39 protein-coding genes, 1 tRNA gene and 6 pseudogenes are annotated in these 44,481 nt (G+C 50.1%); 17 read left to right on the plus strand and 29 right to left on the minus strand.

The window, feature by feature from the left end:
- The 4 genes from A7090_RS20855 to yjfF form a co-directional block, all read left to right on the plus strand.
- A partial coding sequence (locus tag A7090_RS20855) for a zinc ribbon domain-containing protein (protein WP_157941488.1) occupies positions 1-165 on the plus strand: 165 nt, incomplete at its 5' end.
- A 198-nt stretch (positions 166-363) separates the two neighbouring features.
- A complete protein-coding gene (locus A7090_RS20860; RefSeq protein ID WP_105275379.1) occupies positions 364-1,866 on the plus strand; it encodes a sugar ABC transporter ATP-binding protein in 1,503 nt (500 codons plus the stop codon).
- Between the two features lie 13 nt (positions 1,867-1,879).
- Entirely contained in the window at positions 1,880-2,902 is a 1,023-nt protein-coding gene (gene ytfT / locus A7090_RS20865) for a galactofuranose ABC transporter, ATP-binding protein YtfT (protein WP_123056975.1), read from the plus strand.
- Complete coding sequence (gene yjfF, locus A7090_RS20870; RefSeq protein WP_105275381.1) at positions 2,889-3,884, plus strand: galactofuranose ABC transporter, permease protein YjfF; 996 nt, start codon at positions 2,889-2,891, stop codon at positions 3,882-3,884. The genes ytfT and yjfF overlap by 14 nt, the downstream gene beginning before the upstream one ends.
- 32 nt (positions 3,885-3,916) lie before the next feature.
- On the opposite strand, the gene fbp is transcribed toward yjfF, so the two are convergent.
- The gene (gene fbp / locus A7090_RS20875; RefSeq protein ID WP_000853753.1) at positions 3,917-4,915 is read right to left on the minus strand and encodes a class 1 fructose-bisphosphatase; all 999 of its coding nucleotides are present in this window, start codon (positions 4,913-4,915) and stop codon (positions 3,917-3,919) included.
- A 175-nt stretch (positions 4,916-5,090) separates the two neighbouring features.
- Here fbp and mpl point away from each other — a divergent pair, with 175 nt between their 5' ends.
- Positions 5,091-6,464: a UDP-N-acetylmuramate:L-alanyl-gamma-D-glutamyl-meso-diaminopimelate ligase gene (mpl, locus tag A7090_RS20880; protein ID WP_105275382.1), complete on the plus strand. Its 1,374-nt coding sequence runs from the start codon at positions 5,091-5,093 to the stop codon at positions 6,462-6,464.
- Between the two features lie 154 nt (positions 6,465-6,618).
- Here the strand turns inward: mpl and yjgA are convergent, their stop codons facing one another.
- Positions 6,619-7,170: a ribosome biogenesis factor YjgA gene (gene yjgA, locus A7090_RS20885; protein WP_105275383.1), complete on the minus strand. Its 552-nt coding sequence runs from the start codon at positions 7,168-7,170 to the stop codon at positions 6,619-6,621.
- A gap of 93 nt (positions 7,171-7,263) precedes the next feature.
- Here yjgA and pmbA point away from each other — a divergent pair, with 93 nt between their 5' ends.
- The gene (gene pmbA, locus A7090_RS20890) at positions 7,264-8,616 is read left to right on the plus strand and encodes a metalloprotease PmbA (RefSeq protein WP_105275384.1); all 1,353 of its coding nucleotides are present in this window, start codon (positions 7,264-7,266) and stop codon (positions 8,614-8,616) included.
- 181 nt (positions 8,617-8,797) lie between these two features.
- A complete protein-coding gene (gene cybC / locus A7090_RS20895) occupies positions 8,798-9,184 on the plus strand; it encodes a cytochrome b562 (RefSeq protein ID WP_105275385.1) in 387 nt (128 codons plus the stop codon).
- 54 nt (positions 9,185-9,238) lie between these two features.
- Here cybC and nrdG read toward each other — a convergent pair whose 3' ends face one another.
- A complete protein-coding gene (gene nrdG / locus A7090_RS20900) occupies positions 9,239-9,703 on the minus strand; it encodes an anaerobic ribonucleoside-triphosphate reductase-activating protein (protein ID WP_063815123.1) in 465 nt (154 codons plus the stop codon).
- Between the two features lie 157 nt (positions 9,704-9,860).
- Complete coding sequence (gene nrdD, locus A7090_RS20905; protein WP_105275386.1) at positions 9,861-11,999, minus strand: anaerobic ribonucleoside-triphosphate reductase; 2,139 nt, start codon at positions 11,997-11,999, stop codon at positions 9,861-9,863.
- A 503-nt stretch (positions 12,000-12,502) separates the two neighbouring features.
- Here nrdD and A7090_RS27385 point away from each other — a divergent pair.
- A pseudogene (locus A7090_RS27385) lies at positions 12,503-12,577 on the plus strand (hypothetical protein); the annotation flags it as partial.
- A gap of 101 nt (positions 12,578-12,678) precedes the next feature.
- Here A7090_RS27385 and A7090_RS26765 read toward each other — a convergent pair.
- The 11 genes and pseudogenes from A7090_RS26765 to arcA form a co-directional block, all read right to left on the minus strand.
- A pseudogene (locus A7090_RS26765) lies at positions 12,679-12,912 on the minus strand (transposase); the annotation flags it as partial.
- 125 nt (positions 12,913-13,037) lie between these two features.
- Positions 13,038-13,259 (minus strand): annotated as a pseudogene (locus A7090_RS20915) (transposase); the annotation flags it as partial.
- Between the two features lie 65 nt (positions 13,260-13,324).
- Positions 13,325-13,711, minus strand: coding sequence for a 2-iminobutanoate/2-iminopropanoate deaminase (gene ridA / locus A7090_RS20920; RefSeq protein ID WP_105275387.1), 387 nt, complete (start codon positions 13,709-13,711; stop codon positions 13,325-13,327).
- Positions 13,712-13,783: 72 nt separating this feature from the next.
- Entirely contained in the window at positions 13,784-14,245 is a 462-nt protein-coding gene (gene pyrI / locus A7090_RS20925) for an aspartate carbamoyltransferase regulatory subunit (protein ID WP_105275388.1), read from the minus strand.
- A gap of 12 nt (positions 14,246-14,257) precedes the next feature.
- Entirely contained in the window at positions 14,258-15,193 is a 936-nt protein-coding gene (gene pyrB, locus A7090_RS20930; protein WP_105275389.1) for an aspartate carbamoyltransferase, read from the minus strand.
- A 3-nt stretch (positions 15,194-15,196) separates the two neighbouring features.
- Positions 15,197-15,331: a pyr operon leader peptide gene (gene pyrL / locus A7090_RS20935; RefSeq protein ID WP_032141493.1), complete on the minus strand. Its 135-nt coding sequence runs from the start codon at positions 15,329-15,331 to the stop codon at positions 15,197-15,199.
- A 98-nt stretch (positions 15,332-15,429) separates the two neighbouring features.
- Complete coding sequence (locus A7090_RS20940; RefSeq protein ID WP_105275390.1) at positions 15,430-15,909, minus strand: arginine repressor; 480 nt, start codon at positions 15,907-15,909, stop codon at positions 15,430-15,432.
- 144 nt (positions 15,910-16,053) lie between these two features.
- Positions 16,054-17,457 (minus strand): YfcC family protein, encoded by a 1,404-nt coding sequence (locus A7090_RS20945; RefSeq protein ID WP_105275391.1) that lies wholly within the window; start codon positions 17,455-17,457, stop codon positions 16,054-16,056.
- Positions 17,458-17,514: 57 nt separating this feature from the next.
- Positions 17,515-18,519 (minus strand): ornithine carbamoyltransferase, encoded by a 1,005-nt coding sequence (argF, locus tag A7090_RS20950; RefSeq protein WP_105275392.1) that lies wholly within the window; start codon positions 18,517-18,519, stop codon positions 17,515-17,517.
- Positions 18,520-18,630: 111 nt separating this feature from the next.
- Positions 18,631-19,563: a carbamate kinase gene (arcC, locus tag A7090_RS20955; RefSeq protein ID WP_105275393.1), complete on the minus strand. Its 933-nt coding sequence runs from the start codon at positions 19,561-19,563 to the stop codon at positions 18,631-18,633.
- A 9-nt stretch (positions 19,564-19,572) separates the two neighbouring features.
- Positions 19,573-20,793 carry an arginine deiminase gene (gene arcA, locus A7090_RS20960; RefSeq protein ID WP_105275394.1) on the minus strand — a complete coding sequence of 407 codons (1,221 nt, stop codon included), beginning with the start codon at positions 20,791-20,793 and terminating at the stop codon, positions 19,573-19,575.
- A gap of 678 nt (positions 20,794-21,471) precedes the next feature.
- Here arcA and A7090_RS20970 point away from each other — a divergent pair.
- Positions 21,472-21,924 (plus strand): YhcH/YjgK/YiaL family protein, encoded by a 453-nt coding sequence (locus A7090_RS20970; protein WP_105275395.1) that lies wholly within the window; start codon positions 21,472-21,474, stop codon positions 21,922-21,924.
- A 209-nt stretch (positions 21,925-22,133) separates the two neighbouring features.
- Here A7090_RS20970 and argF (A7090_RS20975) read toward each other — a convergent pair whose 3' ends face one another.
- Positions 22,134-23,138 (minus strand): ornithine carbamoyltransferase, encoded by a 1,005-nt coding sequence (gene argF, locus A7090_RS20975; protein ID WP_105275396.1) that lies wholly within the window; start codon positions 23,136-23,138, stop codon positions 22,134-22,136.
- Positions 23,139-23,299: 161 nt separating this feature from the next.
- Between argF (A7090_RS20975) and rraB the strand changes: the two genes are divergently transcribed.
- Positions 23,300-23,716, plus strand: coding sequence for a ribonuclease E inhibitor RraB (gene rraB / locus A7090_RS20980; protein WP_105275397.1), 417 nt, complete (start codon positions 23,300-23,302; stop codon positions 23,714-23,716).
- A gap of 166 nt (positions 23,717-23,882) precedes the next feature.
- On the opposite strand, the gene A7090_RS20985 is transcribed toward rraB, so the two are convergent.
- Entirely contained in the window at positions 23,883-24,386 is a 504-nt protein-coding gene (locus A7090_RS20985) for a GNAT family N-acetyltransferase (protein WP_105275398.1), read from the minus strand.
- 191 nt (positions 24,387-24,577) lie between these two features.
- On the opposite strand from A7090_RS20985, the gene A7090_RS20990 reads away from it, so the two are divergent.
- Positions 24,578-25,765 carry a YjgN family protein gene (locus tag A7090_RS20990; RefSeq protein ID WP_105275399.1) on the plus strand — a complete coding sequence of 396 codons (1,188 nt, stop codon included), beginning with the start codon at positions 24,578-24,580 and terminating at the stop codon, positions 25,763-25,765.
- Positions 25,766-25,811: 46 nt separating this feature from the next.
- Here the strand turns inward: A7090_RS20990 and valS are convergent, their stop codons facing one another.
- The 3 genes from valS to pepA all read right to left on the minus strand — a co-directional run bounded on the left by valS (position 25,812) and on the right by pepA (position 30,783).
- Entirely contained in the window at positions 25,812-28,667 is a 2,856-nt protein-coding gene (gene valS / locus A7090_RS20995) for a valine--tRNA ligase (protein WP_105275400.1), read from the minus strand.
- Entirely contained in the window at positions 28,667-29,110 is a 444-nt protein-coding gene (holC, locus tag A7090_RS21000) for a DNA polymerase III subunit chi (protein WP_105275401.1), read from the minus strand. The genes valS and holC overlap by 1 nt, the downstream gene beginning before the upstream one ends.
- A 161-nt stretch (positions 29,111-29,271) precedes the next feature.
- Positions 29,272-30,783: a leucyl aminopeptidase gene (gene pepA, locus A7090_RS21005; RefSeq protein WP_105275402.1), complete on the minus strand. Its 1,512-nt coding sequence runs from the start codon at positions 30,781-30,783 to the stop codon at positions 29,272-29,274.
- 153 nt (positions 30,784-30,936) lie between these two features.
- On the opposite strand from pepA, the gene ytgA reads away from it, so the two are divergent.
- The 3 genes from ytgA to lptG all read left to right on the plus strand — a co-directional run bounded on the left by ytgA (position 30,937) and on the right by lptG (position 33,232).
- Positions 30,937-30,987 (plus strand): protein YtgA, encoded by a 51-nt coding sequence (gene ytgA / locus A7090_RS26770; protein WP_211180521.1) that lies wholly within the window; start codon positions 30,937-30,939, stop codon positions 30,985-30,987.
- Positions 30,988-31,049: 62 nt separating this feature from the next.
- On the plus strand, positions 31,050-32,150 hold the full coding sequence (gene lptF, locus A7090_RS21010; protein ID WP_105275403.1) for an LPS export ABC transporter permease LptF: 1,101 nt from the start codon (positions 31,050-31,052) through the stop codon (positions 32,148-32,150).
- On the plus strand, positions 32,150-33,232 hold the full coding sequence (lptG, locus tag A7090_RS21015) for an LPS export ABC transporter permease LptG (RefSeq protein ID WP_105275404.1): 1,083 nt from the start codon (positions 32,150-32,152) through the stop codon (positions 33,230-33,232). Before lptF ends, lptG begins: the two co-directional genes overlap by 1 nt.
- A gap of 161 nt (positions 33,233-33,393) precedes the next feature.
- Here lptG and A7090_RS26775 read toward each other — a convergent pair.
- The 6 genes and pseudogenes from A7090_RS26775 to idnD form a co-directional block, all read right to left on the minus strand.
- A pseudogene (locus A7090_RS26775) lies at positions 33,394-33,483 on the minus strand (hypothetical protein); the annotation flags it as partial.
- Positions 33,484-33,510: 27 nt separating this feature from the next.
- Positions 33,511-34,509 (minus strand): DNA-binding transcriptional regulator IdnR, encoded by a 999-nt coding sequence (idnR, locus tag A7090_RS21020; protein ID WP_105275405.1) that lies wholly within the window; start codon positions 34,507-34,509, stop codon positions 33,511-33,513.
- A 66-nt stretch (positions 34,510-34,575) separates the two neighbouring features.
- A pseudogene (locus A7090_RS21025) lies at positions 34,576-35,092 on the minus strand (GntT/GntP/DsdX family permease); the annotation flags it as partial.
- 25 nt (positions 35,093-35,117) lie between these two features.
- Positions 35,118-35,168 (minus strand): annotated as a pseudogene (locus A7090_RS27390) (hypothetical protein); the annotation flags it as partial.
- A gap of 64 nt (positions 35,169-35,232) precedes the next feature.
- Complete coding sequence (idnO, locus tag A7090_RS21030; RefSeq protein ID WP_021574893.1) at positions 35,233-35,997, minus strand: gluconate 5-dehydrogenase; 765 nt, start codon at positions 35,995-35,997, stop codon at positions 35,233-35,235.
- Between the two features lie 23 nt (positions 35,998-36,020).
- Entirely contained in the window at positions 36,021-37,052 is a 1,032-nt protein-coding gene (idnD, locus tag A7090_RS21035; protein ID WP_105275406.1) for an L-idonate 5-dehydrogenase, read from the minus strand.
- Between the two features lie 216 nt (positions 37,053-37,268).
- Between idnD and idnK the strand changes: the two genes are divergently transcribed.
- On the plus strand, positions 37,269-37,832 hold the full coding sequence (gene idnK / locus A7090_RS21045; protein ID WP_105275407.1) for a gluconokinase: 564 nt from the start codon (positions 37,269-37,271) through the stop codon (positions 37,830-37,832).
- A gap of 3 nt (positions 37,833-37,835) precedes the next feature.
- On the opposite strand, the gene ahr is transcribed toward idnK, so the two are convergent.
- Positions 37,836-38,855 carry an NADPH-dependent aldehyde reductase Ahr gene (gene ahr, locus A7090_RS21050; RefSeq protein WP_105275408.1) on the minus strand — a complete coding sequence of 340 codons (1,020 nt, stop codon included), beginning with the start codon at positions 38,853-38,855 and terminating at the stop codon, positions 37,836-37,838.
- Between the two features lie 195 nt (positions 38,856-39,050).
- Between ahr and A7090_RS21060 the strand changes: the two genes are divergently transcribed.
- Positions 39,051-39,135: transfer RNA gene (locus A7090_RS21060), tRNA-Leu, on the plus strand.
- Between the two features lie 199 nt (positions 39,136-39,334).
- Positions 39,335-40,603 carry a tyrosine-type recombinase/integrase gene (locus A7090_RS21065; RefSeq protein ID WP_105275410.1) on the plus strand — a complete coding sequence of 423 codons (1,269 nt, stop codon included), beginning with the start codon at positions 39,335-39,337 and terminating at the stop codon, positions 40,601-40,603.
- Between the two features lie 370 nt (positions 40,604-40,973).
- On the opposite strand, the gene A7090_RS21070 is transcribed toward A7090_RS21065, so the two are convergent.
- On the minus strand, positions 40,974-42,239 hold the full coding sequence (locus tag A7090_RS21070) for a hypothetical protein (RefSeq protein ID WP_240246206.1): 1,266 nt from the start codon (positions 42,237-42,239) through the stop codon (positions 40,974-40,976).
- Between the two features lie 152 nt (positions 42,240-42,391).
- A partial coding sequence (locus A7090_RS21075) for a type III restriction endonuclease subunit R (RefSeq protein WP_241957286.1) occupies positions 42,392-44,481 on the minus strand: 2,090 nt, incomplete at its 5' end.

A 44,481-nucleotide genomic window follows, 5' to 3' on the forward strand; every position in this document is an offset into this window, starting at 1 on the left:
GGGCGCGAATGGAAATGCCCCGGCTGTAATGCTGAACATGACCGCGATATAAACGCGGCGCTCAACATACAGCACAAAGGCATAACAGAATTAATGGCGGCAGGACTTGTCGTCAAAGCCCATCGAGGCTTGCGTAAGTCTGGCTCTATGCCAGTTGCAGCCTAAGAAGTGGGAAGCCTCGCCGTTTACGGCGGGGAGCAGTCACAGAAGAAGAAAAATATGGGGTATTGAGTACCTGATGCCGATTTGTGTAGGCCAGATAAGGCGTTCACGCCGCATCCGGCACTTGTGTGTTGATGCCTGATGCGACACTGGCGCGTCTTATCTGGTCTACTGGACGCACGTTTTACACCGGGGGAAACGATGAATACTAACCAACACCAGGAAATCCTCCGCACCGAAGGATTAAGTAAATTTTTCCCCGGCGTCAAAGCGTTAGACAATGTTGATTTCAGCCTGCGCCGTGGCGAAATCATGGCGCTGCTCGGTGAAAACGGGGCGGGAAAATCGACGTTAATCAAAGTATTAACCGGCGTTTACCATGCCGATCGTGGCACCATCTGGCTGGAAGGCCAGGCTATCTCAGCGAAAAACACCGCCTACGCACAACTGCCAGGTATCGGCACTGTCTATCAGGAAGTCAACCTGCTACCCAATATGTCGGTCGCTGATAATCTATTCATAGGTCGCGAACTCAAACGTTTCGGCCTTCTACGCCGTAAAGAGATGGAAAAGCGCGCCACCGAACTGATGGCATCTTACGGTTTCTCTCTCGACGTGCGTGAACCACTCAACCGTTTTTCAGTTGCGATGCAGCAAATCGTCGCCATTTGTCGGGCCATCGATCTCTCAGCCAAAGTGCTGATCCTCGATGAACCCACCGCCAGCCTCGACACTCAGGAAGTAGAGTTACTGTTTAGCCTGATGCGCCAGTTGCGCGATCGCGGCGTCAGCCTGATCTTCGTTACTCACTTTCTCGATCAGGTCTATCAGATCAGCGATCGGATCACCGTCTTACGCAACGGCAGTTTCGTAGGCTGTCGGGAAACCCGCGAGCTACCGCAGGTCGAACTGGTAAAAATGATGCTGGGGCGCGAACTGGACCCCCATGCGCTACAGCGTGCCGGGCGAACATTGTTGAGCGACAAACCCGTTGCCGCGTTCAAAAATTACGGCAAAAAAGGAACGATCGCACCGTTTGATCTCGAAGTGCGCCCTGGCGAGATCGTCGGTCTGGCAGGCTTGCTGGGGTCCGGACGTACCGAAACCGCCGAAGTGATCTTCGGTATCAAACCCGCGGACAGCGGCACGGCGTTGTTCAAAGGCAAACCGCAAACCCTGCGCTCGCCACATCAGGCTTCGGTACTGGGTATCGGCTTTTGCCCGGAAGACAGGAAAACCGATGGCATCATCGCTGCCGCCTCGGTGCGGGAAAATATCATCCTCGCTCTCCAGGCCCAGCGCGGCTGGCTACGACCGATTTCTCGCAAAGAACAGCAAGAGATTGCCGAACGCTTTATCCACCAGCTGGGCATTCGCACTCCTTCCACTGAACAGCCGATTGAATTTCTTTCCGGCGGCAATCAGCAAAAAGTATTGCTTTCTCGCTGGCTGCTGATTCGTCCGCAATTTCTGATCCTCGACGAGCCAACCCGTGGCATTGACGTTGGTGCCCACGCCGAGATCATCCGACTCATAGAAACGCTGTGCGCCGACGGTCTGGCGCTGCTGGTGATCTCCTCCGAACTGGAAGAACTGGTGGGTTATGCCGATCGGGTGATCATCATGCGCGATCGCAAACAGGTGGCAGAGATCCCGCTGTCAGAGCTTTCCGTTCCGGCGATCATGAACGCCATTGCCGCGTAAGGAGAACAGTGTGATGCCTCAATCTCTCCCGGACACTACGCCGTCGAAAAGGCGCTTTCGCTGGCCAACGGGAATGCCGCAGCTGGCGGCGCTATTGCTGGTGCTGCTGGTCGATAGCCTGGTAGCCCCGCATTTCTGGCAGGTGGTGCTCCAGGATGGTCGTTTTTTCGGTAGTCCCATCGATATTCTCAATCGTGCTGCACCCGTTGCGTTGTTGGCTATCGGTATGACGCTGGTTATCGCCACAGGTGGGATTGACCTCTCTGTGGGGGCAGTGATGGCTATCGCCGGAGCCACAACGGCTGCCATGACGGTCGCAGGATCTAGCCTGCCAATTGTATTGTTAAGCGCCCTGGGCACCGGCATCCTGGCGGGATTGTGGAACGGTATACTGGTGGCGATCCTTAAAATTCAGCCTTTTGTCGCCACCCTGATCCTGATGGTTGCCGGGCGCGGTGTGGCGCAACTGATCACCTCCGGGCAGATCGTCACGTTTAACTCGCCGGATCTCTCATGGTTTGGCAGCGGATCGCTGCTGTTCCTACCAACGCTGGTCATTATCGCGGTGCTGACGCTTCTCTTCTTCTGGCTGTTGACCCGCAAAACGGCGCTGGGGATGTTTATAGAAGCTGTTGGTATCAACATTCGGGCGGCAAAAAATGCCGGAGTTAACACACGAATCATCGTCATGCTCACCTACGTGTTGAGCGGGCTATGTGCGGCAATTGCGGGCATTATCGTGGCGGCAGATATTCGCGGTGCCGATGCCAACAACGCCGGATTATGGCTGGAGCTGGATGCCATTCTCGCGGTGGTGATTGGCGGTGGCTCGCTGATGGGCGGGCGCTTTAACCTGCTGCTCTCAGTGGTGGGGGCACTGATTATTCAGGGAATGAACACCGGAATTTTACTTTCTGGCTTTCCACCGGAGATGAATCAGGTGGTGAAAGCAGTGGTGGTGCTTTGCGTGCTGATTGTTCAGTCGCAACGCTTTATCAGTCTGATTAAAGGAGTGCGTAGCCGTGATAAAACGTAACCTGCCACTGATGATCACCATCGGCGTCTTTGTGTTGGGATATCTCTACTGCCTGACGCAGTTTCCCGGTTTTGCTTCCACAAGAGTGATTTGCAATATCCTGACCGATAACGCTTTTCTTGGGATCATCGCTGTCGGCATGACCTTTGTGATCCTCTCCGGTGGGATCGATCTCTCCGTTGGTTCGGTGATCGCCTTTACCGGCGTATTTCTGGCAAAAGTGATTGGCGATTTCGGTCTCTCGCCGCTGCTGGCGTTTCCGCTGGTGCTGGCGATGGGCTGTGCTTTCGGCTCATTTATGGGGCTTTTGATCGACGCTCTGAAGATCCCGGCGTTTATCATTACCTTGGCAGGAATGTTCTTTTTGCGCGGCGTCAGCTATCTCGTTTCGGAAGAGTCGATCCCGATTAACCATCCTGTTTACGATACGCTCTCCAGCCTGGCGTGGAAAATCCCCGGCGGTGGTCGCTTAAGTGCGCTGGGACTGCTGATGCTGGCGGTAGTGGTTATCGGGATTTTCCTCGCGCATCGCACCCGTTTTGGTAATCAGGTATACGCCATTGGCGGCAACGCAACGTCGGCGAGCCTGATGGGGATTTCCACTCGCCGCACCACAATTCGCATTTATATGCTCTCTACCGGACTGGCAACGCTGGCGGGGATTGTCTTCTCAATTTATACCCAGGCCGGATATGCGCTGGCGGGCGTAGGTGTGGAACTGGACGCTATCGCCTCAGTGGTGATTGGCGGTACGTTGTTAAGTGGTGGGGTAGGAACGGTGCTGGGAACGCTATTTGGTGTGGCGATTCAGGGACTGATTCAGACTTACATAAACTTTGATGGCACACTGAGCTCATGGTGGACGAAAATCGCCATCGGTATTTTGTTATTCATTTTTATTGCCTTACAGCGTGGGTTAACGGTGCTGTGGGAGAATCGTCAGAATTCGCCAGTGACAAGAGTCAACATTGCGCAGCGATAAAAACGCCTCTCCGTGTGGAGAGGCGCAGGAGATTACGCGTCCGGGAACTCTCGGATAAAGCGTTCGACATCTTCAACCATATGGTCATTGCCGACGAAGAACGAACGGCGCTGGTGCAGAGTTTCCGGGATGATATCCAGAATACGCTCTTTGCCATCGCTCGCTTTACCGCCCGCTTGTTCCGCCAGGAACGCCATCGGGTTGCACTCATACAGCAAACGTAGTTTACCGTCCGGGTGGCTGGCGGTGCTTGGGTAGAGATAAATACCGCCTTTCAGCAGGTTACGGTGGAAATCCGCGACCAGCGAGCCGATATAACGTGAGGTATACGGGCGATTGGTGGACTTATCTTCTTCCTGGCAGAATTTAATGTACTTCTTCACCCCGTTCGGAAACTTAATGTAGTTCCCTTCGTTGATGGAGTAGGTTTTTCCTTTCTCCGGGAAGCGCATCCGCTCCTGGCACAGGCAGAAAACGCCCAGCGAAGGATCGTAAGTAAAGGCGTGAACGCCGCATCCGGTGGTGTAAACCAGCATGGTAGAGGAGCCGTATACCACGTAACCAGCGGCAACCTGTTTGTTACCCGGCTGGAGGAAATCTTCTTCCGTTACCGGCGTGCCAACAGGCGTGACGCGGCGGTAGATGGAGAAAATGGTACCGACAGAGACGTTAACATCGATGTTGGACGAGCCATCCAGTGGGTCCATCAGCACAACGTATTTTGCGTGTTCACAGCCTTCAAAGACGACAATCTCATCTTCTTCTTCAGAAGCAATGCCCGCAACGATATCGCGTGCTTTCAGTGCGGCTTTCAGTTTTTCATTAGCGAACAAGTCGAGTTTCTGTTGAACCTCGCCCTGCACGTTCTCAGCACCGCTGGCACCCAGGATATCAACCAGTCCTGCTTTGTTGATATCGCGATGGATAATCTTGGCGCCCAGTTTTATTGCCGACAGCAAAGCAGTGAGTTCACCGGTAGCATGAGAAAACTCGTGCTGCTTTTCGACAATAAATTCACCTAACGTTTTCATAAAACTTTCCCTGCAATGTTTATGGAGTAAAGCGACCGCAACAATCTTAACAAATAATCTCAATGTTGCGCTCAGGTGAATCGCGCCAGCAAATTACGGATTATCCTGAAATGCGTTTCTCACTTGCCCGACATATGCGTAAAATGAGCGGCAGATTAAAAAAGGATAGTGACGTATGCGCATTCATATTTTAGGAATTTGTGGCACGTTTATGGGCGGTCTGGCGATGCTGGCGCGCCAGTTAGGCCATGAAGTAACGGGTTCGGACGCCAATGTGTATCCGCCGATGAGCACCTTACTTGAGAAGCAAGGCATTGAACTGATTCAGGGTTACGATGCCAGCCAGCTCGATCCGCAGCCGGATCTGGTGATTATTGGCAACGCCATGACCCGTGGAAATCCGTGTGTGGAAGCGGTACTGGAAAAAAACATCCCTTATATGTCTGGCCCACAGTGGCTGCACGATTTTGTGCTGCGCGACCGCTGGGTGCTGGCCGTTGCCGGTACACACGGTAAAACCACCACCGCGGGAATGGCGACCTGGATTCTGGAACAGTGCGGTTACAAACCGGGATTTGTGATCGGCGGTGTGCCGGGGAACTTTGAGGTTTCGGCGCGTCTGGGCGAAAGCGACTTCTTTGTTATTGAAGCGGACGAGTATGACTGCGCCTTCTTCGACAAACGTTCTAAATTTGTCCATTACTGCCCGCGTACGCTGATCCTCAACAACCTTGAGTTCGATCACGCTGATATCTTTGACGACCTGAAAGCGATCCAGAAACAGTTCCACCATCTGGTGCGTATCGTTCCGGGGCAGGGCCGTATTATCTGGCCGGAAAACGACATTAATCTGAAACAGACCATGGCGATGGGCTGCTGGAGCGAGCAGGAGCTGGTGGGCGAGCAAGGTCACTGGCAGGCGAAAAAGCTGACCACAGACGCTTCCGAATGGGAAGTCTTGCTGGATGGCGAAAAAGTGGGCGAAGTGAAATGGTCGCTGGTAGGCGAACATAATATGCACAACGGCCTGATGGCGATTGCGGCGGCGCGCCATGTTGGTGTAGCGCCGGCAGATGCCGCTAATGCGCTGGGTTCGTTTATTAACGCTCGTCGCCGTCTGGAGTTGCGTGGTGAAGCGAATGGCGTGACGGTGTATGACGATTTTGCTCATCACCCAACGGCGATTCTGGCAACGCTGGCGGCGCTGCGTGGCAAAGTTGGCGGTACGGCGCGTATTATTGCCGTGCTGGAACCGCGCTCGAACACCATGAAAATGGGGATCTGCAAAGACGATCTGGCACCATCATTAGGTCGTGCCGATGAAGTCTTCCTGCTGCAACCAGTGCATATTCCGTGGCAGGTCGCAGAAGTGGCAGAAGCCTGCGTTCAGCCTGCACACTGGAGTGGAGATGTTGATACGCTGGCAGATATGGTGGTGAAAACCGCTCAGCCTGGCGACCATATTCTGGTGATGAGCAACGGCGGTTTTGGTGGGATCCATCAGAAACTGCTGGATGGGCTGGCGAAGAAAGCGGAAGCTGCGCAGTAATCCTGACACGTTTTATCAGGTCTACAGGGACAATGCGCTTTTGTAGGCCGGATAAGGCGTTTACGCCGCATCCGGCATTTGAGCATAGTGCCTGATGCGACGCTTGACGCGTCTTATCAGGCCTGGCGATCCACCGCCACATCTACAACGAAAATTACTCTTCGTTCTCCGCTAACTCGCGCAAGTACTGAAAAATCTGACGCGCGGATTTCGGCGGCTTATTCCCTTCTTTCTCTTTCTTCGCGTTGCGGATCAGAGTACGCAGTTGCTGACGATCGGCATCGGGCCACAGATTCAATACTTCAGCGATGGCATCATCCCCGTGATCGATCAAACGATCGCGCAGATTTTCCAGTTTATGGAACAGCACCACCTGCTGGTTGTGGCGGTTTTTCAGCTTATCCAGCGCCTGACGGATCGGTTCTACGTCGCGCTGGCGCAGCATCTTACCGATGAGCTGCAACTGGCGGCGGCGACCTTCCATCTTAATACGCTGGGCCAGCTCAATAGCCGCACGCAGATCCGCATCTAACGGGATCTTATCCAGCGCGTTTTTCCCCAGATCAACAATTTCTGCGCCAAGGCGTTTTAGCTCCTCGGCATCACGTTTAATTTCACTTTTACTGACCCAGATAATTTCATCGTCTTCGTCTTCGATGTCATCACCGGGAACGTCGTCGAGCCAGTCTTCGGGCTGCTTAGTCATCTCAGGCTCCTTAAAAAAAGAGGCTAATGTTACCAGTTAAGATGCGCACTGAAAAACGGTTCTCTGTTAGACTTCAGAGAAACTCTCTACATTATGGCACTTGCAATGAAAGTAATCTCTCAAGTTGAAGCGCAGCGCAAGATTCTGGAAGAAGCAGTTTCTACTGCGCTGGAGTTGGCCTCAGGCAAATCGGACGGTGCGGAAGTTGCCGTCAGCAAGACCACCGGCATTAGCGTAAGCACGCGTTATGGTGAAGTGGAGAATGTTGAATTCAATAGTGATGGCGCGCTGGGGATCACTGTTTATCACCAGAACCGCAAAGGTAGCGCATCATCCACCGATTTAAGCCCGCAGGCCATTGCCCGCACCGTACAGGCGGCGCTGGATATTGCCCGTTACACTTCGCCAGATCCCTGTGCCGGCGTGGCAGACAAAGAGTTGCTGGCCTTTAACGCACCGGATCTCGACTTGTTCCACCCTGCGGAAGTTTCCCCGGATGAAGCCATTGAACTGGCGGCTCGCGCAGAGCAGGCGGCATTACAGGTGGACAAACGTATTACCAATACCGAAGGCGGCAGCTTTAACAGCCACTACGGCGTAAAAGTTTTTGGCAATAGCCACGGCATGTTGCAGGGCTATTGTTCTACGCGTCATTCGCTCTCCAGCTGTGTAATTGCCGAGGAAAATGGCGATATGGAGCGTGATTACGCCTACACCATTGGCCGTGCGATGAGTGATCTGCAAACGCCAGAGTGGGTTGGGGCTGACTGTGCCCGCCGTACTTTATCGCGCCTGTCACCGCGTAAACTCTCCACCATGAAAGCGCCGGTAATTTTTGCCAATGAAGTGGCAACCGGGCTTTTTGGGCATCTGGTTGGGGCGATAGCGGGTGGAGCGGTTTATCGAAAATCCACCTTCCTGCTGGATTCGCTGGGTAAACAAATTCTGCCGGACTGGCTGACCATTGAAGAGCACCCACATCTGCTGAAAGGGCTGGCCTCTACGCCATTCGACAGCGAAGGTGTACGCACCGAGCGTCGCGATATTATTAAAGATGGCATCCTGACTCAGTGGCTGCTGACCAGCTACTCGGCGCGGAAACTGGGGCTGAAAAGCACCGGACATGCGGGCGGTATTCACAACTGGCGTATTGCCGGGCAGGGGCTAAGCTTCGAACAAATGCTCAAAGAGATGGGGACTGGGCTGGTGGTGACGGAGCTGATGGGCCAGGGCGTGAGCGCGATTACCGGTGACTATTCCCGTGGTGCAGCGGGCTTCTGGGTAGAGAATGGCGAAATTCAGTATCCGGTTAGCGAAATCACCATCGCAGGTAATTTAAAAGATATGTGGCGCAATATTGTCACCGTCGGTAACGATATTGAAATACGCAGTAATATACAGTGTGGTTCTGTGCTGTTGCCGGAGATGAAAATCGCCGGGCAGTAAAAACTGGCGCGACCTGCCGCGCTATAAACTAAAAAATTACACAAAATCATTCGCACTGCATCGAGACGGAAAGTGCATGAGAGCCGGGGAGCGTACTCGTAGTACGTGACTCGGGCGAATGCACGTAGCCGTCGATGAGGCAGTGTGAAGGATGAAGTGTCAATAAAAAAGGAAGTGAGCAATGCGTAAAAACCTGTTAGCTATTCTTGCAGTCTCCTCGTTGGTATTCAGTTCGGCATCGTTTGCCGCCGATCTTGAAGACAATATGGAAACCCTCAACGACACGTTAAAAGTGGTCGAAAAAGCCGATAACGCGGCGCAAGTTAAAGACGCGTTGACCAAAATGCGCGCAGCGGCGCTGGATGCGCAAAAAGCAACGCCGCCGAAGCTCGAAGGCAAATCGCCGGACAGCCCGGAGATGAAAGACTTTCGTCACGGTTTCGATATCTTGGTCGGTCAGATTGACGACGCGCTGAAGCTGGCTAATGAAGGTAAAGTAAAAGAAGCGCAGGCTGCCGCAGAGCAACTGAAAACGACCCGTAACGCCTATCACAAGAAGTATCGTTAATTCCTTATTGGGCGGTGGAATGTTACCGCCCAACGCTTTCTTTCCCTTCGTAAATCACCGCAAATGATGCACCACCTGGTTGCTGCTGCCGCGCCAGATCAAGGAAGGGTCTTTTAAATCCTGCACAAATTTGCCATCGACCAGCACGTTAATCAAATCAACAACCTGCATTTGTGCAGCGTTGAGTTCATCGAGTTTATAGCCCGTCCACATCCAGATGTCTTTACCAGGGCACTCGGCGCGAATGCGTTGTACCAGTTTCAGAATATCCGGCACGTTTTGCGGATGCAGCGGATCGCCGCCGGAGAGGGAAATGCCCTGGCGTTTGATGCGGGTGTCGTTCAGATCGTTAATGATCTGGTCTTCCATTGCTTTAGTAAATGGCTGACCGGAATTTACCCGCCAGGTGCTTTTGTTATAGCAACCGGGGCATTCATGAACACACCCGGAGACAAACAGGGTGCAGCGAGTGCCGGGGCCGTTGACGATGTCGACAGGATAGTACTGATGAAAGTTCATTATTTCACCTGGCTTATCAATCCGCGTGTAGGCTGCATCCGGTAATCAACGCCTGATGCGACGCTGTCGCGTCTTATCAGGCCTACAGCCGTTGCCAAATGTAGGCCGGATAAGGCGTTTACGCCGCATCCGGCATTTGCTTAACGCAGAGTGGAGATCAACCGATCTGCCCATTTCCCAAATGTTTAACGCGGCGCTTAACTTCTTCCTGCTTACCGGCGTTAAACGGACGTGCATCCGGGCTACCTAAATATCCGCACACGCGACGAGTCACCGACACACGGGAGGCGTCATGGTTACCACATTTCGGGCAGGTGAAGCCTTTGCTGGTGCACTCAAACTCGCCGGTAAAACCACATTCGTAGCACTCATCAATCGGCGTATTGGTGCCGTAATACGGTACATGCTGATAGCTGTAATCCCAGACATCTTCCAGCGCCTTCAGGTTGTGCTGAATGTTTGGATACTCGCCGTAGCAAATGAAACCACCGTTCGCCAGCGGCGGGTAAGGCGCTTCAAAGTCGATCTTGTCGTACGGATTCACCTTCTTCTCCACATCCAGGTGGAAACTGTTGGTGTAGTAACCTTTATCGGTCACGCCCGGCACCACGCCAAACTCAGCGGTATCGAGACGGCAGAAGCGGTCGCACAGATTTTCACTCGGCGTACTGTAAAGGCTGAAACCATAACCCGTTTCTTCTTTCCACTGGTCCACCGCCTGACGCAGACGTTCAACAATGGCGATACCTTTCGCGCGAAGCTGCTCGTTGTCATACACATGCTCGCCGCCGAACAGCGCGTTAATGGTTTCGTGAATGCCGATATAACCCAGCGAAATAGACGCACGACCGTTTTTGAAGATTTCAGAAACATCATCGTCAGCATTCAGACGTACGCCACAAGCACCTTCCATATAGAGGATCGGGGCCACGCGCGCTTTAACGCCTTCCAGACGAGCGATACGGGTCATCAGCGCCTTACGTGCAAGCACCAGACGTTCATCCAGCAGTTTCCAGAAGGTGGCTTCATCGCCTTTTGCTTCCAGCGCAATGCGTGGCAGGTTCAGGCTGATCACACCGAGGTTGTTACGACCATCGTGGATCTGCTCGCCGTTTTCATTTTCCCACACGCCGAGGAAGCTGCGGCAGCCCATTGGGGTTTTAAACGACCCGGTGACTTTTACTACCTGATCGTAGTTCAGGATATCTGGATACATGCGCTTGCTTGCGCACTCCAGCGCCAGCTGTTTAATGTCGTAGTTCGGATCGCCTTTTTTATGGTTCAGGCCATCGCGAATCGCAAACACCAGTTTCGGGAACACCGCAGTTTTACGGTTTTTACCGAGGCCTGCGATACGGTTACGCAGGATAGATTCCTGAATCAGGCGCGACTCCCAGCTGGTGCCCAGACCAAAACCAAAGGTCACAAACGGCGTTTGACCGTTGGCTGTGTGCAGGGTGTTTACTTCGTACTCCAGCGACTGGAAGGCGTCGTAGCACTCTTTGATGGTACGAGAGTTAGCGTAGCCTTCGGCATCCGGGATGCTCCACTCTTCAGCGGTTTTATGGTGTTTGTTGTAGCTGGCGGTGACAAACGGCGCCAGCACTTCATCAATGCGGTTAATGGTGGTGCCGCCATAAATATGGCTGGCGACCTGAGCAATAATCTGCGCAGTTACAGCGGTTGCCGTAGAGATCGACTTCGGCGGTTCAATCTCGGCGTTCCCCATCTTAAAGCCCTGGGTCAGCATGCCTTTCAGGTCGATCAACATGCAGTTGAACATCGGGAAGAACGGCGAGTAATCGAGATCGTGATAGTGAATATCGCCACGCTCATGTGCCTGCACCACGTCACGCGGCAGCAGGTGCTGGCGTGCATAGTGTTTAGCAACAATCCCCGCCAGCAGATCGCGCTGGGTTGGAATTACCTTGCTGTCTTTGTTGGCGTTTTCGTTGAGCAACGAGGAGTTGGTTTGCTCGACCAGACCACGGATCTCCTGATTCAGGCGGCCGCGTTTTTCACGTTCAATGTCGCGATCGTGACGGTACTCGATGTAAGCACGAGCCAGTTGTTTGTATGGACCAGACATCAGCTGGTTTTCAACGGTGGTCTGGATCTCATTGATATCCACCTGGTTGCGGCCCTGCATCTGCTCACTGACAACCGCGGCAACAGTAGCGCAATAATCGGCATCATCGACTTCCGCTGCTTTAGCTGCACGCAGAATCGCTTCTCTGATGCGCTCTGATTTAAACGGCACTTTGCAACCGTCTCGTTTCATCACATGCGGTGTCATGATCGCTCCATATTTTTAAGAACAGGTTATCCACAGAAATTGGGAAAGGCGTTTTCCGGTTTTTTCGTTTCGTTTTCCGGTGCTTTCCGCAATCGCCATCCGCTTATCCACAACGCCACACTTTTTCGTGGGGAACTGTAGTAGCAATTATCGTCGATTAATACAACATATTGGGTTGAGTCGCATTTTAAAGTCTATATATAGTGCTTTGCATCAAGGATGTTTGAACTTTCTTTGATGTAGCTCAAAGTAAAAAGCAGAGCGTACGGATGACGGGCGCTACAGCGATATGTAAATTTTTTAATGATTAACCTGCTTAAAAAAGCAACAAAAACAACCTACAGAATAGAAAGGCCCCGAACATACTCGCTTTATCGGGGCCTGGAGAAGGATTACCTCTGTAACCACCAGACAACCTCAAAAGGCCGTAATGTCATGGTACATGGTTGCTATGAGGCTTCTTCATCTTTGCCCCGGTAGATATAAGGCCCGTGGCAGATGTCATATTTGGTTGGTTAAAGCTAATTCGCCATTTACCTTCTCGTCTGGTATAGCGCAATCCGTTGCCTGGCGTGCAGTAGACAGAGAATGCACCGATCCCGCCTTCTTTAGCTATCGCTACGGCTGGCTGTAAGTGAGTGATGAGGCTGACCTGAAATTTTTCTTTCTGATCAGTCTTCTATGAAAAGACATGAACAAAAAAATAGATTACTGCAAAAATAAAAAAACAAATAAATGTCCAACTCAAGTTATAAAGGGCGCTATGACTTTTATTTATAGAACGAGAGAGATAGATATCTTCTTTTTTAATGTGTCTGGCAGAGATGCTGCGATACAGGCGGATATAATAAACACAATAGAGTAATAAAGGCGGTATTACCCATCCACCTGTAGGTTTACCAAATATACTCGTCATACTTCAAGTTGCATGTGCTGCGACTGCGTTCGCTCACCCCAGTCACTTACTTATGTAAGCTCCTGGGGATTCACTCGCTTGCCGCCTTCCTGCAACTCGAATTATTTAGAGTATATAAGCGTGAGTATAATGGCGATAGCAAAGAAAACCAAAAAGACGATTTGCGCTTTGGATTCTATTTTTTTTAATTCGCTTCTTACGCCTTCAGCGTGCCGCTCACGCCAGCGTCGCAGTGTGTTGACACTAAATTCATAGTGTTCGCATAACACCTTGTCAGGAGCCCCCTCTTTTGACTGCTGTAAAATATCAGCAATTTGCGCATCCGTGAAACGGGCTTTAGCCATCTTCAACCCTCCGTGGTTGAGTCAGATAATCCAGGCACGATGCCTGGATTATCTTTCAGTAGAGATTAGCGACGAACAGCGATCGCTTCGATCTCAATCTTCACGTCTTTCGGCAGACGGGCAACTTCAACGCAAGAACGTGCCGGGAAGGTGGCGTTGTGTTCAGCGAAGAAGGCTTCGTAAGTGGCGTTTACGGTTGCGAAGTCGTTCAGATCTTTCACAAACACGGTGGTTTTAACGATGTCGCCCACTTTCAGGCCGGCCGCTTCCACGATCGCTTTTACGTTATCCAGCGACTGACGTGCCTGTGCAGCGACGTCTGCCGGTACTTCGCCCGTTTTCGGGTTTACCGGGATCTGACCGGAGGTGATGATCATATTGCCCAGATCAACGCCCTGAACGTAAGGTCCGATAGCTGCCGGTGCATTTTCCGTCGCGATAGTTTTGCTCATGATTTCTCCTTTATTACTGCGGTAAAAAGTCTGGCTCATTATAGGGAGCCAGACTTTTATTACCAACCGCAATTAATTGGCCAGCACCACATTATGGGAAAACTCTTTTTCGCAGTATTTGCATTTGAGTGCGATGTCATTGGCGCGTTTTTTCACTGCAAAGCTGGAGGAAACCGGTTCGGCATGACTAATACAGTTGCTGTTCGGGCAGACCAGCACATTATCAATGCGCTCCGGCAAGCAGGGGCGTGATTTGCCGACCACTTCATAGTTGTCGATACGGTTTACCGTGGCTTGCGGCGCATACAGCGCGAGTTGGTTCACCTGATCCTCATTCAAAAAGGTATTTTCGATTTTGATCAGATCTTTGCGGCCCATCTCGCCAGAAGGCAGGTTCAGACCAATGGTGATGCGCTGATCCGTTTCGGTCAGCTTGAACAGACTCAACAGTTTAAAACCGATCTGGGCGGGGATATGGTCAATTACCGTGCCGCGTTTAATAGCTTCAACCTGCAATTTATTATCGTGTGTCATCTCTATTTCCCCTTACAGTACCAGATCGCGATTCAGAACCAGTGCCAGTAACGCCTGGCGAGCGAAAATTCCGTTGCCTGCTTGCTGGAAGTACCAGGCGTGCGGTGTTTTATCCACATCAGTGGCAATCTCATCAATGCGCGGCAGTGGATGCAGCACTTTCATATTTGGTTTGGCGTTGTGGAGATCGCTGGCGCGCAGAACAAACTGCGCTTTCACGTTGGCGTACTCGGACGGGTCCAGACGCTCCTTTTGCACGCGGGTCATATACAGAATATCGACTTCTGCCGTCACTTCTTCAATGGCGCTGTGCAGACTCCAGGCGATCCCTTTTTCATCGAGCATATCCAGAATGTATTGCGGCATTGCCAGCGCATCTGGGGCGATGAAGTAAAAACGGTTGCCGTCGAACTTCGCTAACGCCTGGGTCAGGGAGTGAACGGTGCGGCCATATTTCAGGTCACCGACCATTGCAATGTGGAGATTGTCCAGACGCCCCTGTGTTTCCTGAATGGTGAACAGATCCAGCAAGGTTTGCGTCGGATGTTGGTTGGAGCCATCACCGGCATTCAGCACCGGTACATTGCCGGAAAACTCGGTAGCCAGGCGCGCCGCACCTTCCTGCGGATGACGCATCACTATCGCGTCAACGTAGGTGCTGATAACCGAAATGGTATCGGCCAGCGTTTCGCCCTTTTTACCCAGTGATGTATTGGCGCTGTCGGAGAAGCCCACCACGCTGGCCCCCAGACGGTGCATGGACGTTTCGAAAGAGAGGCGGGTACGGGTAGAGGCTTCAAAGAAACAGCTGGCAATGACTTTATGCTTCAACAGCTCTGGTTGCGGGTTTGCTTTCAGTTTCGCCGCTGTCGCCAGCACCAGATTAAGGTCATCGCGACTAAGGTCGTTTATGGAAATGATATGTTTCTGATATAGCGGATTAGCCATCTTTTATCTCCTGACGCCTGGGCAAAAAAAAGCCCCTCGATTGAGGGGCTGGGAATAGGTGATCAACGGGAAGAAAAACGGCAGGCCAGCGTCTTTTTTCAGACGCGGTAAGACAAAATGTCGAACACACTGAACCATACATCCTCCCGGCAAATTGTTCGGCATTATACTCAGCCTCTGTTTTGGATCAAGCGGTTTATGCTCATTTTATTCATCGCAAACGGTTTGCATGAATATTAATTCATTTTTAGCAAGTAATTTATCTGCTTATGAACCAGCCCCGTCCGTTTAACCACGCGAGGAGCAACCCAGACAATACTGCTACCGGCAACCACCCCAAGAATCTCTGGCAAAGCGTGATAGTCAAGAATTCTGGCGACCGCGCGGCCATATCCGGCGACAGTGTGGATAAGGATAAATTCACTATTGTGCTCCACGCTGACCACCATTTCCGCAATCGAACGGGCGGCATCTGGCGCGGGGCGCAACTGTGGACTCACGGAATAAATTTTTTGTCCTTTCGTATTTCTTATTTTTATGACACCGAGCAATTTCAGCAGGCGTGAAACCGTCGACTGACTGATGCTCTCGAAACCCAGGCTTTGCAGGTCGCGACGTATCTCTTCCTGAGAAAGATAACTTTTTTCGCTAATCAGGCGCTGACAGACCGCCAGTTGCTGCTGCTCTTTGGCGGAGTAATCACCGTATTCCTTCATAAATGCACCTTATCTTTATCATTGATATCAATGGACTGGCGAAATGATTCACGTTTGTCGCATTGAGGACGGATCAATCGGGCGGTTTTGCAGGAAAGTAAGAGGTCGATCAAAAAAGGCCGCCCGGTCAGGCGGCCATTGACGCTACAGCATGGCGCCAACGCTCAGAACAATCATGTTCAGCAACGTCAGCAACAGCAGCAGCGGTGCGACCCATTTCAGATAACGCACGTAAGGAACGCGGGCGATAGCCAGACCGCCCATCACGACCGCAGATGTGGGGGTTATCAAATTCACAACCCCGGAAGCTGACTGATACGCCGTTACCACCAAATCCCTTTGCACATGGGCGAAATCTGCCAGTGGTGCCATGATCGGCATCGTCAATACCGCAAGCCCGGATGAAGAGGGCACCAGGAAGGAGAGCAGAACTTCCAGCCAGTATGTAACGTTGATGAAAATGCTGGTTGAGAGACCGGAAACCAGATTCTCAGCACTATGCAAAATAGTATGGGTAATCATGCCGTTATCCATGACGACCACAATGCCGCGAGCGATGCCGATAATCAACGCTACCCCTAGCAGATCCCGCGCGCCGTCAATAAACGTGCTGGTAAATGTTTCTTCCCCCATCCTGGCAATGATGCCAACTACGATTGCTGCCGCCAGAAAGACACCGGAGATCTCTGCCATCCACCAGCCCAGCACCGCTACGCCATAAATCATAATGGCGAACGAGATAGCGAAAAGTCCGAGGATCCATTTGCGGGTGGCGGTGAACTCAAGCATGGTGGTGGAACGGTTGCCAAGAAAATGGGCGCGATTCTCCTCCATTTTGTCTGCCACAATCGACAATTCCGGGTTACTGCGTACTTTGCGCGCATAGCGCATCACCCACACCACGCAGATAACATAACCGACGACCAGTAAAATCACGCGCAACAGCATGCCATGGGTGAAGGGTATCCCGGCGGCGTTAGCGGCAATAACCGTTGCAAATGGGTTGATGGTAGAGCCGAGCGTACCAATGCCTGCGCCGAGCAGAATGGTAGCGGCAGCAACCAGTGGATCGAAACGTGCCGCCATCATCACCGGAACGAGCAACGTATAAAAGGGGAGCGACTCCTCTGCCATCCCGTAAATCGTCCCACCAGCGGCAAAGAGGCCCATCAGGATCGGGATCATCCACTCTTCTTTGCCGTTGAGCCTGACCGTCACGCGTTCAATGCCTGCGTCAATCGCGCCGGTTTTATTCATCACGCCCAGAAAGCCACCGATGATCAACACAAACAGCGCAACGTCAATCGCACCTGCGGTATAGGTTTCGTGATTATACAGTCCGTCAATCGGTGCCAGCAGGACGGCGGTAATCCCTTGTGGATGCGCTTCTGTCGGGGCGTAGGTGCCCGCTACCGGAACTTCTTTACCCAGCGTGGTGTTCATCGCCATCTGGTATTTTCCTGCCGGGACAATCCAGGTCATCACAGCAATCAACGCGATGAGAATAAACAGGATGGTATACGCGGTGGGAAATTTGAATTTGCCCATAGTGTTCTCTCCAGATATCAAGGGCATACGCCGCCAGGCGACGCATGCCCGGCAGGGTTAGTCTCCGAGCGTCGCCACCATGACCGCTTTAATGGTGTGCATGCGGTTTTCCGCTTCGTCGAACACGATGGAATGAGTGGACTCGAAAACGTCTTCAGTCACTTCCAGTCCTCTTAGTCCGTAAGCCGCCTCGATTTCACGGCCCACTTTGGTGTGCTCGTTGTGGAAGGCGGGCAGGCAGTGCATAAATTTCACGTCAGGGTTGCCGGTGGCGTTGAGAACTTTCTGGTTGATTTGATAAGGGGTCATCAGACTGACGCGCTCTGACCATGCTTCCTTCGGTTCCCCCATCGAGACCCAGACATCGGTGTAGAGGAAATCCACGTCATACACGCCTTCTTCAACATCCTCCGTCAGCGTGATGCGCGCCCCGGTGATGCTGGCGATATTGCGGCATTCGGCAACCAGCGCGTCATCCGGCCAGAAGGATTTCGGTGCCACCAGGCGGATATCCATCCCCATCTTCGCTGCGCCAACCATCAGCGAGTTACCCATGTTGTTACGGGCGTCGCCCAGGTAGGCGAAGCTCAACTCCGGCAACGTCTTACCTGGAGAGTGTTCCAGCATAGTCATCAGATCCGCGAGGATTTGCGTGGGGTGGAATTCGTCGGTCAGGCCGTTCCAGACCGGCACGCCAGCGTACTGCCCCAGTTCTTCGACAATCTGCTGACTAAAGCCGCGGTATTCGATACCGTCATACATCCGTCCCAGCACACGGGCGGTATCTTTCATCGACTCTTTGTGGCCAATTTGCGAGCCGCTCGGCCCAAGGTAAGTGACCTGTGCGCCCTGATCGAATGCGCCTACTTCAAAAGCGCAGCGGGTGCGGGTAGAGGTTTTTTCGAAGATCAACGCAATGTTTTTACCCACCAGCGTTTGCTTCTCGCGTCCGGCTTTTTTCGCGGCTTTCAGTTCGATTGCCAGATCGATCAGGTACTGGATTTCTGCCGGGGTGTAGTCAAGTAGTTTCAGAAAGTTACGATTTTTCAGTAAAATAGCCATTAGAGTATCCTTGTTAAAATGAATTGCCTGATGGTGCTGCACTTATCAGGCCTACGGTTATGCGCCTGCGGTAGGCCGGATAAGGCGAAGCCGCCGTCTGGCAAAAAAGTCCTAAACGTTAGCGTTGGCGGTTTCGAGTCGAATCAACGTGCCTTTGTCACCGGCGAGAATGTCTGGCCCGTCGGTCAGCGAACCAATACCGGCAATTCCCCGGCAGCGGCTGACAAAGTCGGCGCAGGCGGTGACCTTCGGTCCCATCGAACCGGCATCGAATTGCATTTCGCTCAGCAGTTCCGGCGTCACTTGCGCCAGCGGACGCTGTGTGGGTTTACCCCAGTCGAGATACACCGCGTCGGCATCAGTGAGGATCAGCAGAGCATCGGCGTGGAGCTGGCTGGCGAGCAGCGCAGCAGAGAGGTCTTTATCGATCACCGCCTCGATGCCGTGATAACCGTCCACTTTCTCCACCACTGGAACACCGCCGCCGCCGTTGCAGATAACCAGGTGATCGCGGGCAATCAGCGCCTGGATCGCATCGCGCTCGACAATCCGTTTTGGTTGCGGCGAAGGAACCACGCGGCGAAAAGCTTTACCGTCCGCTTTGAAAATCCACCCTTTTTCTGCTTCTAACGTGCGGGACTGGGCTTCGTCATAAATCGGTCCGATATATTTGGTGGGGTTGCGAAATGCCGGATCGTTGGCATCGACCTCCACCTGAGTGAGCAGGACGCTGATTTCCCGCTGCGGTAGCTGATTTTTCAGCGCCTGTTGCAGCATGTAGCCGATCATTCCCTGGCTTTCCGCGCCGAGAATATCGAGCGGATAAGGCGTGACACGGTCATAAGCGCTGTTCTGTAATGCCAGCAGGCCAACCTGCGGACCGTTACCGTGTACCAGCACAACCCGCCACTGCTGGGTAAGCTGTGCGATGGTTTTTGCGGCTAACTCAATGTTTTTACGTTGAATATCAGCTTCTAACGGTTCACCGCGTTTGAGCAGCGCATTGCCACCCAGTGCGACAACCAGAGTCGGTTTGTTTTCCATGTCAGTTCCTTAAATTCCGTCGCGTTCCAGTGGGCAACTCATGCAGCGTGCGCCGCCGCGCCCGCGTCCCAGTTCGTCACCGGGAATGGGCAGTACGGTGATACCGGCTTTGTCATATTTTTCGTTGGTCCAGATGTTGCGCTCGTAACCGACCACAACGCCGGGGCGCAGCGTGAGGACGTTGTTGGCGTCGTTCCACTGTTCGCGTTCCGCTTCAAAGGCGTCGCCGCCAGTGGTGATTAAGCGGACTTGATCGAGGCCGAGCGCTTTCTCGATGGCGTGAACCAGCGTGCTCTCTTGGGCGCGCTTCAGGCCGCCGCGTCCGTCCGGGGTGATGGTCCAGCACTGCACATCCTGATGAACCACTTCCGGATAGACGGAGAAGGTGTCGATATCGATGTGGGTCATCACGGTATCGAGGTGCATACAGGAACGGTGTTTGGGGAGTTCAACGGCAATAACCCGCTCGGCCTGGCGATTTTTAAACAGCGACTGAGCGAGGAACTCGATTCCCTGCGGCGTGGTGCGCTCGGACATGCCAATCAGCACCGCACCGCGCCCAATCACCAGGACGTCGCCGCCTTCTAAAGTGGCGTGGTCATAATTAATATTTTCATCGCCGAAATATTTAATGAATTCGCCATCGGCAAATTGTGGATGCCAGCGATAAATAGCGCGCAGGTTATTAGTTTCACGCTGGCGGGCAGGTTTTGCCATTGGGTTAATGGAGACGCCGTTATATATCCAACAGGAAGTATCACGGGTAAATAAATGGTTGGGTAATGGCTTCATAATAAAGTCATTAATATCGTGAGTATCAACCACCATATTTTTAATCGAGGCGGGAATTTCACCGTAGGTCAGGCCGCCGCTTAAATGGCGCGCCAGTTCCCGGTGCGGCATATCCGCAAGCCAGGCGCGGACATCGGTAGCAAAGATGGGACCCAATCGGTAATCGGAGATTTGCGTTTCCAGCAGCCAGTTTTTCGCTTCAGAGATATCGAGAGTTTGCGCCAATAAATCAGTGAGTAACAAGACTTCCACACCCTGCTGGCGAAGCGTGTTGGCAAAAATGTCATGTTCTTCCCCCGCGCGCTCAACCGACAAAACATCATCAAACAGCAACTCCTGACAGTTTGATGGCGTGAGGCGTTTTAGGCTGAGATTAGGGCGATGCAGCATCACACTGCGCAATTGACCAATTTCAGAACCAACATAATGTTTTTCCATTACGATACCTTTCACTCTATTTTTTCAGAAATAAAAAGGAGGTGGCTGCAAATAATTAATACATTTGCAGTCATTACTGTTCAGTTAATTTTCGAGGAGAATCATGAAATTTAATTTACTGCGATAATGTGACGTGTTTCACATCAAACGGAATATTTGATTTTTCTTATTTAATATATGACGGATGTCTGAGAAATTAAAAAAACAATATATTGAAAAATGAATCACTACGCATTTATGCGCTGGGTTATTCTTTTGTGTTAATTGATTGTTTATTTTTACATATAACAACAAAAATATAACGCATTGATTATAATGATATTTTTTATTTTCTGGAATAATTATGCGGATTGTGGACCATATTATTTTTCCTGCAAACCTAATTCCCGAATAACTATAGTATTGAACATCGATTATGCAAAGGAAGTGAATTGTGATCGGACAACTATTTTTCTTATAATATCAGTTATAACAACAGGTTGGTAAGGTGAAAGTAAAACGCACTTCAGGAATTATGCAGAAAAAATGCATAATTCATTGTCAGGTATTAACAGACATTCAACAATTCCAGCAATAAACATGCGCTGACGCAAAATATGAACAGATAGCAGTAGTATGGCGGTGGATTTTTTCGTATAACAAGAAAATTGAAACGCTGTTTTATTGATGGGGTTTACGATGATCGCTGGCAATATTCACAATCTGCAATCCTGGCTACCTCAAGAGCTGCGCCAGGCTATAGAACATATCAAAGAGCATGTCACGGATGAAACCGCCAAAGGTAAACATGATATTGACGGTGACCGCTTGTTTTATCTGATCTCAGAAGATATGACTGAACCTTTTGAACAGCGCCGTGCGGAGTATCACGCTCGCTACCTCGACATTCAGATTGTCTTAAAGGGCCAGGAGGGGATGACCTTCAGTACTCAGGCTGCGGACGCAGTGGAAACCGACTGGCTGGCAGACAAAGACATCGCGTTTTTGCCTGAAGGAAGAGAAGAAAAAACGGTGATTCTGAATGAGGGTGACTTTGTGGTCTTTTATCCCGGTGAAGTGCATAAGCCGCTGTGCGCGGTTGGCGCGCCAGCGCAGGTGCGTAAAGCGGTGGTGAAACTGCTGGTGGCCTAAACAAGAAAAGGCCGGGTTCGGCCTGAGAATGATGACAAACGCAAAATTGCCTGATGCGCTGCGCTTATCAGGCCTACATCATCTCTGCAATCTATTGAAATTGCATGTTTTGTAGGCCGGATAAGGCGTTCACGCCGCATCCGGCATGAACAAAGCGCACGTTGTCAGCAGCCTGAGGCCGGGTTCGGCCTTATCTTTATCCGGAGAAATTATTGCGCGAGCGTCGCGACCATCACCGCTTTAATGGTGTGCATCCGGTTTTCTGCCTGATCGAAGACGATGCTGGCCGATGATTCAAAAACTTCATCGGTGACTTCCATCCCGCCGTGTAAGCCGAATTCCACTGCCATTTTTTTGCCAAGCGTAGTCTGATCGTCGTGGAACGCTGGCAGACAGTGCAAAAATTTCACCTGCGGATTGTCAGTAAGTTGCAGCATTTGGCTATTCACCTGGTAGTCTCGCAGCAGAGCAATCCGCTCGACCCATTTCTCTTTTGGCTCACCCATCGATACCCAGACATCGGTATAGATAAAGTCTGCGCCTTTAACCCCAGAGGCTATATCTTCCGTCAAGGTGATTTTACCCCCGTGTTTTTGTGCCAGAGCACTGCATTCGGCGACCAGAGATGCTTCCGGCCAGCAGGTTTTTGGCGCGACTAAACGAAGATCCAGCCCGGTCAACGCTGCTGCTTCGAGCATTGAGTTCCCCATGTTATTACGTGCATCTCCAGCGTATACCAGCGTCATTTCATTGAACGCTTTACCTGGCAGATGCTCCTGCATGGTGAGGAGATCCGCCAACAGCTGCGTGGGGTGAAACTCATTGGTCAGACCGTTCCATACCGGCACGCCAGCGTATGCTGCCAGCGTTTCGACAATCTCCTGACCATAGCCGCGATACTGAATACCGTCATACATGCGACCCAGCACGCGGGCAGTATCTTTAATCGACTCTTTATGTCCAATCTGGCTGCCGCTTGGGCCAAGATAAGTAACGCGAGCACCCTGGTCATATGCGGCAACTTCGAAAGAGCATCGGGTACGGGTCGAGTCTTTTTCGAAGATGAGCGCGATGTTTTTACCAGTGAGTTTGGCTTCTTCTTTACCGCTTTTCTTATCGGCTTTCAGCTTCGCGGCTAACTGCAGCAGGCTGTTGAGTTCAGCTGGCGTGAAATCGAGTAATTTCAGGAAATGTTTATGATAAAACCCGGACATAGATCCCTCCTGTGGCTAACGCCTTAATGAATTAAAATTCAATTTATATGGATGAATATTCATTTGCAAGCCTAAAGCATAAATCTTTATCACAAAGGTGGAGGCAATGTCAGTGGTGTGTGACAATAAGAGTATCGGCAGGACATTAAGAGGAATGAGCCATGGCAAACCCGGAACAACTGGAAGAACAGCGTGAAGAAACACGTTTGATTATTGAAGAATTACTGGAAGATGGCAGCGATCCGGACGCGCTGTACACCATTGAACATCACCTTTCCGCAGACGATCTGGAAACCCTGGAAAAAGCAGCGGTTGAAGCGTTTAAACTCGGTTACGAAGTGACCGATCCAGAAGCGCTGGAAGTGGAAGATGGTGATGTCGTGATTTGCTGCGATATCCTCAGCGAGTGCGCGTTGAATGCCGATCTGATCGATGCCCAGGTTGAACAACTGATGACGCTGGCAGAAAAATTTGACGTTGAGTACGACGGTTGGGGTACTTACTTTGAAGATCCTAACGGCGAAGACGGCGACGATGAAGATTTTGTCGATGAAGACGACGACGGTGTTCGCCACTAATTAAGCGTTAACGACAAAGGCTAAATGGCCTGATGCGCTACGCTTATCATTCCTGCAATCTATTGAATTTGTAGACCGGATAAGGCGTTAACGCCACATCCGGCATAAACAAAAAGTACATTGTTAGTGTGAGAATGCCCGCGAGTGTGAACTCGCTGGCATTTTTTCAGAGTTCGCGTAGCATCCGCACTTCACAATCGACATGGCCCGTGCAGCCAAGCGCATAGTCGATATGCTCAAAGCCCAAATGCTCATAAAGCGCAATGGCCTCCTTTAAAAAAGCGGTTGTTTCCAGATAGCAGCGTTTGAAACCCATCTCTCGCGCCTGCTCCATCGCCATTAAGGCCAGTTTCTTTGCCAGCCCTTTGCCGCGAATTACCGGAAGAAAATACATCTTTTGCAATTCGCAAATGTCCGGCTCACTCCCGGTTAATGGCGCAATCCCGCCGCCGCCGACCACGTCACCATCGTACTCAACCACCCAATATGCATGACTGGGCTGACTATACACTTGATACAACTCGTCTAGATTCGGATCGGCGACGGTGTAGCCTTTATCAGCGGTAAGACCGTATTCTGCGGATACCTGACGAATGACGCGGGCGATGGCGGGATTATCGGCGGCGGTAAGTCTGCGCAAACGGAGCGCGGGGGAAACAACAACATTCATAGCATAGCTCAATTTCAAATGTATGATTTATAGTTCACTTTAATACCACCCTCGCTTATGTGGTGCAAGAAGAAGATAAATCAGAAAATATTAAGCATATATCTCTGAGATAAAGCGTATTCTAGGCAAGCCAGTATCAATTTACTGGGATTATTATTTATATGAATGGAATTATTTTAGGGATATGATTCATGAATGGTGTAAACATCGGGAAAGATAATCCTCGTCACGCATTTGTTTTCACAGGCAAAGGGGGTGAGTACTTTCTTATTTGTCTTGTGAATTTATTGCTGACAATTATTACCATGGGAATATATGGACCGTGGGCATTGGTGAAGTGTCGTCGTTATATTTATCAACATGTGACACTCAAGGGGCAACCATTTCGTTATGAGGGAACAGGTGGTGCTATTTTTGTTAGTTTTTCAATTATTATGGTGGTTTATTTTTTTAGCATTTTTTGTTTTTCGGGCCAACACTTTGCGCTTGGTTTCCTCCTGCTCGTTCTCCTGCTCGGCTGTATTCCGTGTATGGCAGTGAAGAGCTTACAGTATCAGGCGAATATGACCTCACTGAATGGTATTCGCTTTGGTTTTAACTGCTCTATGCTTCGTGCATGGTGGGTTATGTTAGGTCTGCCTGTTCTATTGGCGTTAGCTTTTTGGTTCGTGCTGTATCTTATTTCGCAAGTGACGACATCGATAGGAGGGGTATTCTTTAACTTAGTCGCGTTAAGTTTGCTTTCTGTCGTCGGACTAGGTGTTGTCCACGGTATTACCTACAGCAAGTGGATGCCTTTACTGGGTAATAACGCGACTTTTGGTATCCATCAGTTTTCCATTAAAGTAAGTGTAAAAGAATGCATTAAAGGATGCATGCTCGCAATATTAACCATGGTTCCTTTCATCATTGTAATTGGTATTATGATTGTGCCAGTATTCCAGCAGTTAATGATGATGGCTATGTTGGGGCAGGCTGATGCAGGTGGTGAGCTTGTATTGCAATATTTCCCGCAGATTATGGCTTCCTACTTCCTGTACTTTGTCGCGATTCTTGTGCTTGCCAGTTATCTCTATGTCACGTTACGCAATCTGTTTTTGAATAATCTGACACTGGCAAATGGTACTGTTAGTTTCCATTCATCCATCACCGCAATTGGTATGCTTTTGCGCATATTTGCGGTATTAGTGGGTACTTCAATCACCTGTGGCCTGGCTTATCCGTGGCTAAAAATGTGGATGGTAAGCTGGATTGCCAACAATACCCATGTCCAGGGTGACCTTGATTCGCTGGAGTTAACCAATGATGACAAGCCGCAGGATAGCGGTCTGTTGATGTGGATATCTCGCGGTATTATGCCGTATGTGCCGTTTATCTAACTAAAAAGGCCGGAGCATGCTCCGGCCTTCGTTTACATCGAGAATATTACAGCGCGGCGATAACAGCCTGCTGTTCAATCAGTTTCGCTTTTGCTTCTGCATAGCCTTCCAGCTTCTCACGCTCTTTCGCGATGACCGCTTCCGGTGCACGGGCGACAAAGCCTTCGTTCGCCAACTTGTTCTCGATACGGCTGATTTCACCTTCGATCTTCGCTACTTCTTTCGCCAGACGCGCCAGCTCATCTTCTTTGTTGATGAGACCCGCCATCGGGATCAGCAGCTCTGCACCGTCGATGATCTTAGTAACGGAAACCGGACCTTTGTCATCGGCAGGCAACACGGTGATGCTTTCCAGACGCGCCAGCGTTTGCAGGAAGCCACGGTTTTCATTTACGCGACGTACTGCATCTGCACTGCAACCGCGCAGCAGCAACTCCAGCGGTTTACCGGGGGCGATGTTCATTTCCGCACGAATGTTACGTACCGCAACGATCGCCTGCTTCAGCCACTCGGTGTCGGCCAGTGCGGCTTCATCAACCTGAGATGCATCGTACTGCGGGAACGGCTGCAGCATGATGGTGTCGGCGGTGATACCGCAAAGCACTTTCACACGCTGCCAGATGGTTTCGGTGATGAACGGAATGATTGGGTGTGCGAGGCGCAGCAGACCTTCCAGCACGGTCACCAGCGTATGGCGAGTACCGCGCAATTCGGCTTCGCTGCCACCGTTCATTACCGGCTTGGTCAGCTCCAGATACCAGTCGCAGAACTGGTTCCAGGTGAATTCATACAGAATGCCTGCGGCAATATCGAAGCGGAAGCTGTCCAGCGCTTCGCGGTACGCTTTGATAGTCTGGTTGAACTCTGCCAGAATCCAGCGGTCTGCCAGCGACAGCGTCATTTCGCCGCCGTTGAAACCGCAATCCTGACCTTCTGTGTTCATCAGCACAAAGCGGCTGGCGTTCCACAGCTTGTTACAGAAGTTACGATAACCTTCCAGACGCTTCATATCCCAGTTGATATCGCGCCCGGTCGAGGCCAGCGCCGCCAGGGTGAAGCGCAGGGCGTCGGTGCCGTGCGGCTCGATGCCGTTCGGGAACTGCTTCTCGGTACGCTTGCGGATTTTGTCTGCCAGCTGCGGCTGCATCATATTGCCAGTGCGTTTCTCCAGCAGATCTGCAAGCGTTATACCGTCAACCATATCCAGCGGGTCAATGACGTTACCCTTGGATTTGGACATCTTCTGGCCTTCGTCGTCACGGATCAGACCGGTCATGTAGACGGTATGGAACGGAACCTGCGGCTTGCCGTTTTCATCTTTGATGAAGTGCATGGTCATCATGATCATGCGGGCAATCCAGAAGAAGATGATGTCGAAACCAGAGACCATCACGCTGGTCGGGTGGAACTGACGCAGGGCGTCGGTATTTTCCGGCCAGCCAAGGGTAGAGAAGGTCCACAGCGCGGAGGAGAACCAGGTATCGAGAACGTCTTCATCCTGACGCAGAGCAACGTCGGCACCGAGGTTATTTTCTTTACGCACTTCATCTTCGTTGCGGCCAACATAAACGTTACCCGCTTCGTCGTACCATGCCGGGATGCGGTGACCCCACCACAGCTGGCGAGAGATACACCAGTCCTGAATATCGCGCATCCAGGAGAAGTACATGTTTTCGTACTGCTTCGGCACAAACTGAATGTCACCGTTCTCAACCGCTTCAACCGCCGGTTTCGCCAGCACGTCGGCACGGACGTACCACTGGTCGGTCAGCATCGGTTCGATCACCACGCCGCCACGGTCGCCATAAGGAACAGTCAGGTCGTGCGGTTTAATTTCTTCCAGCAGGCCGAGTGCGTCAACCGCAGCAACGACTGCTTTACGCGCAGCAAAACGCTCAAGTTTCTGGAACTCTGCCGGGATCTCGCTGGAATAAACGTCGGATTCGTTACCTTTGGTATCGAACACCTGGGCGCTTTCACGGATATCGCCGTCAAAGGTCAGGATGTTGATCATCGGAAGTTGATGACGCTTACCGACTTCATAGTCGTTAAAGTCGTGCGCCGGAGTGATTTTCACGCAGCCGGTGCCTTTTTCCATGTCAGCGTGTTCGTCGCCAACAATCGGAATACGACGGTTTACCAGCGGCAGAATGACATATTTACCAATCAGATCTTTATAACGCGGATCTTCCGGGTTAACGGCTACGCCGGTATCGCCCAGCAAGGTTTCCGGACGGGTAGTCGCAACCACCAGATAATCTTTACCGTCTGCGGTTTTCGCGCCGTCAGCCAGCGGATAGCGGATGTGCCACATCGAACCTTTCGATTCGCGGTTTTCCACTTCCAGGTCAGAAATAGCGGTACGCAGTTTCGGGTCCCAGTTTACCAGGCGTTTACCACGGTAAATCAGGTCTTCTTTATATAGACGAACGAAAACTTCTTTCACCGCATTGGACAGGCCTTCGTCCATGGTAAAGCGTTCACGCTCCCAGTCGACGGAGTTGCCGAGACGACGCATCTGACGGGTAATGGTGCCGCCGGATTCCGCTTTCCATTCCCAGATTTTGTCGATGAAGGCTTCGCGGCCGTAGTCGTGACGGGTTTTACCTTCTTCTGCGGCAATCTTGCGCTCAACGACCATCTGAGTAGCGATCCCGGCGTGGTCAGTACCGACCTGCCACAGGGTGTTTTTGCCCTGCATGCGCTGATAGCGGATCATGGTATCCATGATGGTTTGCTGGAAGGCGTGACCCATATGCAAACTGCCGGTGACGTTTGGCGGTGGGATCATGATGCAGAAACTGTCCTGGCTTTCGTTGCCATTAGGCTTAAAGTAGCCCTGCTTTTCCCAGTGCTCGTAAAGCGGCTGTTCGATATCTTGTGGGTTGTATGTCTTTTCCATTATTTCCAGGTTGCCGTATTCAGGTTGAAACCAGCCACGCGGTAGGCTTTATAGCGTTCGCGCGCCAGTTGTTTCAGAGAATCTTCATAAGGAACGAAGTCTACCACTTCTGTGAAAGCGGTGGCAAAATCTGCAAAGCTTGTTCGCAGACTAATCAATATATCACGCGGGCTGCTGCTGCGTTTTTGCGGCCAGGCGATCTCCACCGGCGCACCGCCGCGCGGTCCTTCTCCCGCTAAATTATGCGGAACAAAGCTTTCTGCCGGACGCGCCCACAGGGCTTCATCCAGCCGGTAAGCCTGCTTTTCATCTTCACAAGCGATGAGCACACGCTTACCACTGCGCCAACGTTCTGCGGCAATTTCACACACCAACAGCTCAACGGCGCTTAAGCCATCGACGGGGGTGTCATTGTCCAGAAGGTAGAACGTCGCGTTTTTCATATATGGGGCTTCTTGTGGTGGATTTAAATACGCATCAGGTAAACGCCGCTGCGCCTGATGCGACGCTGCCGCGTCTTATCAGGCCTACAAGTTAAGTGCTGTGTGTAGGTCGGATAAGGCGTTTACGCCGCATCCGACAATAACAACACAGCCTGATGCAATTACTCTTCGCCGTTAAATCCGGCGCGGTTTAACAGGAACTGTGCCAGCAACGCCACCGGACGACCGGTTGCGCCTTTTGCCTTGCCAGAACGCCAGGCGGTTCCTGCGATATCCAGATGCGCCCAGTTGTACTTGCGGGTAAAGCGCGACAGGAAGCAACCTGCGGTAATCGCCCCACCTGGACGACCGCCAATGTTAGCCATATCGGCAAAATTGGACTCCAGTTGTTCCTGATACTCGTCACCCAGCGGTAAACGCCATGCGCGGTCACCGGATTGTTCAGACGCAGCAATCAGCTCATGGGCCAGCGGATTATGGTTCGCCATCAGACCGGTAATGTGATGACCCAGCGCGATAACGCAGGCACCGGTCAGCGTCGCCACGTCAATCACCACTTCCGGCTCAAAACGCTCAACGTAAGTTAACACGTCGCACAGTACCAGACGGCCTTCAGCGTCGGTGTTTAGCACTTCAACGGTTTGACCGGACATGGTAGTTAACACATCGCCCGGACGATAGGCACGTCCACCAGGCATGTTTTCGCAGCCTGCCAGCACGCCGATAACGTTAATCGGCAGTTGCAGCTCTGCGACCATCCGCATCACGCCGTAAACCGCCGCCGCGCCGCACATATCGTATTTCATCTCATCCATGCCTTCAGAAGGCTTGATGGAGATACCACCGGAATCGAAGGTTAAACCTTTACCCACCAGCACAATCGGGCGCGCATCTTCCGACGCATTGCCTTTGTACTCAATTACCGACATCAGCGATTCGTTTTGTGAACCCTGACCGACCGCCAGATAAGCGTGCATCCCCAGTTCTTTCATCTGCTGTTCGCCGATAACGCGGGTAATGACATTCTTACTGTAACTGTCAGCCAGCTGGCGCGCCTGAGAGGCGAGGTAAGCGGCGTTACAGATATTCGGCGGCATATTGCCGAGATCTTTCGCGGCCTTGATCCCGGCGGCAATCGCCAGACCGTGCTGGATCGCGCGCTCACCGCTGGTCAGCTCGCGGCGGGTCGGCACGTTGAAGACCATTTTGCGAAGTGGGCGACGCGGCTCGCTTTTGTTGGTTTTGAGCTGGTCGAAGCTGTACAGCGTCTCTTTCGCTGTCTCTACCGCCTGGCGCACTTTCCAGTAGTTATTGCGCCCTTTAACGTGAAGTTCAGTCAGGAAGCAAACGGCTTCCATTGACCCCGTGTCGTTAAGGGTATTGATCGTTTTTTGAATCACCTGCTTATACTGACGCTCATCGAGCTCACGTTCTTTGCCGCAACCAATAAGGAGAATTCGCTCGGAAAGCACGTTTGGGACATGATGCAGCAACAGTGTCTGCCCCGGTTTTCCTTCCAGTTCGCCCCGACGTAGCAGGGCGCTGATGTACCCATCGCTGATTTTATCGAGCTGTTCTGCAATCGGAGAAAGGCGACGTGGTTCGAAGACGCCCACGACGATGCAGGCACTCCGCTGTTTCTCCGGGCTACCGCTTTTTACACTAAACTCCATGCACTACGCTCCTGAATCTTAAAGACAACGGCGGTGGCTACAGATAGAATTGCAAGCTTTCGTAACTCATGTCCGCTGTTGCGATGACTTCGTGTTAATCTTAACGTTATTACGGCATTGGCACGTCAGAACAAAATCTGAGAGGTGAATCCGTTGAGTATAATTATCTTAGCGACGATTTCGACGACTCAAGAGAATAAATGACGTTTAAGCCATGAAACAAGCTAAAATCCTGCAAAAGACGAGTTTTTACGGGCGTATTTAAAGTGATAATCATAAGATATCTGGTGCGGGAGACGCTCAAAAGCCAGCTGGCGATACTCTTCATCTTGCTTTTGATCTTCTTCTGTCAAAAGTTAGTGAGGATCCTCGGCGCAGCGGTTGACGGCGATATTCCGGCGAATCTGGTGCTCTCCCTCCTCGGGTTGGGCGTGCCGGAAATGGCGCAGCTTATCCTGCCATTAAGCCTGTTCCTCGGGCTGCTGATGACGCTGGGTAAACTGTATACCGAAAGTGAAATTACGGTAATGCATGCCTGCGGCCTGAGCAAAGCGGTTCTGGTGAAAGCGGCGATGATTCTCGCGCTATTCACGGCAATCGTCGCGGCGGTTAACGTCATGTGGGCGGGACCGTGGTCATCGCGTCATCAGGATGAAGTGTTAGCAGAAGCGAAAGCGAATCCCGGCATGGCGGCGCTGGCACAGGGGCAATTCCAGCAGGCGACTAATGGCAGCTCGGTGCTGTTCATCGAAAGCGTTGACGGCAGCGATTTCAAAGATGTGTTCCTCGCGCAAATTCGACCAAAAGGTAATGCACGTCCTTCTGTGGTGGTGGCCGATTCCGGACATTTAACCCAGCTGCGCGACGGCTCTCAGGTCGTCACTCTCAACCAGGGAACGCGCTTCGAAGGCACTGCGCTGTTACGTGATTTTCGCATTACGGACTTCCAGGATTATCAGGCGATCATTGGTCACCAGGCGGTGGCGCTGGATCCGAATGATACCGACCAGATGGACATGCGTACATTGTGGAACACTGACACCGATCGTGCCCGCGCAGAGCTGAACTGGCGTATCACGCTGGTATTCACTGTCTTTATGATGGCGCTTATGGTCGTACCGCTGAGCGTGGTTAACCCGCGTCAGGGGCGCGTATTGTCGATGCTGCCAGCCATGCTGCTGTATCTGCTTTTCTTCCTGATCCAGACCTCCCTGAAATCGAACGGCGGTAAAGGTAAGCTGGACCCGACGCTGTGGATGTGGGCCGTTAACCTGATTTATCTGGCTTTGGCGATTGTTCTCAACCTTTGGGACACCGTGCCGGTCCGCCGCCTGCGCGCCAGTTTTTCGCGTAAAGGAGCGGTGTGATGCAACCTTTTGGCGTACTTGACCGCTATATCGGTAAAACTATTTTCAACACCATCATGATGACGCTGTTCATGCTGGTGTCGCTGTCGGGCATTATCAAATTTGTCGATCAGCTGAAAAAAGCCGGGCAGGGGAGTTACGACGCGTTAGGCGCAGGAATGTATACCCTGCTGAGCGTGCCGAAAGATGTGCAAATCTTCTTTCCGATGGCGGCCCTGCTTGGGGCGTTGCTTGGTCTTGGGATGCTGGCGCAGCGCAGCGAACTGGTGGTGATGCAGGCTTCTGGTTTTACCCGTATGCAGGTGGCGCTGTCGGTGATGAAAACCGCCATTCCGCTGGTCTTACTGACGATGGCGATTGGCGAATGGGTCGCGCCGCAGGGCGAGCAGATGGCGCGTAACTACCGTGCGCAGGCGATGTACGGCGGCTCGTTGCTCTCTACCCAGCAAGGCTTATGGGCGAAAGATGGCAACAACTTTGTCTACATTGAGCGGGTTAAAGGTGACGAAGAGTTAGGCGGTATCAGCATTTATGCTTTTAACGAGAATCGTCGTCTGCAATCTGTACGCTATGCCGCTACGGCGAAGTTTGACCCGGAACATAAAGTCTGGCGTCTGTCGCAGGTTGATGAATCTGATCTGACCAATCCAAAACAGATAACCGGTTCGCAGACGGTGAGCGGTACCTGGAAAACCAACCTTACCCCGGACAAACTGGGCGTGGTGGCGCTGGACCCGGATGCACTCTCCATCAGTGGTTTGCACAACTACGTGAAGTATCTGAAGTCGAGTGGTCAGGATGCCGGACGCTATCAGCTCAACATGTGGAGCAAAATCTTCCAGCCGCTATCCGTGGCGGTGATGATGCTGATGGCGCTGTCGTTCATCTTTGGCCCACTGCGTAGCGTACCGATGGGCGTGCGTGTGGTCACCGGTATCAGCTTCGGTTTTGTCTTCTACGTACTGGACCAGATCTTCGGCCCGCTGACGTTGGTTTACGGCATCCCGCCGATCATTGGCGCACTGTTGCCAAGCGCCAGTTTCTTCTTAATCAGCCTGTGGTTGTTAATGAGAAAATCGTAACCGGATGAGTGAAGAAAGGGAGCGAAAGCTCCCTTTTTACATTGTTGGCAAAGTACGCTTTATTCATGCCTATAAAATCATGCAAATTCAATATATTGCAGTAGCATAGGCCTGATAAGAGGTGTTAGCGTTGCACCAGGCAAAGACAAATCGCACTTCGCTTACCTTTTTCTCCCCCTGAGCAAACTCCCCAACATCCCGCGTACAATCTGATGCGTCACCTGGCGGGCAGCACTTTTTGCCATCGTCTGCCCCATCTTTCATGAAGAGAAAATAACCTATAGGGTGTTACCGTGATAAATCTGATACCCGAGGTCAACAGTGTTGTGGTTGTGATCGTTATTTTTAATTTTGCTCAGCAACATTTGGGCGGCCATCCGACCAATATCAAAACGGGGCGTAATTACGCTGGCGAGGCTTGGGATCATTTGCCTGCCAATCTCCAGCCCATGAAAACCCGCAATGGAAATTTGTTCTGGCACGGCGAGGTTTCGCTCGCGGCACAGCAGAAGCGCACCCATCGCGATATCGTCATTGGTGCAAAATACACCGTCTAAATCCGGGTTTGCGCTAAGGGCATCACGCATTAACTGCATTCCTAAATGAATGGATGAGATGGCGCGTGGATTCATGCGTAATGGGGAAAGATTACGTAGCATCATCGCATCGCAATACCCCTGATAACGCTGTTCATCGCGGGTGTCATCTTTGGAACCGAGATACAGAATTTTGCGCCTGACTCGCTTATCCAGCATGGTACACACCATGTCAAAAGCGGCCTGCCGATTATCAAATCCGACCTCCATATCCAGCCGCTCTCCCTGTACGTCCATCAATTCCACAACTGGAATGGAGGCTGAACGCAGAAATTTCACCGTCCTGATGGTGTGATATTTTTCCGAAAGAATAATCCCGTCAATGTTATAAGAGAGCAGGTTAATCACCGACTCTTCTTCGGAATCGCGATCGTAATTGTAATTAGCAATAAGAGTCTGATAATTATGCTCAGATGTGACGGATTCTATTCCCGCGAGAATGTCAGCGAAGAGTTGATTTTGAAATGACGGAATCAAGATACCGAGGGTATAACTTTGTGCATTCAACAACATGGCGGGAGCGCGATTAGGGATGTAATTGATCTCTTCCATAATTTTGGCGATGCGCTCGCCTGTTTCCTTTGCCACTTTTTTCGGCGAGCGGATATAACGACTCACGGTCATTTTTGTTACGCCAGCCAGCGTAGCGATATCCTGTAAAGAAATTCTGTGATTGCGCATAACTTCTCCCAACGTCGGGGGAATCTTCAATCTTCCCCCGAAAGTACATCACAATATTTTATTCTTTCAGTGCAATACGGCGTTAATGGCTAACACGCCCAGTAACCCCATAACAGAAATAAGGGTTTCCATCACCGTCCAGGTACGCAGCGTTTCACCAACCGTCAGATTAAAATACCCTTTAAATAGCCAGAAGCCTGGGTCGTTTACGTGTGACGCGATCACGCTGCCCGCACCGGTTGCCAGTACCCATTAAGTGTGAAATATACTGCCCTACACCACTATCTACTAATACCTGCTTAAACGCGCCGCCGCCAGCGATAATAAACACAATCATTGCGATAGCGCCGATAGAATCCCCAATGATATCCATGATTTGCTCGATGGTGCGCCCATTACGTCGGCCCAGCGTGAAAATCGCAATAACAATGGCGATAAATAGCGCAACGGCAGGGTTACCGACAAATTCAAAGAAGAGGCGCATGGTGTTAGTTTTCGGTAACGTAATTTCACAAACGGCGGCGATAGCCATCAGGATGACCGGGATAACGGCAGCGAAAATACTGTTCCAGAAGGAGGGCAATAAAGCCGTTAACTTTAAAGCCGATCATCAGGATAAGAAGCAGCGCGACGCCTGCCGCAATAATGATTAATGGCATAGTCTTTATCTCTTATTAGTGCCAGAAAAGCAGCGCTTTCGCGCTGCTCGTAGGGGAGTGGCTGTTAAACAGCCACCAACATGCCACCATCAACAAACAACAGGTGGCCGTTTACGAAATCAGAGGCTTTTGAAGAAAGGAACACCGCAGCCCCAATCAGTTCCTGCGGATCGCCCCAGCGTGCGGCGGGCGTCCGTTTGCACAACCAGGCGGTGAAGGCTTCGTCCTCAACCAGTGCTTTAGTCATTTCTGTTTTGAAATAGCCCGGCGCAATACCGTTGACCTGAATATTGTGGCGCGCCAGCTCGACGCACATACCGCGGGTGAGCATTTTTACCGCCCCTTTCGATGCGGCATAAGGCGTGATGGTGTCACGTCCCAGCTCGCTTTGCATCGAGCAAATATTAATAACTTTACCTGCTTTGCGTTCAACCATGTGACGAGTTACCGCTTGTGACACCAGGAACACAGCAGTCTGGTTGACTGCGATCACATCATTCCATTCTTGTTCAGGGAACTCAGTAAAAGGATGACGGCGTTGGATCCCGGCGTTATTCACCAGCACATCAATGGGACCGATGTCCTTTTCGATATGCTCAACGGCAGCATCAATTTCATGTTTATGGGTAACATTAAAAGGTGCGGCAACGGCCTGAATACCCTCCTGACGGAGTTTTTCTACAGCAAGTTCTGCGCGTTCGGCAGTAATATCATTAATAATAATTTGTGCGCCATATTTACCCAGGCCGGTTGCCAGTAAAAAGCCAATGCCCTGTGCTGAACCGGTAATCAAGATATTTTTTCCTGCCAGTGAAAATAGATCGTTCATTATATTATTCCTTTATTTATCTCTTAGAAAACAAGCTGGACTTTTGCTGCCCGGGTTTTATCACCGGCGAAACGTAGCGCCTCTTCCAGGTCAGTAAAGGGGTATTCAGCACTCAGTAAAGGCAGTGGATTGATAACGCCATTCGCCAGCCATGACACTGCTGTATTAAATTCGCTGGTAAAACGGAAAGATCCTTTGAGTGAGATCTCTTTACCAATCAACATCATCATTGGGAATTCTGTCATCGCGCCCCCCATACCTACTTGCACCATTACGCCGCGTGCACGAGTGACCTCCAGACAGGTATTCACTGATGAAGGATGACCGGATACTTCAAAACTGACATCGAAATAGCCTTTTTCCGCTTTCCAGTGATCCATGTCGTCGTTTTGTGGGTTTACGAGCACATCTACTCCCATCTCTTTGGCCAGAGAGAGGGAACGGGGGCTTACATCGGCACAGACAATTTCCGCGGCCCCCAGTGTTTTCACAGCACTGGCAATCAGGCAGCCAATGGGCCCAACACCGGAAATAAATACTCGCTTGCCCTGTAGCTCGCCGGCCTGATGTGCGGCATGAATCGCGACGGCTAAAGGTTCGGCAAAAGCCATAACCTTTTCGTCAGCGTTGGCCGGATAAGGGACACATTGCGACGTTTCGACCATTTTATAACGGGTAAAGCCACCATCAACATGAGGGAAATACATGGCACTGCCAAAAAAACGCATCTCTGTACACTGATTCTCGTTATGTTCAATGCAGTATTTGCAGTGACCGCACGGTTTAGACGGATTAATGGCTACCGTTTGCCCTTCATGTAATTTTGATGAGTCGCTATGAATAACTTTACCGATAACTTCATGACCTAACACCATCGGTGCTTTTATCATGAAATTACCTACTTTTCCTTCCTGATAATAATGTAAATCGGAACCGCAAATTCCACCTCGGGTTATCTGTACTAATGTCCCATTATTATTCCAATCTATCGTTTGCTCGGTAACAGCAACAGTTTTCTTGCCCGCAACAACGCAGGATTGTGTTTTCACTTGCATAAATTCCTCACTGGTCAGGTAGACACCCCGGAAGCATTTAAGCGGTTTTAATGGTCATTCTTTGTGATGAAGATCACGTCAGAAAATTGTTACATTACTATGTTACGCATAACGTGATGTGCCTTGTAATTCTTATCAACAGAAATAAAAAAACGTGAAATTATTATGTCTCCAGGCGTAGTATCGCCGCAGGTAAGATGATTCAGGAGATTTTAAATGGCGGGTGAAAGTTTTATTTTGATGGGCGTTTCAGGGAGTGGTAAAACATTAATTGGTAGCAAGGTTGCCGCATTATTGTCTGCGAAATTTATTGATGGTTACGATCTTCATCCTGCCAAAAATATAGATAAAATGTCGCAGGGTATTCCATTATCTGATGAAGATCGGCTTCCCTGGTTGGAACGCTTAAATGATGCTTCATACAGTCTTTATAAAAAGAATGAAACAGGATTTATTGTCTGTTCATCATTAAAAAAACAGTATCGTGATATTTTACGCAAGGGGAGCCCCCATGTTCATTTCCTCTGGTTAGATGGCGACTATGAAACTATTCTCGCGCGAATGCAGCGTCGGGCAGGGCATTTTATGCCGGTAGCGTTATTAAAAAGTCAGTTTGAGGCGCTGGAGCGTCCACAAGCAGATGAACAGGATATTGTGCGCATTGATATCAACCATGATATTGCCAATGTCACCGAACAATGTCGGCAGGCCGTGCTGGCGATACGACAAAACAGAATATGTATGAAAGAGGGCAGCGCCTCAGATCGGCGCTGCGAATGATTTTCAAAAATCGGCTTTCAGAACCACGCGGTAACGCGCCTTACCGTCGCGCACATGCTGGATGGCGTCGTTAATTTTCGACATTGGGAACAGTTCGGTGGTCGGCGCAACCTTGCTGCGGGCGGCAAAGCGCATCAGCTTACGCAGTTCATAAGGCGTGCCGGTTGCCGAACCAGAAACGCTGCGATCGCCCGCAATCAGCGTAAAGGCCGGAACAGACAGCGGCGTGAGAACCGCACCGACCGTATGGAAATTACCGCCATAGGTCAGCGCCTCAAAATAAGGCTGCCAGTCGAGGCTGACGTTCACGGTATTGATAATGAGATCAAACTGACCCGCCAGAGCTTTCAGTGCCTGCGGATCGCGGCTATTCACCACTTTATTGGCACCCATCGCCAGCACTTCCTGCTCTTTCGCCGGATTCGAGCTAAAGGCCGTCACCTCACATCCCATCGCGTGCAAAAGCTTTATAGCGATATGTCCCAGCCCGCCAATACCAATCACGCCGACACGGCTGGTGGCGGTGATATGGTGCATCAATAGTGGTTTAAAGACCGTGATACCGCCGCACAACAGTGGCCCGGCAGACTCGATATCAATATTTTCTGGTAGTGGGATCACCCATTGCCAGTCCGCACGTAACTTCTCGGCAAAACCGCCGTGATTCATAATCGTCGGCACCGCGCCTTGCTCGCAATTGATCTGATTACCGCTAATACAGGCGTCGCAGTGACCACAGCTACGCGCCGTCCAGCCAATCCCGACACGCTGACCGACCTGCAAACCTTTATCCTGCGCGGCGCTACCCAGTGCAACCACGCGACCAATCACCTCATGCCCGGCAACCAGCGGATATTGTGAAAATCCCCATTCATTGTCGATCATCGACAGATCGGAATGACAAATCCCGCAGTAATCCACCTGTACTTCAACATCTTGTGGCTTCAGTTCACCGGGATCGTACTCATAAACTTCCAGTTCGCCGCCAGCCTCTTTTGCGGCATAGCTTTTTATCATCGACATATTTTTGTCCTTCTCTGGTGTTGTCTGGGAAGTGTAGAGCATGGCAGGGCGGGGTGCCTGGTGTGTGACAAAAGTTACACATCGCTGTATGCAATGCTGAAAATTTCAGCACTTAGCGAGGTGCGAGCAAGCTGGCGCTTGCATGGTGGCGTGCGACAGGTATAATTTACAACGTTTTCCGCATACCTCTTCAGTGCCGAAGTGGCGAAATCGGTAGACGCAGTTGATTCAAAATCAACCGTAGAAATACGTGCCGGTTCGAGTCCGGCCTTCGGCACCAAAAGTATGTAAATAGACCTCAATTGAGGTTTTTTTTATGCCTGAAATCCGCGCTACACAAGGCTTTCCTAGCTTTTCTCCTCAACTGAAGTCAACCTGACTCAACCCACATCAACAGGCTTGTGAGTATACTAATGAGTATATTTTCCGATTCGATATTGTTTGTATACTCACGAGATACCAATGGAAGGAAGACCATTATGGCCCTAACGGATACTAAAGTTCGCTCTGCGAAACCTGAGGAGAAAGAGTATTCACTTGTTGACGGCGACGGCATGTCCTTACTTGTAAAACCTGGCGGTTCAAAGTATTGGCGATTTCGTTTCCGTTTTGGCGGTAAGCAACATTTGATGGCGTTCGGCGTTTACCCGGATGTTTCGCTGGCGGATGCGCGGAAGAAAAGGGAAGAGGCCAGAAAGCTGGTAGCTGCTGGTATCGATCCTCGTGAGCATAAGCGTGCTGTGAAAGAAGAGCAGGCGAAAGAGATTATTACTTTCGAGAAGGTTGCCAAAGAGTGGCTCGTAACCAACCAAAAATGGTCGGAAGATCATGCTAATCGTGTAAAAAAGAGCCTGGAGGACAATATCTTCCCGGCAATTGGTTCTCGCAATATTGCCGAACTGGGCACCCGCGATCTGTTAATTCCTGTTAAAGCCGTGGAGAAATCCGGACGTCTTGAAGTGGCTTCCCGCCTTCAACAGCGCACCACGGCGATCATGCGTTATGCAGTGCAAAGCGGTCTAATTGATTACAATCCGGCGCAAGAGATGGCGGGGGCGGTAGCTTCCTGTAATCGGCAACATCGTCCGGCGCTGGAGTTAAAGCGTATCCCGGAATTACTCCAGAAAATAGATGACTACACCGGCAGGCCGCTAACCCGTTGGGCAACCGAACTCACTCTGCTTATCTTTATTCGATCCAGTGAGCTGCGTTTTGCTCGCTGGTCAGAGATCGATTTTGAAACGTCAATGTGGACCATCCCGCCTGAGCGAGAGGTTATTCCCGGCGTGAAACATTCTCAGCGAGGATCAAAGATGCGTACACCTCATCTGGTGCCGCTTTCAAAGCAGGCACTGGCGATCCTGAAGCAGATAAAACAGTTTTGTGGCGAACATGAGCTGATTTTTATTGGCGATCACGATCCGCGTAAGCCCATGAGCGAGAACACGGTAAACAGTGCGCTACGGGTGATGGGCTATGACACTAAAGTTGAGGTTTGCGGTCACGGCTTCCGCACAATGGCCTGTAGTTCGTTGATTGAGTCAGGGCTATGGTCGAAGGATGCGGTAGAACGGCAAATGAGTCATATGGAACGCAATTCGGTGCGGGCGGCATATATCCATAAAGCGGAACATCTGGATGAACGCAAGCTGATGTTGCAGTGGTGGGCTGATTTTCTGGATGCGAATCGGGAGAGAGCGATTACGCCGTTTGACTATGCGAAGATCAATCGGGGTAATGGCGAGTGAGTTGAATGCTATATCGGTTTAATTAAAGTTAATCGGCTAGCCTTAATGGGATGGCTGGTTGGTCATTTTTCCCAATGGCATTATCACCAAGAGCAATACATTCACTGATTTTATCGGCAAGAGCGATCCACGAATTCTTTCAATAAGTGGATAATTAATAAGATTACTGAGCTCTACGCTCAATTAGTCATGGATGCTATTGTATAAACGGTTGAGTACAAAACACTATTGCCGCTAGTGTGAATCCCCAAGGTAGATTCAGATGTATCATCTAATGTAAACTCCAAGGGTACAGGAGAAAGTACCCCTTGTTCTTTATTTATTCAACACAAAGAATGACCTTGCAATTGAGTGTTTGTCACTATTCTATTTAAGTATCATGCTTTATTTTCTTCAATTTTTTGATATAATTGAACGTTGAAAAAAACACTTTCCGAAATAAGATGGCACATCTTATCAATGTACGCACAATAAAAACACATATTTTTAAAAGGATGAATTTAACTCTATGTTTCTCAGTTATGAGACGATTCTCTATATTACCTATTTTTGTCATTACATTGGCAATTTTCCCACCAATAAAAAAAGACATAGCAATAAACCACATCCATCTATAATGAGGGGCATTTTTACTTAAGGATAAACGAGCTTGTTCTTTTAATAAAACTTGGCGGTACCTTAATAATGATGTAGTTACACACTCATTGGCGACAGCGAAACGGTCTGACATGCCTGTTTTATATTTTCCCTCTTGAATGGCATTGCAGTAAGCTGGGGGTGGGGTCTGGCACCATCGAGAAGGTGGTGGCAATTGTATTATTGTTTTGGAAAGAGATCTATTTGGGCATAGTTTTTTATTGAAGTCTTGAAATTCCTGTCTGATTTTATCTGGAGATACTTGATTGCTATCGTACTCAGGAATTCGGTAGAAGGTGTCAAGATTTTCAGGTATTACATATTCAATAACAGATGATTTTGTACTAGCAATATTTTCTAGCGTTTCTTGAATGTACGATGCCCACTGACAAGATGACATATCGGTAAGCCCGTTATTGTCACACATGCGGCTGTAGTCTTTCACCTGAAAAAGAAGGTATTTGGCTGCATCATTAATATCCGTAATTGTTTTCTCATATGCGGTTTTACCGACAGTCATCTCTCTGTCTGATACCCAAAAAATACCGTTACCAACTGCTGTCAGTATTAGGAAAATATCTGTCCACTGTCTGAATTTCTCTCCTGTAGCAAAAATATCACTAATGATTACTGCCCAAACCCAACCACTCAATAGCCCTATGAAGCTAAGACTTCCGAGTCCAGCTGCGTTACCCGTTGCACCTGTACCTCCTATTTCATAGGTCAATGGCAACCACTGGATAGCAGGAAGAAGGTGACAGAGCGATAACAGGCCAGGGGTTATAAGAAGAACAAAACAAATGATGAGTCCCTTTTTTCTGGCAAGTATCCATGAGCTCAAGAAAACAAAGGGTAATAATAAGATAAAGAGCTCAAGAAAAAATCCTCCTAAGACTACAGCAACTTTATTGGGAGACCAGTAACTGCTCAAAAGAGCACCCTGTGCGTTCATTTCTACAAAGTTGGTACTAATCACACCCATCCCATCCAGTGTTTGCAATAAAGCGTATCCAGCGCTATAGCAAAGCATTATGTAGGGATAAAAGAATAGGATCATAATTTACTCTCTTTTCTTGCTTTTTCCATCATTTTTATAGCATATTCAATTCGTTGTTTAATATTGCTAAAGTCGAATATTGTCAATTTTTCGTCCTATTTAGAACCAATAACAACTAAATCTGCCATCGTTGTTTTCTTGATAAATAAGGCCGTACTACCAAGTAACTTAAGGCCTTCTTCATTAATTTTGTTTACTCTAAGTCCTGGTTGAACAATAACAACTTGGAATTTAAGAGGTGTGATTCTGGAGCGCTCTTTCATAGCTGCAAGGTCTTTTATAGTGCCTTTTAGAAAGCGAGAATAACCACGCGATCGCCACTGTTCCTCGCGACGCTTAATGTGGTGGTATAAATAGGAAAGATTCAGGTGCTTCCAACGAATGCATCTCTGTGCCTGCCCACATACTTCGTAAAGATCTTTAAGTCTTGCTCCAGCTTCTTCTGAGCCTGAATACTTGCAATGGATTAAAGAGAGAACAATACAGTCATCTACTATTCTTAACCCAACTAAATCAGCTGACTCACCTTTACCGTCGTCATTAATAATAACATCGTAATTATCTTTAATTTCACTGTACCAACGCCACTGGATGGATGATGGATCACGAGTATAGCCCATTGATTCCACTCGAACATCAGTTCCATTCCAATCAAAAGCTACAATTTCGTCTTTGTCATAAAGGCCAATATTTTGGCTTACATGAACTATATGAGCGTTGTAAGAAAATGAGCCATCGGAGTAATGAATCATTACTGGATCAATTTCCATATATTCTGATAGTGATACAGGTTCAGATTCACCACGCTGTACAAAGACTTCAGGGCCGGAAATCAACTGATAGACATAACCTTTTGCTGTAGTACTACCTGTAAGACATAATTTATATTCAGATGAAGTTTCATCTGTAGAAAAAATGAGCCGCACATTGCCATCGTCAAACTTTCCAGCAGTCTTCACCTCTACTAAATATAAGTGAGCTGATATAGCATCAAAATGAAAAATAACTTTATCTTCGAACGCAGTAAGCAAATGCTCACCCCATTGAGCTGATATTGGATATTCATGATAGGGTTCAAGTAATGGAACAGGGCGTAAAAAGTTACGCGTAAGATTGTTTGGATCTGGTTCCGAACTAAAAATTTTGTCCCAGGCTTTCTTAACCCAGTTGCACCAATCAGCAATGCTGCCACCTTTTTGTGGTGACCAGACTTTACCTTTGCGTTGCGAGCATCCCCAGATTACACGGTTTCCGGATTCATAACCTAATGCAGCAATATTGCTTAAGCTTGATTGAGACGCTTCAATTAATGATAGCCCCTCAGTGACATTTGGGCCAAAGTATTGGGTAAAGCTGATTGCTCCAATTTGGGATGCGCCTAAATTTCTTGCCAAAGGATATTCAATACCATTAAATACATTAAAGACTTTTTCACCACTGACAACTTCAAATTTATCATCACAAATAGCACTGACTAGATGCTCAACTCGAAATGCATTATAGTCATTTGAGAATACAAACAAGGCGGATCTGTCTTGATCCCAATGAGCAATTAGAATTTTATAATTGGTATCTTTAAGATCTTTGTAGTTTCCCCACCGGACTGAAGTTGCCTGGATAGCTAGCACAACAAGCAAATTCTCATCTTCTGCTATTGCATGCCAGGATTCATCGAATCTGGGCAGCTTTTCCTTGTATCTTTCAGGCTCCCAATTGTCACAGTATGTTTGAAATAACATGACAGAGCAGCTTGGCTCAAGATTCCAGAGCGAAATCTGATCGTGTAAATCACCTTTTCTTTTTAAGGCATCCACGACTTCTTGCAATCTAATCTCTCTCGCAATTCGTCCTTCAGAGAGTCTCCTTAATACATTATCCCAATCGGCATCTGTTGAATATAGATGCTGTAATTCACCTTCAACATTAGGGTCTGCAACATTCATGACTACACTGGCTTGACCGATTTTTTTTGCTTTATTGACACGAGTAAAACGGCCAATGAACTGCAAAGTTACTGCAAGAGACTTATGATGATCATGCAAAGCGGCAATTTTCAGGTTGGGTAGATCATAGCCTTCTCCCAACATGTCTACGCAAATAACGATTCTTGATTGTCTTGATATTGACGTACTCCCCGCCCTAAAGGGCGAGGATTCTTGTTTCGCGGAGCCGAACCTAAGCCGCG

The organism is Escherichia sp. MOD1-EC7003 (assembly GCF_002965065.1).
In the GTDB taxonomy this organism is placed as follows: Bacteria; Pseudomonadota; Gammaproteobacteria; order Enterobacterales; family Enterobacteriaceae; genus Escherichia.

Excerpts from the sequence above, each read along its gene's own strand:
- holC (WP_105275401.1), bottom strand. The coding sequence starts at position 29,110 with ATGAAAAACGCGACGTTCTACCTTCTGGACAATGACACCCCCGTCGAT.
- arcC (WP_105275393.1), bottom strand. The coding sequence starts at position 19,563 with ATGGAAAACAAACCGACTCTGGTTGTCGCACTGGGTGGCAATGCGCTG.
- A7090_RS20985 (WP_105275398.1), bottom strand. The coding sequence starts at position 24,386 with ATGAATGTTGTTGTTTCCCCCGCGCTCCGTTTGCGCAGACTTACCGCC.
- valS (WP_105275400.1), bottom strand. The coding sequence starts at position 28,667 with ATGGAAAAGACATACAACCCACAAGATATCGAACAGCCGCTTTACGAG.
- argF (WP_105275392.1), bottom strand. The coding sequence starts at position 18,519 with ATGGCTATTTTACTGAAAAATCGTAACTTTCTGAAACTACTTGACTAC.
- nrdD (WP_105275386.1), bottom strand. The coding sequence starts at position 11,999 with ATGACACCGCATGTGATGAAACGAGACGGTTGCAAAGTGCCGTTTAAA.
- A7090_RS20990 (WP_105275399.1), top strand. The coding sequence starts at position 24,578 with ATGAATGGTGTAAACATCGGGAAAGATAATCCTCGTCACGCATTTGTT.
- A7090_RS21065 (WP_105275410.1), top strand. The coding sequence starts at position 39,335 with ATGGCCCTAACGGATACTAAAGTTCGCTCTGCGAAACCTGAGGAGAAA.
- ridA (WP_105275387.1), bottom strand. The coding sequence starts at position 13,711 with ATGAGCAAAACTATCGCGACGGAAAATGCACCGGCAGCTATCGGACCT.
- idnD (WP_105275406.1), bottom strand. The coding sequence starts at position 37,052 with ATGCAAGTGAAAACACAATCCTGCGTTGTTGCGGGCAAGAAAACTGTT.
- A7090_RS20970 (WP_105275395.1), top strand. The coding sequence starts at position 21,472 with ATGATCGCTGGCAATATTCACAATCTGCAATCCTGGCTACCTCAAGAG.
- rraB (WP_105275397.1), top strand. The coding sequence starts at position 23,300 with ATGGCAAACCCGGAACAACTGGAAGAACAGCGTGAAGAAACACGTTTG.
- nrdG (WP_063815123.1), bottom strand. The coding sequence starts at position 9,703 with ATGAACTTTCATCAGTACTATCCTGTCGACATCGTCAACGGCCCCGGC.
- fbp (WP_000853753.1), bottom strand. The coding sequence starts at position 4,915 with ATGAAAACGTTAGGTGAATTTATTGTCGAAAAGCAGCACGAGTTTTCT.
- arcA (WP_105275394.1), bottom strand. The coding sequence starts at position 20,793 with ATGGAAAAACATTATGTTGGTTCTGAAATTGGTCAATTGCGCAGTGTG.
- yjgA (WP_105275383.1), bottom strand. The coding sequence starts at position 7,170 with ATGACTAAGCAGCCCGAAGACTGGCTCGACGACGTTCCCGGTGATGAC.
- lptG (WP_105275404.1), top strand. The coding sequence starts at position 32,150 with ATGCAACCTTTTGGCGTACTTGACCGCTATATCGGTAAAACTATTTTC.
- mpl (WP_105275382.1), top strand. The coding sequence starts at position 5,091 with ATGCGCATTCATATTTTAGGAATTTGTGGCACGTTTATGGGCGGTCTG.
- A7090_RS20940 (WP_105275390.1), bottom strand. The coding sequence starts at position 15,909 with ATGAAGGAATACGGTGATTACTCCGCCAAAGAGCAGCAGCAACTGGCG.
- pyrB (WP_105275389.1), bottom strand. The coding sequence starts at position 15,193 with ATGGCTAATCCGCTATATCAGAAACATATCATTTCCATAAACGACCTT.
- A7090_RS20945 (WP_105275391.1), bottom strand. The coding sequence starts at position 17,457 with ATGGGCAAATTCAAATTTCCCACCGCGTATACCATCCTGTTTATTCTC.
- cybC (WP_105275385.1), top strand. The coding sequence starts at position 8,798 with ATGCGTAAAAACCTGTTAGCTATTCTTGCAGTCTCCTCGTTGGTATTC.
- ahr (WP_105275408.1), bottom strand. The coding sequence starts at position 38,855 with ATGTCGATGATAAAAAGCTATGCCGCAAAAGAGGCTGGCGGCGAACTG.
- idnK (WP_105275407.1), top strand. The coding sequence starts at position 37,269 with ATGGCGGGTGAAAGTTTTATTTTGATGGGCGTTTCAGGGAGTGGTAAA.
- argF (WP_105275396.1), bottom strand. The coding sequence starts at position 23,138 with ATGTCCGGGTTTTATCATAAACATTTCCTGAAATTACTCGATTTCACG.
- A7090_RS20860 (WP_105275379.1), top strand. The coding sequence starts at position 364 with ATGAATACTAACCAACACCAGGAAATCCTCCGCACCGAAGGATTAAGT.
- idnR (WP_105275405.1), bottom strand. The coding sequence starts at position 34,509 with ATGCGCAATCACAGAATTTCTTTACAGGATATCGCTACGCTGGCTGGC.
- pmbA (WP_105275384.1), top strand. The coding sequence starts at position 7,264 with ATGGCACTTGCAATGAAAGTAATCTCTCAAGTTGAAGCGCAGCGCAAG.
- pyrI (WP_105275388.1), bottom strand. The coding sequence starts at position 14,245 with ATGACACACGATAATAAATTGCAGGTTGAAGCTATTAAACGCGGCACG.
- pyrL (WP_032141493.1), bottom strand. The coding sequence starts at position 15,331 with ATGGTTCAGTGTGTTCGACATTTTGTCTTACCGCGTCTGAAAAAAGAC.
- pepA (WP_105275402.1), bottom strand. The coding sequence starts at position 30,783 with ATGGAGTTTAGTGTAAAAAGCGGTAGCCCGGAGAAACAGCGGAGTGCC.
- ytfT (WP_123056975.1), top strand. The coding sequence starts at position 1,880 with ATGCCTCAATCTCTCCCGGACACTACGCCGTCGAAAAGGCGCTTTCGC.
- idnO (WP_021574893.1), bottom strand. The coding sequence starts at position 35,997 with ATGAACGATCTATTTTCACTGGCAGGAAAAAATATCTTGATTACCGGT.